This window comes from Streptomyces sp. NPDC001443 (genome assembly GCF_053597355.1).
This window is the reverse complement of record NZ_JBSFIA010000025.1, coordinates 56,681-112,519: the sequence shown is the minus strand read 5'-3', so window position 1 is coordinate 112,519 and position 55,839 is coordinate 56,681. Positions and strand designations below refer to the sequence as shown.

The 55,839-nt window shown below is 71.6% G+C and carries 53 protein-coding genes and 1 pseudogene (2 of these 54 only partly in view); 30 read left to right on the top strand and 24 right to left on the bottom strand.

What is annotated here, in order from left to right; all coding sequences use genetic code 11:
• Positions 1 to 715 carry the final stretch of a sensor histidine kinase gene (locus ACWC24_RS25005; protein WP_450665088.1) on the top strand. The gene continues 929 nt to the left of window position 1, outside the view, so 715 of the gene's 1,644 nt are visible here — the last part of the coding sequence; its start codon lies off the left edge, out of view; it ends in the stop codon at positions 713 to 715.
• Positions 712 to 1,413 carry a response regulator gene (locus tag ACWC24_RS25000; protein ID WP_450665087.1) on the top strand — a complete coding sequence of 234 codons (702 nt, stop codon included), beginning with the start codon at positions 712 to 714 and terminating at the stop codon, positions 1,411 to 1,413. Before ACWC24_RS25005 ends, ACWC24_RS25000 begins: the two co-directional genes overlap by 4 nt.
• A gap of 344 nt (positions 1,414 to 1,757) precedes the next feature.
• Here ACWC24_RS25000 and ACWC24_RS24995 read toward each other — a convergent pair.
• Positions 1,758 to 2,294 (bottom strand): annotated as a pseudogene (locus ACWC24_RS24995) (hypothetical protein); the annotation flags it as partial.
• Positions 2,295 to 2,359: 65 nt separating this feature from the next.
• Between ACWC24_RS24995 and ACWC24_RS24990 the strand changes: the two are divergent.
• Positions 2,360 to 3,217: a 5'-methylthioadenosine/S-adenosylhomocysteine nucleosidase gene (locus tag ACWC24_RS24990; RefSeq protein ID WP_450665086.1), complete on the top strand. Its 858-nt coding sequence runs from the start codon at positions 2,360 to 2,362 to the stop codon at positions 3,215 to 3,217.
• Positions 3,218 to 3,482: 265 nt separating this feature from the next.
• Positions 3,483 to 4,235, top strand: a complete 753-nt coding sequence (locus ACWC24_RS24985) for an XRE family transcriptional regulator (protein ID WP_450665085.1) — start codon at positions 3,483 to 3,485, stop codon at positions 4,233 to 4,235.
• On the opposite strand, the gene ACWC24_RS24980 is transcribed toward ACWC24_RS24985, so the two are convergent.
• On the bottom strand, positions 4,232 to 5,257 hold the full coding sequence (locus ACWC24_RS24980) for an ATP-dependent 6-phosphofructokinase (RefSeq protein WP_450665084.1): 1,026 nt from the start codon (positions 5,255 to 5,257) through the stop codon (positions 4,232 to 4,234). The two genes, ACWC24_RS24985 and ACWC24_RS24980, sit on opposite strands and share 4 nt — an antisense overlap.
• Before the next feature lie 283 nt (positions 5,258 to 5,540).
• Between ACWC24_RS24980 and pta the strand changes: the two genes are divergently transcribed.
• From pta to pyk, 3 genes are all read left to right on the top strand, one after another.
• On the top strand, positions 5,541 to 7,673 hold the full coding sequence (gene pta / locus ACWC24_RS24975) for a phosphate acetyltransferase (protein ID WP_450665083.1): 2,133 nt from the start codon (positions 5,541 to 5,543) through the stop codon (positions 7,671 to 7,673).
• Positions 7,670 to 8,896 (top strand): acetate kinase, encoded by a 1,227-nt coding sequence (locus tag ACWC24_RS24970; protein ID WP_450665082.1) that lies wholly within the window; start codon positions 7,670 to 7,672, stop codon positions 8,894 to 8,896. The genes pta and ACWC24_RS24970 overlap by 4 nt, the downstream gene beginning before the upstream one ends.
• A gap of 84 nt (positions 8,897 to 8,980) precedes the next feature.
• Positions 8,981 to 10,405: a pyruvate kinase gene (gene pyk / locus ACWC24_RS24965; protein WP_450665081.1), complete on the top strand. Its 1,425-nt coding sequence runs from the start codon at positions 8,981 to 8,983 to the stop codon at positions 10,403 to 10,405.
• Between the two features lie 85 nt (positions 10,406 to 10,490).
• On the opposite strand, the gene ACWC24_RS24960 is transcribed toward pyk, so the two are convergent.
• The 4 genes from ACWC24_RS24960 to ACWC24_RS24945 form a co-directional block, all read right to left on the bottom strand.
• Entirely contained in the window at positions 10,491 to 11,849 is a 1,359-nt protein-coding gene (locus ACWC24_RS24960) for a hypothetical protein (RefSeq protein ID WP_450665080.1), read from the bottom strand.
• Positions 11,839 to 12,453 (bottom strand): DUF6114 domain-containing protein, encoded by a 615-nt coding sequence (locus ACWC24_RS24955; RefSeq protein WP_450665079.1) that lies wholly within the window; start codon positions 12,451 to 12,453, stop codon positions 11,839 to 11,841. The genes ACWC24_RS24960 and ACWC24_RS24955 overlap by 11 nt, the downstream gene beginning before the upstream one ends.
• 134 nt (positions 12,454 to 12,587) lie before the next feature.
• Positions 12,588 to 13,235, bottom strand: coding sequence for a DUF6230 family protein (locus ACWC24_RS24950; protein WP_450665078.1), 648 nt, complete (start codon positions 13,233 to 13,235; stop codon positions 12,588 to 12,590).
• A gap of 670 nt (positions 13,236 to 13,905) precedes the next feature.
• A complete protein-coding gene (locus ACWC24_RS24945; RefSeq protein ID WP_450665077.1) occupies positions 13,906 to 14,877 on the bottom strand; it encodes a tetratricopeptide repeat protein in 972 nt (323 codons plus the stop codon).
• Positions 14,878 to 15,109: 232 nt separating this feature from the next.
• Between ACWC24_RS24945 and ACWC24_RS24940 the strand changes: the two genes are divergently transcribed.
• A complete protein-coding gene (locus ACWC24_RS24940; protein WP_450665076.1) occupies positions 15,110 to 15,739 on the top strand; it encodes a TetR/AcrR family transcriptional regulator in 630 nt (209 codons plus the stop codon).
• 43 nt (positions 15,740 to 15,782) lie between these two features.
• On the opposite strand, the gene ACWC24_RS24935 is transcribed toward ACWC24_RS24940, so the two are convergent.
• The 4 genes from ACWC24_RS24935 to ACWC24_RS24920 all read right to left on the bottom strand — a co-directional run bounded on the left by ACWC24_RS24935 (position 15,783) and on the right by ACWC24_RS24920 (position 19,823).
• On the bottom strand, positions 15,783 to 17,483 hold the full coding sequence (locus tag ACWC24_RS24935; protein WP_450665075.1) for an acyl-CoA mutase large subunit family protein: 1,701 nt from the start codon (positions 17,481 to 17,483) through the stop codon (positions 15,783 to 15,785).
• 76 nt (positions 17,484 to 17,559) lie between these two features.
• Entirely contained in the window at positions 17,560 to 17,898 is a 339-nt protein-coding gene (locus ACWC24_RS24930) for a DUF3817 domain-containing protein (RefSeq protein ID WP_450665074.1), read from the bottom strand.
• Positions 17,899 to 17,991: 93 nt separating this feature from the next.
• Complete coding sequence (locus tag ACWC24_RS24925; RefSeq protein WP_450665073.1) at positions 17,992 to 18,501, bottom strand: MarR family winged helix-turn-helix transcriptional regulator; 510 nt, start codon at positions 18,499 to 18,501, stop codon at positions 17,992 to 17,994.
• An 11-nt stretch (positions 18,502 to 18,512) separates the two neighbouring features.
• Complete coding sequence (locus tag ACWC24_RS24920) at positions 18,513 to 19,823, bottom strand: MFS transporter (protein ID WP_450665072.1); 1,311 nt, start codon at positions 19,821 to 19,823, stop codon at positions 18,513 to 18,515.
• 88 nt (positions 19,824 to 19,911) lie between these two features.
• Here ACWC24_RS24920 and ACWC24_RS24915 point away from each other — a divergent pair, with 88 nt between their 5' ends.
• Positions 19,912 to 20,898 (top strand): DUF5937 family protein, encoded by a 987-nt coding sequence (locus tag ACWC24_RS24915; RefSeq protein ID WP_450665071.1) that lies wholly within the window; start codon positions 19,912 to 19,914, stop codon positions 20,896 to 20,898.
• A 77-nt stretch (positions 20,899 to 20,975) separates the two neighbouring features.
• Here ACWC24_RS24915 and ACWC24_RS24910 read toward each other — a convergent pair whose 3' ends face one another.
• A complete protein-coding gene (locus tag ACWC24_RS24910) occupies positions 20,976 to 22,628 on the bottom strand; it encodes an FAD-dependent oxidoreductase (RefSeq protein WP_450665070.1) in 1,653 nt (550 codons plus the stop codon).
• A gap of 303 nt (positions 22,629 to 22,931) precedes the next feature.
• Between ACWC24_RS24910 and ACWC24_RS24905 the strand changes: the two genes are divergently transcribed.
• From ACWC24_RS24905 to ACWC24_RS24875, 7 genes are all read left to right on the top strand, one after another.
• Positions 22,932 to 24,086: a SchA/CurD-like domain-containing protein gene (locus ACWC24_RS24905; RefSeq protein WP_450665069.1), complete on the top strand. Its 1,155-nt coding sequence runs from the start codon at positions 22,932 to 22,934 to the stop codon at positions 24,084 to 24,086.
• A 90-nt stretch (positions 24,087 to 24,176) separates the two neighbouring features.
• On the top strand, positions 24,177 to 24,620 hold the full coding sequence (locus ACWC24_RS24900; RefSeq protein ID WP_450665068.1) for a cupin domain-containing protein: 444 nt from the start codon (positions 24,177 to 24,179) through the stop codon (positions 24,618 to 24,620).
• Positions 24,617 to 25,885 carry a beta-ketoacyl-[acyl-carrier-protein] synthase family protein gene (locus ACWC24_RS24895; protein ID WP_450665067.1) on the top strand — a complete coding sequence of 423 codons (1,269 nt, stop codon included), beginning with the start codon at positions 24,617 to 24,619 and terminating at the stop codon, positions 25,883 to 25,885. The genes ACWC24_RS24900 and ACWC24_RS24895 overlap by 4 nt, the downstream gene beginning before the upstream one ends.
• Positions 25,882 to 27,129: a ketosynthase chain-length factor gene (locus tag ACWC24_RS24890; protein ID WP_450665066.1), complete on the top strand. Its 1,248-nt coding sequence runs from the start codon at positions 25,882 to 25,884 to the stop codon at positions 27,127 to 27,129. Before ACWC24_RS24895 ends, ACWC24_RS24890 begins: the two co-directional genes overlap by 4 nt.
• Positions 27,130 to 27,145: 16 nt before the next feature.
• A complete protein-coding gene (locus ACWC24_RS24885) occupies positions 27,146 to 27,412 on the top strand; it encodes an acyl carrier protein (RefSeq protein ID WP_450665065.1) in 267 nt (88 codons plus the stop codon).
• A gap of 1 nt (position 27,413) precedes the next feature.
• The gene (locus tag ACWC24_RS24880; protein WP_450665064.1) at positions 27,414 to 27,893 is read left to right on the top strand and encodes an SRPBCC family protein; all 480 of its coding nucleotides are present in this window, start codon (positions 27,414 to 27,416) and stop codon (positions 27,891 to 27,893) included.
• A gap of 84 nt (positions 27,894 to 27,977) precedes the next feature.
• A complete protein-coding gene (locus tag ACWC24_RS24875; protein ID WP_450665063.1) occupies positions 27,978 to 28,310 on the top strand; it encodes a TcmI family type II polyketide cyclase in 333 nt (110 codons plus the stop codon).
• A gap of 119 nt (positions 28,311 to 28,429) precedes the next feature.
• On the opposite strand, the gene ACWC24_RS24870 is transcribed toward ACWC24_RS24875, so the two are convergent.
• The 4 genes from ACWC24_RS24870 to ACWC24_RS24855 all read right to left on the bottom strand — a co-directional run bounded on the left by ACWC24_RS24870 (position 28,430) and on the right by ACWC24_RS24855 (position 31,498).
• The gene (locus tag ACWC24_RS24870; protein ID WP_450665062.1) at positions 28,430 to 29,500 is read right to left on the bottom strand and encodes a methyltransferase; all 1,071 of its coding nucleotides are present in this window, start codon (positions 29,498 to 29,500) and stop codon (positions 28,430 to 28,432) included.
• 64 nt (positions 29,501 to 29,564) lie between these two features.
• Positions 29,565 to 30,632 (bottom strand): right-handed parallel beta-helix repeat-containing protein, encoded by a 1,068-nt coding sequence (locus tag ACWC24_RS24865; protein ID WP_450665061.1) that lies wholly within the window; start codon positions 30,630 to 30,632, stop codon positions 29,565 to 29,567.
• Between the two features lie 231 nt (positions 30,633 to 30,863).
• A complete protein-coding gene (locus tag ACWC24_RS24860; protein WP_450665060.1) occupies positions 30,864 to 31,157 on the bottom strand; it encodes an MTH1187 family thiamine-binding protein in 294 nt (97 codons plus the stop codon).
• Positions 31,154 to 31,498 (bottom strand): DUF3817 domain-containing protein, encoded by a 345-nt coding sequence (locus ACWC24_RS24855; protein WP_450665059.1) that lies wholly within the window; start codon positions 31,496 to 31,498, stop codon positions 31,154 to 31,156. The genes ACWC24_RS24860 and ACWC24_RS24855 overlap by 4 nt, the downstream gene beginning before the upstream one ends.
• A 192-nt stretch (positions 31,499 to 31,690) precedes the next feature.
• On the opposite strand from ACWC24_RS24855, the gene ACWC24_RS24850 reads away from it, so the two are divergent.
• The 4 genes from ACWC24_RS24850 to ACWC24_RS24835 all read left to right on the top strand — a co-directional run bounded on the left by ACWC24_RS24850 (position 31,691) and on the right by ACWC24_RS24835 (position 34,338).
• Positions 31,691 to 32,323 carry an AIM24 family protein gene (locus tag ACWC24_RS24850; protein WP_450665107.1) on the top strand — a complete coding sequence of 211 codons (633 nt, stop codon included), beginning with the start codon at positions 31,691 to 31,693 and terminating at the stop codon, positions 32,321 to 32,323.
• A 1-nt stretch (position 32,324) separates the two neighbouring features.
• Positions 32,325 to 32,975 carry an AIM24 family protein gene (locus ACWC24_RS24845; RefSeq protein ID WP_450665058.1) on the top strand — a complete coding sequence of 217 codons (651 nt, stop codon included), beginning with the start codon at positions 32,325 to 32,327 and terminating at the stop codon, positions 32,973 to 32,975.
• A gap of 41 nt (positions 32,976 to 33,016) precedes the next feature.
• Positions 33,017 to 33,769 (top strand): AIM24 family protein, encoded by a 753-nt coding sequence (locus ACWC24_RS24840; protein ID WP_450665106.1) that lies wholly within the window; start codon positions 33,017 to 33,019, stop codon positions 33,767 to 33,769.
• Positions 33,770 to 33,861: 92 nt separating this feature from the next.
• On the top strand, positions 33,862 to 34,338 hold the full coding sequence (locus ACWC24_RS24835; protein WP_152890872.1) for a MarR family winged helix-turn-helix transcriptional regulator: 477 nt from the start codon (positions 33,862 to 33,864) through the stop codon (positions 34,336 to 34,338).
• A gap of 186 nt (positions 34,339 to 34,524) precedes the next feature.
• Here ACWC24_RS24835 and meaB read toward each other — a convergent pair whose 3' ends face one another.
• Together meaB and ACWC24_RS24825 are read right to left on the bottom strand one after the other, a co-directional pair.
• Positions 34,525 to 35,481 (bottom strand): methylmalonyl Co-A mutase-associated GTPase MeaB, encoded by a 957-nt coding sequence (gene meaB / locus ACWC24_RS24830; protein ID WP_450665057.1) that lies wholly within the window; start codon positions 35,479 to 35,481, stop codon positions 34,525 to 34,527.
• A 35-nt stretch (positions 35,482 to 35,516) separates the two neighbouring features.
• Positions 35,517 to 36,716 (bottom strand): acetyl-CoA C-acetyltransferase, encoded by a 1,200-nt coding sequence (locus ACWC24_RS24825; RefSeq protein ID WP_450665056.1) that lies wholly within the window; start codon positions 36,714 to 36,716, stop codon positions 35,517 to 35,519.
• Positions 36,717 to 36,863: 147 nt separating this feature from the next.
• Here ACWC24_RS24825 and mce point away from each other — a divergent pair, with 147 nt between their 5' ends.
• The 7 genes from mce (at position 36,864) to ACWC24_RS24790 (ending at position 47,088) form a co-directional block, all read left to right on the top strand.
• Entirely contained in the window at positions 36,864 to 37,304 is a 441-nt protein-coding gene (mce, locus tag ACWC24_RS24820) for a methylmalonyl-CoA epimerase (protein ID WP_152890879.1), read from the top strand.
• A gap of 209 nt (positions 37,305 to 37,513) precedes the next feature.
• Positions 37,514 to 41,362: a polarized growth protein Scy gene (gene scy / locus ACWC24_RS24815; RefSeq protein WP_450665055.1), complete on the top strand. Its 3,849-nt coding sequence runs from the start codon at positions 37,514 to 37,516 to the stop codon at positions 41,360 to 41,362.
• A 369-nt stretch (positions 41,363 to 41,731) separates the two neighbouring features.
• Positions 41,732 to 42,667 (top strand): cellulose-binding protein, encoded by a 936-nt coding sequence (locus ACWC24_RS24810; RefSeq protein ID WP_450665054.1) that lies wholly within the window; start codon positions 41,732 to 41,734, stop codon positions 42,665 to 42,667.
• Positions 42,668 to 42,968: 301 nt separating this feature from the next.
• Complete coding sequence (locus ACWC24_RS24805) at positions 42,969 to 43,919, top strand: ABC transporter ATP-binding protein (RefSeq protein ID WP_450665053.1); 951 nt, start codon at positions 42,969 to 42,971, stop codon at positions 43,917 to 43,919.
• 2 nt (positions 43,920 to 43,921) lie between these two features.
• Entirely contained in the window at positions 43,922 to 44,692 is a 771-nt protein-coding gene (locus ACWC24_RS24800) for an ABC transporter permease (RefSeq protein WP_450665052.1), read from the top strand.
• A 156-nt stretch (positions 44,693 to 44,848) separates the two neighbouring features.
• Positions 44,849 to 46,222: an ABC transporter ATP-binding protein gene (locus ACWC24_RS24795; RefSeq protein WP_450665051.1), complete on the top strand. Its 1,374-nt coding sequence runs from the start codon at positions 44,849 to 44,851 to the stop codon at positions 46,220 to 46,222.
• A complete protein-coding gene (locus ACWC24_RS24790) occupies positions 46,219 to 47,088 on the top strand; it encodes an ABC transporter permease subunit (protein ID WP_450665050.1) in 870 nt (289 codons plus the stop codon). Before ACWC24_RS24795 ends, ACWC24_RS24790 begins: the two co-directional genes overlap by 4 nt.
• A 14-nt stretch (positions 47,089 to 47,102) precedes the next feature.
• Here the strand turns inward: ACWC24_RS24790 and ACWC24_RS24785 are convergent, their stop codons facing one another.
• Positions 47,103 to 47,432 (bottom strand): ATP/GTP-binding protein, encoded by a 330-nt coding sequence (locus ACWC24_RS24785; RefSeq protein WP_450665049.1) that lies wholly within the window; start codon positions 47,430 to 47,432, stop codon positions 47,103 to 47,105.
• A 221-nt stretch (positions 47,433 to 47,653) separates the two neighbouring features.
• On the opposite strand from ACWC24_RS24785, the gene ACWC24_RS24780 reads away from it, so the two are divergent.
• On the top strand, positions 47,654 to 48,682 hold the full coding sequence (locus ACWC24_RS24780) for an LLM class flavin-dependent oxidoreductase (protein ID WP_450665048.1): 1,029 nt from the start codon (positions 47,654 to 47,656) through the stop codon (positions 48,680 to 48,682).
• A gap of 84 nt (positions 48,683 to 48,766) precedes the next feature.
• Here ACWC24_RS24780 and ACWC24_RS24775 read toward each other — a convergent pair whose 3' ends face one another.
• Positions 48,767 to 49,159 (bottom strand): SCO5389 family protein, encoded by a 393-nt coding sequence (locus ACWC24_RS24775; RefSeq protein ID WP_450665047.1) that lies wholly within the window; start codon positions 49,157 to 49,159, stop codon positions 48,767 to 48,769.
• A gap of 252 nt (positions 49,160 to 49,411) precedes the next feature.
• Here ACWC24_RS24775 and nucS point away from each other — a divergent pair, with 252 nt between their 5' ends.
• Positions 49,412 to 50,083, top strand: a complete 672-nt coding sequence (nucS, locus tag ACWC24_RS24770) for an endonuclease NucS (protein WP_450665046.1) — start codon at positions 49,412 to 49,414, stop codon at positions 50,081 to 50,083.
• Positions 50,084 to 50,188: 105 nt separating this feature from the next.
• On the opposite strand, the gene ACWC24_RS24765 is transcribed toward nucS, so the two are convergent.
• From ACWC24_RS24765 to ACWC24_RS24755, 3 genes are all read right to left on the bottom strand, one after another.
• The gene (locus tag ACWC24_RS24765; RefSeq protein WP_450665045.1) at positions 50,189 to 52,738 is read right to left on the bottom strand and encodes an ATP-binding protein; all 2,550 of its coding nucleotides are present in this window, start codon (positions 52,736 to 52,738) and stop codon (positions 50,189 to 50,191) included.
• Positions 52,739 to 53,058: 320 nt separating this feature from the next.
• Positions 53,059 to 53,382: an STAS domain-containing protein gene (locus tag ACWC24_RS24760; protein ID WP_152892817.1), complete on the bottom strand. Its 324-nt coding sequence runs from the start codon at positions 53,380 to 53,382 to the stop codon at positions 53,059 to 53,061.
• Between the two features lie 170 nt (positions 53,383 to 53,552).
• The gene (locus ACWC24_RS24755; RefSeq protein ID WP_162469248.1) at positions 53,553 to 54,401 is read right to left on the bottom strand and encodes a 3-hydroxybutyryl-CoA dehydrogenase; all 849 of its coding nucleotides are present in this window, start codon (positions 54,399 to 54,401) and stop codon (positions 53,553 to 53,555) included.
• Between the two features lie 274 nt (positions 54,402 to 54,675).
• Here ACWC24_RS24755 and ACWC24_RS24750 point away from each other — a divergent pair, with 274 nt between their 5' ends.
• Positions 54,676 to 55,248, top strand: coding sequence for a cob(I)yrinic acid a,c-diamide adenosyltransferase (locus tag ACWC24_RS24750; protein WP_450665044.1), 573 nt, complete (start codon positions 54,676 to 54,678; stop codon positions 55,246 to 55,248).
• Positions 55,249 to 55,348: 100 nt separating this feature from the next.
• Here the strand turns inward: ACWC24_RS24750 and ACWC24_RS24745 are convergent, their stop codons facing one another.
• A complete protein-coding gene (locus tag ACWC24_RS24745; protein ID WP_450665043.1) occupies positions 55,349 to 55,549 on the bottom strand; it encodes a hypothetical protein in 201 nt (66 codons plus the stop codon).
• A protein-coding gene (locus tag ACWC24_RS24740) for a hypothetical protein (protein WP_450665042.1) crosses the window boundary here: on the bottom strand, positions 55,549 to 55,839 show its 3' portion. Its footprint extends 123 nt past the window's final position; the window shows 291 of its 414 coding nt (coding positions 124–414); its start codon lies beyond the right edge, outside the window; its stop codon occupies positions 55,549 to 55,551. The genes ACWC24_RS24745 and ACWC24_RS24740 overlap by 1 nt, the downstream gene beginning before the upstream one ends.

The following is a 55,839-nucleotide window of genomic DNA, read 5'->3' as shown; positions in this document are numbered from 1 at the left end:
CGATGTCACCGAGCTCCAGTCCCTGATGGGCGAGCTGGACTCCGAGCGCGGCTTCAGCCAGGCGCTGCGCTCGCAGGCGCACGAGGCGGCCAACCGGCTGCACACGGTGGTGTCCCTCATCGAGCTGGGCCGGGCGCAGGAGGCCGTGGAGTTCGCGACGGCCGAACTGGAACTGGCCCAGGCACTCACCGACCAGGTCGTGTCGGCGGTGAGCGAACCGGTGCTGGCGGCGCTGCTGCTGGGCAAGACGGCGCAGGCGAACGAGCGGGGTGTGGAACTGGTGGTGTCGCGGGACGGCGGCCTCGACGACGGGCTGCTGCCGGAGACACTGCCCGCGCGGGACCTGGTGACCATCCTCGGCAACCTCGTCGACAACGCCGTGGACGCGGCGCAGGGCAGCACTCCCGCCCGGGTGACGGTCTCGGTGCGCCGCGACGCGCGGGAGCTGGTGCTGTGTGTCGCGGACACGGGGGCGGGGGTGGATCCGGCCCACGCGGAGCTGGTCTTCCGGCGCGGGTTCTCCACGAAGCCGTCCGGTCCGCAGGGGCGCGGCCTGGGCCTGGCCCTCGTGCAGCAGGCGGTGACCCGGCACGAGGGGTCGCTGTCGGTGGCGGGGGCCGACGGGGGCGGGGCGCGGTTCGTGGTGCGGCTGCCGCTGCGCACCGGCGCGGTCGCCGCCCTGGTCGGCGGCCAGGGCCGTGGAGGTGACGCGTGAGCGCCGGACAGCCCATCCGGGTCCTCGTCGTGGAGGACGACCCCGTCGCGGCGGACGCGCATGTGATGTACGTGAACCGGGTGCCGGGGTTCGTCGCCGTCGGCCAGGCGCGCACGGGCGTGGAGGCCCGGCGGCTGCTGGACCGCACGGCCGTGGACCTGCTGCTGCTGGACCTGCACCTGCCGGACGGGCACGGGCTGCGGCTGGCCCGGTCGCTGCGCGCGGCCGGTCACCGCGCGGACGTCATCGCGGTGACGTCGGCCCGCGATCTGGCGGTCGTCCGCGAGGGGGTGTCGCTCGGGGTCGTGCAGTACGTCCTGAAGCCGTTCACCTTCGCGACCCTGCGGGACCGGCTGGTGCGGTACGCGGAGTTCCGGGGCGCGGCGGGCGAGGCGAGCGGACAGGACGAGGTCGACCGGGCCCTCGCCGCGCTGCGGGCCCCGGCTCCGGCGGCCCTGCCGAAGGGCCTGAGCGGGCCGACGCTGGAGCGGGTGACGGCGGCACTGCGCGAGGAGGCCGCCGAGGGACACACCGCCGCGGGCGTCGCCCAGGCCGTGGGGATCTCACGGATCACGGCCCGGCGCTATCTGGAACACCTGGTGGAGGCGGGCCGGGCCGAACGCAGACCGCTGTACGGACAGGTGGGCCGACCCGAACTGGTCTACCGCTGGCTCCCTGGCCCGGACCAGGACCGATAGACCCGGTCCGCCCCGGCCCTCGTACAACACCCGCCCGGACTCCGGCCCCAGGCCCTCAAGCCCCGCCCGCCCCGGCCCCAGCCCCGACGCCGGGCCCGGGCCGAAATCCATCGCGGCCGCGACAACCCCGCCCCGGCCCTCCCGCGGGATCCGCCCCGCCCTCAGGCAGGGTCCGACCCGGTCCCGGTGCCCGGTCCGGACCCGGAAGCCGTCGTGGTTCCGGTCGTCGTCGCCACGCCTGGCGCCGGCCCCGCCCCGAGGGCGGCCGACCCGGCCGCGGTCCCCGCCCCGGGGGTCGCCGCTCCCGGTCCTGGCCCCGCGGCCGTACCCGCTCCCGAGACCGATCCGAACGGCAGCGCGTACCTCACCACGTACACCGCGAGACCGACGACCGCGAGGGCCTCGACCACCGAGACGGCCAGCAGACCGACGGCGAGGCGCCTGCCGGTCCAGTACACGACCAGCGCGCCCAGCGGTACGACGCAGAAGGCGACCAGGTCGACCACGCACTGCACGACCTTGCGCGACACGCGGCGGGCGTCCCCGCGGTGAAAGGTCTCCCACCCGAAGGCCTGCGCCCCGGCCTCCCCCGTGAGGGCGGCCAGCCGGGGCGCCAACTCCCCGCGCACATAGGCCCCGATCGCCGAGATCTTCTCGTCGTTGACGAGATAGGTCCAGCCCAGCACGACGCACACCGGCGGCAGGCCGAGCAGCATCGACGCCTGCTTGGCCTGCGCCGCCGCGGCGATCACGGCGGCGACCACCGCGAGCGTCACGTACAGCAGGTTGTCCCGGAACCCGATCCGCGCCTTCTGCTCGTCCTTGACGCACTCGTACTCGGCGAGCAGCAACTGCCCGGCCGTGACATCCGTCCCCGCCATCCCGGCCCCTTCCCCCGACCCCGAAGCCCCGTTCCCGCGGGCGACTTGCCCAGTACCTTAGAGGGATGCCGGAGACACGTCCCACCGTTGTGGTGCTCACCGCGCTCGCGCTCGAATACGCCGCCGTACGCGGGTACGTCACCGACCGGCGGGAGCAGGTCCACCCCGACAGCGGAACCCGCGTCGAACTCGGTCTGCTCGACGGCACGCCCTGGCGGGTGGCGCTCGCCGAACTGGGCGAAGGGCCGGTGAACGCCGCCGCGCTCACCACCCAGATCGTCACCTGGCTGCGCCCCGAGGCGGTGCTCTTCGTCGGGATCGCGGGCAGCCTCAAGCACGACATCGGCATCGGCGACGTCGTGGTGGGCACGAAGGTCTACGGCATCCACGGCGGCAAGCAGACCCCGCACGGCTTCGAGGTCCGCCCCGAGGCCTGGCCCGGCTCCAACGCGCTGGTGCAGGCGGCCCGTTCGGCGGTCCGGGACATGGCGGACGTGACCGCGCACTTCAAGCCGATCGCGGCCGGGGACGTGGTGCTCGCGGACGCCCGGTCCGAGATCGCCCGGCATCTGCGCGAGCACTACGGCGACGCGGCGGCGATCGAGACGGAAGGCTCGGGAGCGGCTCACGCGGCCCATCTGGGCGGGCGGGCGGACGCCGTCGTGATCCGGGGGATCAGCGACCTCGCCGACGTCGGCAAGCGCAGGGCCGACGCCTCGGGGGCGCAGCAGCGGGCCGCCGCGCAGGCCGCCTCGGTGGCGGTGGCGGTGCTGCGCAAGCACCGGCCCCGGGCCGCGTCGCCCGGCCCCACGGGATCGCGGTCCGACGGCGACGCGGGCGGCCCCGGCGGGGACCACGTCGACTTCCGCGGCGGGACCTTCCACGGGACCGTCATCGGCAAGACGAGCGACGGACACCGCTAGATCTGTCGGTGAAGTCGCCGAGCGAATAAGGAAGTTGTCGGACGAGTAGTGAAGTCGCCCGGCAGACGATCAAGTTGCCCGTCCGGACGTGACATCGGGCCGCACACAGGGGAGTTGCCCGCCCCGTCGCGAAGTAGCCCGTCAGGTAGGGAAGTCGCCCGGCGAGTGGCGCGGAGGCGTCCCGCGCGCCGTACCTTCCTACAATCCGTGATCCCGTCCCGACAACCCGTAGCCACCGCCCCCGCCTCCCCCCTACCTTGTGGCCGTGCGCCGATCAACAGCCAGTCAGAGCCGACAGCCCGGCCCGCCCTTCGACGCCCCCGCCGCCCGTCGGCTGCGCACCGCACTCGGGATGGGCCCCGAGCACGTCGCCTACGGTCTGCGCGCCTCGTACGGACTGACGTACGTCACGCCCGATCTCGTGCTCGGCTGGGAACGCGGACTCTCGACCCCGACGGGGCCCGAAGTGACCGCCCTGGCAGGAGTGTTGTGGTGCTCCTCCAACGATCTCGCCGGCCGGCCCCGGAGCCTGCGCGAGCACCGCCTCGCGCGCGGTCTGTCCGCGGAGGACGTCGCGCGGGCCGTCGGGCTCGAGTTCATCGCGTACACGGGGATGGAGGAGAGCGACACCTGGCGCGGCACCGAGCGGCAGGCCGCCCTGCTCGCCGGCCTGCTGGAGCTCACCCTGCCGGAGTTCGTCGGCGTCACCGGACGCGAGCCGCGCCTGGCCCAGTTGCTGCGCGCCGCGGTCACGTCCCGCCGGGTGACCCGGGTACGGGCGGTGGCGCGCCTGGTGCCGGTGGACCGGCGTCCACTGGAGGCCGCGCTGGAGGCACTGCGGGAGAGCCACCGCGAGCGGACGGCCGCCGCCCCGGACCGGTACGACGGCGCGGCCGACGAACGGGCCGACGGCGTCGGGGAGTTCCTCGACCGGATCGTCGAGCAGTTCTGGTGGGTCCTGGCCACCCTCCCGGACGAGTGCTGGGCGCGTCCGGGAGGCGGCGGGGAGAGGTCCTAGAAGACCGACTCCGTCTCGTCCATGCGGTCCGTGGGCACGGTCTTCAGCTCGGTGATCGCGTCCGCCAGCGGAACCATCCGGATGTCGGTCCCGCGCAGTGCCGTCATCTGCCCGAAGTCGCCCCGGTGCGCGGCCTCGACCGCGTGCCAGCCGAACCGCGTCGCGAGCACCCGGTCGTAGGCGGTCGGCGTGCCGCCGCGCTGGACGTGGCCGAGGATGACCGGCCTGGCCTCCTTGCCCAGACGCCGCTCCAGCTCGTACGCCAGCGCGGTGCCGATGCCCTGGAAGCGCTCGTGGCCGAACTGGTCGATCGCGCCCTTGCCGTAGTCCATGGTGCCCTCGGCGGGGTGGGCGCCCTCGGCGACGCACACCACGGCGAACTTCTTGCCGCGGGCGAACCGCTCCTCGACCATCTTCACCAGGTCGGCGGGGTCGAAGGGCCGCTCGGGCAGGCAGATGCCGTGCGCGCCCGCCGCCATGCCGGACTCCAGCGCGATCCAGCCCGCGTGCCGGCCCATGACCTCGACGACCATCACCCGCTGGTGCGACTCGGCCGTGGTCTTCAGCCGGTCCATCGCCTCGGTGGCGACGCCGACGGCCGTGTCGAACCCGAAGGTGCGGTCGGTCGAGGAGATGTCGTTGTCGATGGTCTTGGGGACCCCGACGACCGGCAGACCGGCGTCGGACAGCATCCGCGCCGCCGTGAGCGTGCCCTCGCCGCCGATCGGGATGAGCGCGTCGATACCGAAGTCGCGGGCGATGTCGGTGGCCTTCTCGCAGGCTTCGCGCAGTCGGTCGCGCTCCAGCCGGGAGGAGCCGAGGATGGTGCCGCCGCGGGCCAGGATGCCGCCGACGGCGTCGAGGTCGAGGTCGACGTGGTGGCCGTCGAGGAGGCCGCGGAAGCCGTCCACGAAGCCGATGACGTCGTCGTCGTACTGCGTGACCGCTCGGTGCACGACCGACCGGATCACTGCGTTCAGGCCCGGGCAGTCGCCGCCTGCGGTGAGAACTCCGATACGCATCGTGCTGTGTCTCCTGCTCGCTTCTGTACACCGGTGAGCCGATCCGATTGTTTCACGACCCCCGAGCGATGTCGCTTTCCATCGAATATGACAGCATTCGCACCGATCATCCTGCCCGATCCGACCGGACAGAACGGGACGAATCCCGACGGGCGCCTTATAGAGCGCCCGGGGTATTGTCAAGAGGGTTCTGCTCGCCTCAGCGGGCCATCTTCCGCGCCACGAAGAGCACCCGAGCAGCTGACGCCATGCCACAGCCGACGCCATGAAACGGAGAGCACGCGTGACGCGCAGCGTGTACGTGACCGGGATCGACCGCGGGGACGGCCGCCAGGTCGTCGAGCTGGGGGTCATGGAGCTCCTGACCCGGCAGGTCGACCGAGTGGGCGTGTTCCGTCCACTCGTCCACGAGGGACCAGATCGCCTGTTCGAACTGCTGCGGTCCCGGTACCGGCTCACCCAGGACCCGGCGTCCGTCTACGGCATGGACTACCACGAGGCGACCGCCCTCCAGGCCGAGCAGGGCACGGACGAACTGGTCTCCGTCCTCGTCGACCGGTTCCACCAGGTCGCCCGCGACTACGACGTCGTCCTCGTCCTCGGCACCGACTTCGCCGACACCCAGCTCCCGGACGAGCTCTCCCTCAACGCGCGGCTCGCCAACGAGTTCGGGGCGTCGGTCATCCCCGTCGTGGGCGGCCGCAAGCAGTCGCCCGAGTCCGTGCGCGCCGAGACCCGCAACGCCTACCGGGCGTACGACGGGCTCGGCTGCGACGTCCTGGCGATGGTCACCAACCGGGTGGCCCGGGAGGACCGGGACGAGATCGCCGAGCGGCTCGCGTCCCGGCTGCCGGTCCCCTGCTACGTCCTGCCCGACGAGCCGGCCCTGTCCGCCCCCACCGTCGCCCAGATCGCGCACGCCCTCGGTGCCCGGGTGGTCCTCGGCGACGACTCCGGGCTGGCCCGGGACGCCCTGGACTTCGTCTTCGGCGGTGCCATGCTGCCGAACCTCCTCACCGCCCTGACCCCGGGCTGTCTGGTGGTCACCCCCGGCGACCGCGCCGACCTCGTCGTCGGCACACTGGCCGCGCACAGCGCCGGAACCCCGCCGATAGCGGGCATCCTGCTCACCCTGGACGAGGTGCCCAGCGACGAGGTCCTCACGCTCGCCGCCCGCCTCGCCCCCGGCACCCCGGTGCTCTCGGTGCCCGGCAACAGCTTCCCCACCGCCGCCGCGCTGTTCTCCCTGGAGGGGAAGCTGAACGCGGCCACCCCGCGCAAGGCCGAGACCGCGCTCGGCGTGTTCGAACGCCATGTCGACACCGCCGGGCTGCTGAGCCGGATCTCCACCCCGAGCAGCGACCGGCTCACCCCGATGATGTTCGAGCACAAGCTGCTGGAGCAGGCCCGGTCCGACCGGCGACGGGTGGTGCTGCCCGAGGGCACCGAGCCGCGGGTGCTGCACGCCGCCGAGGTGCTGCTGCGCCGGGGCGTGTGCGACCTGACCCTGCTCGGTCCCGTCGACCAGATCCGCAAGCAGGCCGCCGACCTCGGCATCGACCTGGGCGAGTGCGCGCTGATCGACCCGGCCACCAGCGAACTGCGCGACGCCTTCGCCGAACGGTACGCCCGGCTGCGCGCCCACAAAGGCGTGACCGTCGAGCTGGCGTACGACGTGGTCAGCGACGTCAACTACTTCGGGACGCTGATGGTGCAGGAGGGACTCGCGGACGGCATGGTCTCCGGGTCCGTGCACTCCACGGCCGCCACGATCCGGCCCGCCTTCGAGATCATCAAGACCAGGCCGGACGCCGACATCGTCTCGTCCGTGTTCTTCATGTGCCTCGCCGACAAGGTCCTCGTCTACGGCGACTGCGCCGTGAACCCCGACCCGAACGCCGAGCAGCTGGCCGACATCGCCATCCAGGCCGCCGCCACCGCCGAACGGTTCGGCGTCGAGCCGCGGATCGCGATGCTGTCGTACTCGACCGGCACGTCCGGCTCGGGCGCCGACGTCGACAAGGTGCGCGAGGCCACCGACCTGGTCCGGGCCCGGCGCCCCGACCTCAGGATCGAGGGGCCCATCCAGTACGACGCGGCCGTGGAGCCGACGGTCGCCGCGACCAAACTGCCCGGGTCGGAGGTGGCCGGCCAGGCCAGCGTGCTGATCTTCCCGGACCTCAACACCGGCAACAACACCTACAAGGCCGTACAGCGCTCGGCCGGCGCGATCGCCGTCGGGCCGGTCCTGCAGGGGCTGCGCAAGCCCGTCAACGACCTGTCCCGGGGCGCGCTGGTCCAGGACATCGTCAACACCGTGGCCATCACGGCGATCCAGGCCCAGATCCCGGAACCGCACGCCGGCCTGTCCGCGGAGCCGGCCGGCGTCCCGAACGAGAAGGCGACCGCCCAGTGAGACCCAGCCGAGTCCTCGTCCTCAACTCCGGCTCCTCGTCGGTGAAGTACCAGCTGCTGGACATGCGGGACGGCAGCCGGCTCGCGGCGGGCCTCGTCGAGCGCATCGGCGAGGGCACCGCACGGCTGAAGCACACGCCGCTGAGGACCGGTGAGCCGCGCGAGCGGACCGCGTCGATCGCCGACCACGAGGACGCCCTGAAGGCCGTGGCGGAGGAGCTGGCCGAGGACGGCGTCGGCCTCGACTCGCCCGAACTGGCCGCGATCGGGCACCGGGTGGTGCACGGCGGGAAGCAGTTCACCCAGCCGACGGTCGTGGACGACAAGGTGCTCGCCGAGATCGAGCGGCTGATCCCGGTGGCGCCGCTGCACAACCCGGCGAACCTGGTCGGCCTGCGCACGGCCATGGCCCTGCGCCCCGACCTCCCGCAGGTCGCCGTCTTCGACACCGCCTTCCACACCACGATGCCCGAGTCGGCCGCCCGCTACGCGATCGACGTCGAGACCGCCGACGCGCACCGGGTGCGGCGGTACGGGTTCCACGGGACCTCGCACGCGTACGTGTCCCGGGCGACGGCCGAGCTCCTCGGCCGGGCCCCCGAGGACGTGAACGTGATCGTGCTGCACCTGGGCAACGGGGCGTCCGCGTCCGCGGTGCGGGGCGGGAAGTGCGTGGACACCTCCATGGGGCTGACGCCGTTGGAGGGACTCGTGATGGGGACACGCTCCGGGGACGTGGATCCGGCGGTCATCTTCCATTTGATGCGTGTTGGCGAAATGTCCACGGACGAGATCGACACTCTCCTCAACAAGAGGAGCGGGCTGATCGGGCTGTGCGGTGACAACGACATGCGCGAGATCGAGCGACGGATCGGCGAGGGCGACGAACGGGCCCGGCTCGCCTTCGACATTTACATTCACCGGCTGAAGAAGTACATCGGCGCCTATTACGCCGTACTCGGCACGGTGGACGCGATCACCTTCACCGCCGGGGTCGGCGAGAACGCGGCGTTCGTGCGCGAGGCCGCGATCGCGGGCCTGGAGACCCTGGGCGCGGCCGTCGACCCCGCGCTGAACGCCGTACGCGCCACCGTGCCCCGGCTGATCTCGCCCGCCGGTGCGCGGGTGGCGGTCGCCGTGGTGCCGACCGACGAGGAACTGGAGATCGCCACACAGACCTACGCGCTGGTCGGAAAGAACGGCGAGGCAATTACCGGCGAGTAATACACGCCTGAGCACTGACCCGCCCATTTGTACCTTCCGCCAGACGGAATATTCCGGAGCGAAACAAACCGATAGGATCGCCCCATGCGCCGTTCGAAAATCGTCTGTACTCTCGGCCCCGCGGTCGACTCCCACGAGATGCTCGTCTCCATGATCGAGGCCGGCATGAACGTGGCCCGGTTCAATTTCAGCCACGGCAGCCATGCCGAGCACCAGGGGCGGTACGACCGCGTCCGGGCCGCCTCCAAGGAGACCGGCCGGGCCATCGGCGTCCTCGCCGACCTCCAGGGCCCGAAGATCCGTCTGGAGACCTTCGCCGAGGGCCCGGTGGAGCTGGAGCGCGGTGACGAGTTCGTCATCACGACCGAGGACGTCCCGGGTGACAAGCACATCTGCGGAACGACCTACAAGGGTCTGCCGGGCGACGTCTCGCACGGCGACCAGATCCTGATCAACGACGGCAACGTCGAGCTGAAGGTGCTGGACGTCGCGGGTCCGCAGGTGCGGACGATCGTCATCGAGGGCGGAGTCGTCTCCGACCACAAGGGCATCAACCTGCCCGGCGCGGCCGTGAACGTGCCCGCGCTGAGCGAGAAGGACATCGAGGACCTGCGCTTCGCCCTCCGGATGGGCTGCGACATGGTCGCGCTGTCCTTCGTCCGCGACGCCAAGGACGTCGAGGACGTCCACCGGGTGATGGACGAGGAGGGCCGCCGGGTCCCGGTCATCGCCAAGGTGGAGAAGCCGCAGGCGGTGCAGAACATGGACGCCGTCGTCGCGGCGTTCGACGCCGTCATGGTGGCCCGTGGCGACCTGGCCGTCGAGTACCCGCTCGAGAAGGTCCCCATGGTGCAGAAGCGCCTGATCGAGCTGTGCCGGCGCAACGCCAAGCCGGTGATCGTCGCGACCCAGATGATGGAGTCGATGATCACCAACTCCCGCCCGACCCGCGCCGAGGCCTCCGACGTCGCCAACGCGATCCTGGACGGCGCGGACGCGGTCATGCTGTCCGCCGAGTCGTCGGTGGGCGCGTACCCGGTCGAGACCGTCAAGACGATGTCGAAGATCGTCCAGGCGGCCGAGGAGGAGCTGCTGTCCAAGGGCCTGCAGCCCCTGGTCCCCGGCAAGAAGCCGCGCACGCAGGGCGGCTCGGTCGCCCGCGCCGCCTGCGAGATCGCCGACTTCCTCGGCGGCAGGGGCCTGGTGGCCTTCACCAAGTCCGGTGACACGGCCCGCCGTCTGTCCCGCTACCGCGCGGCGCAGCCGATCCTCGCCTTCACCACCGACGAGGGCACCCGCAACCAGCTCACCCTGAGCTGGGGCGTCGAGTCGCACATCGTGCCGTTCGTGGGGAGCACCGACGAGATGGTCGAGCTGGTCGACCAGGAGCTCGTCAAGCTCAACCGCTTCGGCAAGGGTGACATCGTCGTGATCACGGCCGGCTCGCCGCCCGGTGTCGCCGGCACCACGAACATGGTCCGCGTCCACCACCTGGGCGAGGGCGACTGACGGTCCGCTTCACAGGAGAGCGCCCCCTGCCTCTGCGGCAGGGGGCGCTCTCGCGTGCGGCTCCCGGAAGGGTCTGCGACGACGCTCAGTCGATGTAGTTGTGCAGTCCGGGGACGTGCAGCGTGCCGCCGAACTGGCCGGCCTGGACGACCTTCGCGTCGGTGAAGTAGATCAGCGGGATGTCCAGCGGCGGCGGGCTGTCGGGGCTGAAGGTCACCGGGACCAGTCCGAACAGGTTGCCGGAGATGCTCTCGGTGTACATCACCGTGTCGCCGTCGGTGATGGTGGAGGTCGAGCCCTTGGCCGCCTGCACGTGGTAGGTCTTGCCGGACGTCTTGTCCTTCACCGTCTGGTGCAGGTCGACGATGTCGGTGCCGCCCGAGATGACGTACTTCAGGACCTTCTTCTTCTTGCCGTCGGCCGTCTTGACCTCGACGATGCCCTTGTAGGAGGCACCCTTCAGGGTCAGCGCGCTGGCGTTCAGGTACCAGGGGTCGACGGGCAGCGCGAGCTTGTTGTCGACACCGCTCTCGTCCTCGGTGGCGACCGGGCAGTCGTCGACGTCCGTGCTGCTGCTCGGGGAGGGGCTCGCGGAGGGCGTGGCGCCGTCCTCGTCCTCGCCCTGGTCGTCGCCGCCCTTCTTGGCGTCGGCGGCCGTCTCGGACGTGGTGCCGGCGGCCTTCGTCGCGGTGTCGTCCACCGTGCCGACGGCCTTCTTGGTCGTCGCCTTGACGGTGTCCGACGCGCCCTTGTCCGACGTGGACGTGTCCGCCGCGGACGCGTCCGCGGCGTCGGCCGCCGTGGCGGAGGCCGAGGCGGTCGGGGTGGGCGTGGCGCTCTCGGTGCCGCTCTTGCCGCCGGTGAGCACGTCCGTGAGCGTGTCCCCGATGGTCTCCAGCAGGTTGCCGCCGGCCGCGGACGCCGAGGGGGTCGGCGTGGCGGTGTCGCCGCCGGACGCGGAGGTGTCGCTCGCGGCGGACGTCTGGGACGGCGCGGGCTCGGCCTTGTCGTCGGAACCTGAATCCGACGAAGAGGACTTGCCCGAGGTGTCCGCGGTGTCCGACTTGCCGGAGGCGTCGGACGTGCCGGACGTCTTCGCCGCAGAGTCCTTGGCGCCGTCCTTCGCGGAGTCGGCCGACTCGGTGGCGCTCGCCGAGGCGGAAGGCGTCGCCGAGGCGGTGGAGTCCGCCATGGCCGCGACGCAGTCCTTGTACTCCTCGGCCGTCAGGCTCTTGGCCGCGGGCTGCTCGTCGGCGCGGGCGAGCGTCGGCGTGAACCCCATGCCCATGAGGACCGCCGTCGGCATCGCCGCGATGGCCATCGCCTTGCCGGCCGGTACCTGGAACCTGGTGAACAGCGGCTTCTTGGGCGCCGCGTGGCGCGGCCCGGTTCTCACAAGCGACGCTTCCGCGCCCGTCTCGTGAGTCACCTCGTCAGCCGACACTGTGCCTCCCGTTCGCCCCGTTGGCCGAAATCGTTCCTGACAGATCGTTGGTCTCGCCCGTCACGTCGGTGTCCTTGGTGAACACCGGGCCTTCGCCGTACGGGGCTTCGTACGCCGCGCCCTCGAAGGTGCCGTCACCGTCGGCCGCGCTCTCGGGGGAGTCACCCGCACCGATGCCCGGCTCCTCCGCCGGCTCCGCCTCGGGCGGTGCGCCGGGCGCCCACGCCACGGCCATCGAGCCGCCGATGAGGGAGGACAGGAAACCGACGACGAAGCCTCCGAAGTTGGACACCGGGAGGGACACCAGTGCGAGCAGGATCGCCGCGACACCCGCGAAGATCTGCACGTGCTTCTGGTACCAGAGGCTGAAGCCGAGGACGACGAGCAGCACACCGATGATCAGAGAACCGGCGCCCGCGGTCGTGGACATCGCCAGCGTCAGATGACCGAGGTGCAGATGTGCGTACGGGAAGTACATGATCGGAAGGCCGCCGAACATGACGAACAGCCCGGCCCAGAACGGGCGAGTTCCACGCCAGGCGCGGAACTGCAGCCTCCGGCGGGTGAACTGGCCGGGTGCGGCAGCAGGAGTCTCGGCGCTCATGGAAAACAGCTCCCTGGTACGGCGTTGCTGTGGTGAAGGTGGTGATGCATGGAATGGCGCAAGTGCGGGAAGCCACCGCCAAAGGCCGGCCGGGTGGGGGGCACCTTCGGTTCCCCCCACCCGTCAGCGAGTGCCTAGTAGCACTCGATGCCCTTGCCCTTGCCCACCTTGAGGCCCATGTGCAGGCCGCTGAGCTGGAAGGTTCCGGCAGTGGTCGCCCACGCCGTCTGCTTCACGTCGGTCAGGTCCGCCGACTCCGCCTGCTGGCCGAATCCGTACGGGTTGGCCTGGTCGCCGGACTTGACGCCAGGCTTGAGGTCCTTGGCCGCGACGCCGATGTTCATGTTGTTGAACGTCGCGTTGGCCTGCAGGTCCTCGACGTCGATGTACAGCTGCTTCGCGTGGACCTGCTCGTCCTCGTTCTTGCTGTTGCCCGCCTCGAGCCGCAGGGTCACGTCCTCGAGCCCCGGGATGCCGAGGTGGGTGACGACCGACTGGCACATGTTCTGGATGCGGGCCTCGTTGAAGGCCGAGACGGCGACGGGGTGAGCCGTCTTACCGCCGTCCAGGGTGTAGCCCGAGTCGAGCGCACCGTACTGCGAGAAGCCGTCACCGTGCAGCGTGTCCGCTGTCACCTTGAACGACTGGCCCGACACGCTGAACGACGCGGCGAGCGCACCCTGCGCGAGGGCGATGCCTATACACGCCGTGGCGGCGACGCTGGGCACCATGACCACAGCGAACCGCTTCCATCTGGTCCCGCCACGCACCTGGGACTCCATATTTCCTCCTTCTCGGACGTACATCGCCTGCCCTCCGAATCGCCCCTGTTCGGCGGCTCGGCCGGGCAGCGATGGGAGAAGTGCTACGTCCTCGGGAAGGAGAGCGCCCGTATCCGCTGGCGCGCACCGCGCCCGGATCACCGGCGATCACCCCCGAGCGACAACCACTGGTCGCGCCTGACACACATCACGCACAACCCTGCCGGACAGGCTCCGCCCTGGGCGAAGACCCCCCTGTCCGAGAACCGGCGTCACTGTCGCCGGTTCTGCTCGGTGGGGACCCACCGTGTCCCGTGGGCCCGACCGGCTGTCGGGGGTACGGGAATGGACCGAGCGTCGCCGATCGTGGTGCATTCTGGCCGCCCGCACAAGGGGGTTCGTTACTGGCTAGTAACGGGGCGATAACCGAAGGACGACCCACGGGTCTCGATCCGCGACGCTGGGTGCCGCTTCCGGGTGGTTCAGAGTCGTTTATTTCAGGACAGAACCTGACAGAAAAACGCCCTCGACTTACTGGAAGTAACAGCGGCCGCGATTACCAAGATTTGGTAAAGCGCGGCCGCCGTGGTGTCTCGATGGCGAATTCTTCACTCGGGCAACGCGCGTCCCGATGTTTAGCGACAGGTCAGAACCGGGGCCGTGCGGCGCCCGGATCTGTCCTGCGCACCCCTCAGAACAACGCCCGGGACAGCGCCCGCCGGGCCTTCGCGACCCGGGGGTCCTCGGCGCCGACGACCTCGAAGAGTTCCAGCAGCCGCAGCCGTACGGCCTCGCGGTCCTCCCCCGCCGTCCGCTGCACGGTCTCGACCAGCCGCCCGAACGCGTCCTCGACATGCCCGCCGACGAGATCCAGGTCCGCCGCGGCGATCTGCGCCGCCGCGTCCTTGGGCCGCTCGGCCGCGTCCTTGCGCACCTCCTGCGGGTCGAGGTCCGCCACCCGCTGGAGCAACTCGGCCTGGGCGAGCCCGAGCTTGGCCTCCGGGTTGCCCGGGTCGTCGCTCAGCACGTTCTTGTACGCCTGGACGGCACCGCCCAGGTCGCCCGAGTCCAGCGCCCGCACGGCGGCCTCGAGGAGCGCGTCGTACGGCCCCTCCTGCGCCGCCGGGGCGGGACCCCCGCCCGGCTCGGCGTCCGGGTCGACGGTCAGGCCGGTCAGGCCGAAGCGCTGCTCGGCGACCTGCACCAGCTGGTCGAGGGTCTGGCGGATCTGGTCCTCGCCGGCCGCGCCCTGGAAGAGGGGCAGCGCCTGTCCCGCCACCACGGCGAAGACGGCCGGGATCCCCTGGATCCCGAACTGCTGCATGAGCATCTGGTTGGCGTCGACGTCGATCTTGGCGAGCAGGAAGCGCCCGTCGTACTCGACCGCCAGCCGCTCCAGGACCGGGCTCAACTGCTTGCAGGGCTGGCACCATTCGGCCCAGAAGTCGATGACGACCGGAACCTCGGCGGAGCGCTGGAGGACATCGGTTTCGAAGGAGGCCTCGTCGACGTCGATGACGAGGTCGGCCGGGGAGACGGCTCCCGGCCCGCCCTGGCGGGCCGCTTCCGCGCGCGTCTGCTCGGCCTTGGCCTTGGCCTCCTGGGCCGCCTTCACCGCGGCGAGGTCGACGACGCCGCTCATGGACATGTTCCGTGGCTGCATGCGTCTATCCTCCCCCGTTCCCGCGCATGAGTGAAAAACGATGTGGCAGCCCGGTCCGGCTGTGTGCTGTTCGGCGCCGGGTCCCCACCCCACGCCTGTGGTCGTCGCCCGTGTACGTCCGTCACAGGCTTTCGCTACGAGTCGTAGCGTAATGGCGGCGGGGGCGTGCGCGACACCGATTTCCGGTGATCTCCCTCACGGCCGCAAGGAATCGGCCGGTTATGGTCGGGGGATGCACAGCCACACCCCGTCCGGCGGTCGCCCCGGCCGCCCGCGCAACGCCGCCGCGGACACCGCGATCCTGGCCGCGACCCGGCAGGCCCTGGTCGAACTGGGCTGGTCGAAGCTCGCGTTGGGGGACGTGGCGACCCGCGCCGGGGTGGCGAAGACGACGCTCTACCGCCGCTGGTCCGGCAAGAACGAACTCGTGGTCGACGCGGTCGCCGAGCTCTTCGACGAACTCCGGCTCCCCGACCGCGGCTCCCTGGCCGCCGACATCGAGGGCGTGGTCCTCCAGTTCGCGGCGATCCTGGCCCGGCCGGAGGCGAAGAGCGGGCTGATGGCGGTGGTCGCGGAGTCCACCCGCGACGACGCGCTGCGCGAGCGCATCCGGACGTCGATCGTCGAACGCCAGAAGCGGCTGGTCCTCGCGGGCCGCGCCCGCGCCCAGGCCCGGGGCGAACTGCCGCCCGAGACGGACCCCGAGGAGTCCGCCCGCACGGTCGACCTGATCTTCGACGTGGTCGCGGGCGCGGTGGTGCACCGCACCCTGGTGAGCGCCGAACCGGCGGACGAGGAGTGGGTGCGCAGCTTCACCAGGGTGCTGCTGCTGGGCCTGACGGGCCCCCAGCAGTCCGTCTGAGCGCGCACCGGCCCACCCCGTCCGCCCGGGCGGCGACGGGGCGTCAGAAGCCCGCGGGCTCCGTGTACACCCCCCACTCGTCCCGCAGCACCCCGCAGATCTCCCCCAGGGTCGCCTCCGCCCGTACCGCGTCCAGCATCGGGCCGATCATGTTCGAGCCGTCGCGCGCGGCGGCGAGCATCGCCCGGAGCGCGGCCCGCACGGCGGCGTCGTCCCGGGCCGCCCTGCGGCCTGCGAGGGTACGCACCTGCTCGCGCTCCACCTCGTGGCCGACCCGCAGGATCTCCAGGTCGCCGGTGACGGAGCCGGTGTGCACGTTGACGCCGACGACCCGCTTCTCGCCCTTCTCCAGGGACTGCTGGTAGCGGAACGCCGCCTCCGCGATCTCCCCGGTGAACCAGCCGTCCTCGATCCCGCGCAGGATCCCGGAGGTGACCGGTCCGATCGGGTGCCGTCCGTCGGGGTGCGCCCGCAGCCCCCGCTCCTTGATCTGCTCGAAGATCTTCTCGGCGTCCGCCTCGATCCGGTCGGTGAGCTGCTCCACGTACCAGGAGCCGCCCAGCGGGTCGGCCACGTTGGCGACGCCGGTCTCCTCCATGAGCACCTGCTGGGTGCGCAGCGCGATCTCCGCCGCCTGCGCGGAGGGCAGCGCGAGGGTCTCGTCCAGGGCGTTGGTGTGCAGCGAGTTGGTGCCGCCCAGCACCGCCGCCAGCGCCTCCACCGCGGTGCGCACCACGTTGTTGTACGGCTGCTGCGCGGTCAGCGAGACACCGGCGGTCTGGGTGTGGAAGCGCAGCCACTGCGCCTTCTCGGACTTCGCGCCGTACACGTCCCGCAGCCAGCGCGCCCAGATCCGGCGGGCCGCGCGGAACTTGGCGATCTCCTCGAAGAAATCGACGTGCGCGTCGAAGAAGAAGGACAGACCGGGGGCGAAGACGTCCACGTCGAGCCCGCGGCTCAGGCCGAGTTCCACGTATCCGAAGCCGTCGGCCAGCGTGTACGCCAGCTCCTGCGCGGCCGTCGAGCCGGCCTCGCGGATGTGGTAGCCGGAGACGGACAGCGGCTTGTAGGCGGGGATGCGGGCCGCGCAGTGCTCCATCAGGTCGCCGATCAGGCGCAGATGCGGCTCGGGCTGGAAGAGCCACTCCTTCTGGGCGATGTACTCCTTGAAGATGTCCGTCTGGAGCGTGCCGTTGAGGACGGCAGGATCAACGCCCTGGCGTTCGGCCGCGACCAGGTACATGCAGAACACCGGGACGGCCGGGCCGCTGATCGTCATCGACGTGGTGACGTCGCCCAGCGGGATGTCCCGGAACAGGACCTCCATGTCGGCGGCGGAGTCGACGGCGACCCCGCAGTGCCCGACCTCGCCCAGCGAGCGCGGGTCGTCGGAGTCGCGGCCCATCAGGGTCGGCATGTCGAAGGCGACGGAGAGCCCGCCCCCGCCGTGGGCGAGGATCATCTTGTAGCGCTCGTTGGTCTGCTCGGCGTTGCCGAACCCGGCGAACTGCCGGATGGTCCAGGTCCGCCCCCGGTAGCCGGTCGGGTGCAGCCCGCGGGTGAAGGGGTACTCCCCGGGCCAGCCGATCCGCTCGAAACCCTCGTAGTGGTCCCCGGGCCGGGGGCCGTACGCCGGCTCCACCGGGTCGCCCGAGAGCGTGGTGAAGTCGGCGTCCCGCCTGCGTGCGGCGTCGTACCGGGCCTGCCAGCGTCGGCGGCCCTCCTCGATCGCGTCAGCGTCCATACCCGCAAATTTACTAGGACGTCCTAGTAAACGTCGATGGAGAACCGCCGTACGGACACCCGTACGGCGGTACCGGTTACGCCTTGGCGACGGCCGGAGTGCCCTGCGCGACCGCCGGCTCCAGCTCGCGGCTGATCTTCCGCTCGACGAAGAAGGCGGCCGTCGGGATCGTCCCGGCCAGCAGCACCCACAGCTGCTTGCCGACCGGCCACTTCGCCTTGGAACCGAGGTCGAAGGCGAAGACCAGGTAGACGACGTACAGCCAGCCGTGCGCGATCGCGACGACCCGGGTGACATCCGCGGCGCCGTCGACGTCGAGGCCGTACTTGGCGATCATGGCGAGGCACAGCAGGACGAGCAGCACGCCGGTGACATAGGCCAGGACGCGGTAGCGCGTCAGCACGCTTTTCTTCATGCCGACGAGCGTAACCGCCCGTTCCGGGAGATCTTGGCCGGGGCCACGCCGGGCCGCCGGGCCGCCGGGCCGCCGGGTGGGCGGCCGGTCGGACTACCGGTCGTCGAAGTCGTTCGCCGCGACCCGCAGCGGGCGCAGCAGCGCGAAGATCTCCGCGCACTCCTCGGCGTCGTACACCCCGAGCCCGAAGTCCATCGCCATCAGGTCGCGGGTGGCCGCCTCGACCACCTCGCGGCCCTTGGCGGTGATGGTGGCGAGGGTGCCGCGGCCGTCGTTGGGGTTGGGGCGCTTGTCGACCAGGCCGGAGCGCACCAGCCGGTCCACCGTGTTCGTCACCGACGTCGGATGCACCATGAGCCGCTCGCCGATCTTCGACATCGGCAGCTCACCGGCCTGGGAGAAGTTGAGCAGCACCAGCGCCTCGTAGCGCGCGAACGTCAGCTCGTAGGGCTTGACGACCGCGTCGACCTCGGCGAGCAGGATCTGGTGCGCGCGCATGATCGAGGTGATCGCGGCCATCGACGGCACGCTTCCCCAACGCTGCTTCCACAGTTCGTCGGCGCGCGCGATGGGATCGAAGGGCAGACTGAGGGGCTTCGGCACGTCGTCAGACATTACCCGTCGGTCATATCGCGGTCAGCCCTGTCTCGCCCTTCGGTCCGCCGGGCCTGTACGGCCAGCAGCGCGCAGCACACCGCGCCCAGCGCCCCGGCCCCCGCGACGGCCGCCGGCACGCCCACCGCCTCGGCGGCCACACCGGCCAGCGCCATGCCCAGGCCCTGGAGCGTCATCAGTCCGGCGGTCAGCAGGGTCATCGCCCGGCCGCGCACTTCCTCCGGAACGTCCCGCACCAGCCACTGGTCGACGCCGAGCGTGTACGCGGAGCCCGCGCCCGCGACCAGGAGCAGCAGCAGGGAGACGGCCAGGCCGGGGTGGAGGGCGTAGCCGAGGTAGGGCAGCAGCGTGAAGCAGACCAGCGGCAGCGCGGCGCGCTCGCGGGTGGCGGGCCGCAGCCGGGCGCCCGCGAACAGTTCCCCGGCGATCGTGCCGACCGGCAGGGCGCACATCAGCAGGCCCAGGCCGGTGGAGCCGGCGCCGAGGCCGTCGGCGTAGGGCGCGGCCAGGGCCTCCGGTGCCACGGAGAACATCGGCGGCACCCAGGACAGCAGCAGCAGGACCCGTACCCGCCGGTCGGCGAGCACCTGCCGGGCCCCGCGCAGGGAGTCCCCCACCAGCGCGCCGGCGCCCCGGGCGCGGGCCGGGCGGTGCCGGGTGCCCAGCCGCAGCAGGGCCGCGGAGGCCAGGAAGGTGCCGACGGTGACCAGCAGCGCGTGGCGCGGGGAGACCACGGTGAGCAGCAGGCCGCCCAGCCCGTAGCCGACGAGCAGCGCGCTCTGCGCGACGATCCGCAGCAGGGAGCGGCCGAGCACGAACAGGTCGCCGTCGCCGAGGACGTCGGCGAGGGTGGCCATCCGGGTCCCGGAGAACACCGGCGAGACGACGGCGAGCACACAGCGCAGGGCCAGCAGTACGGCGATGGGCGCGCCCGGCGTCACCATCAGCGCCACGCATCCGGCGCAGACGAGGTCGCACACCACCAGCACGCGGCGGGCCGGGTGGCGGTCGGCGACCCCGGCGAGCAGGGTGCCGCCGATCAGGTAGGGCAGGAAGCCGAGCGCGAAGGCCAGCGCGCTCAGCAGGGGTGAGCCGGTCAGGTCGTAGACCAGGACGGACAGCGCGATCTCGGCGACGACCACGCCGAGCATGGACAGCAGATGGGCGGCGAAGACGGCACGGAACTCGCGGACCGCGAAGACCCGGGCGTAGCCCGTGGGCGCGGGCGGCTCGGGGGCGGCGGGCGGCTCGGGGGCGGCCGGCCCCGGGGTCTGCGGCAGCGTCGTCGTGGTCTGGGGTTCTTCCGGCATGGCAGCAGGGTGCGGTCCGGCGCGCGGACGGCCGTAGAGTTTCGGCTCGGGCCGAATCGAAGGCCGGACGAGGAGAGGTGGTGGGGTCGTGCCGATGCGGCTGCACTTCGGGGAGGACGACTTCCTGCGCTGCCGGTTCGCGCTCTCGCCGCTGTGGGAGACGCAGGAGGCGGTGCGCACCCTCAAACGGCCCGACCGGCACGGCTACCACGCGCACTGGCTGCGCCGGATCCGCGCGGCGGCCGAAACGCTCGACCTGAGCGGGCTGTGGCTGGTGATGCCGCGCCGCGGCCACTCCCCCGACTGGCTGGGCGCGCCGCCGATCGGCCCCGCGGTGAATTTCGAGGAGGAGATCGCCGCGGTCCGCGCCGCCGATCCCGAGGCGGCCCGCGCGGACACGGCCCGCTCGCTCGCCGACACCCCGGGGGCGCTCGACTCGCCGCGCGGCCGGGCCTGGCTGGCGGACCCGGCCCGCATGATCCGGGAGCTGTCCGACGCGGTCGAGGAGGTCTGGCACACCCTGCTGGCGCCGGACTGGCCCCGGCTGCGGGCGCTGCTGGAGGCGGACATCGCCTTCCACTCGCGCCGGCTGGCCGAGGTCGGTCTGGGCGGCCTGCTGCCGGAGGTCAACCGGCGCTGCGGCTGGCGCGCCGGGACGCTGACGGTCGAGACACACGTCGAGTACGAGTACGAACGACACCTCGGCGGGCAGGGGCTGGTGCTGATGCCGAGCGTGTTCAGCTGGCCGGACGTCATCAGCGGCTTCGAACCGCCCTGGCAGCCGACGCTCGTCTACCCGGCGCGGGGCATCGGCGGCCTGTGGGCCGAGCCGACCGACCGGCTGCCCGACGCGCTCGTGCGGCTGCTGGGCCGTGGCCGGGCCGCCGTGCTGACGGCGCTGGACGAGCCCGCCACCACCTCGGCCCTCGCGCCCCGGCTGGGGCTCGCGCCGTCGTCGGTGTCCGCGCATCTGACCGCGCTGCGCGACGCGGGCCTGCTGACCGCGCGGCGGTACGGCCACCAGGTGCTGTACGAGCGGACGCCCCTGGGGATCGCCCTGGCCTCGGGAGCCTGAACTCCCGCTCAGTCCTTAGGGACGGTTGCCCCTCACCTCCGCCGGCGCGCCTCCGCCCGCGCCGGCTCGCGCGCCGCTCAGACCAGGTCGAGCAGGCCGGCCATGAGGTCGTACAGCGTCTTCTCCGGGTCGGTCACCGCGTCCTGCGACCGCCACGCCACATATCCGTCGGGCCGGACCAGCACCGCGCCCCGCGCTGTCGTGCCGTGCAGCACGGACCAGTCCGTGCCGTCCTGGGGGGCGAGGTCCGCGAGCGGGTCCCGGCCGACGCGGTACGACTCCAGGCGTACCGCGAGGCGTTCGGCGACCCGCTGCGCCGCCGTGTGCCAGGCCGTGTCCTCGGCGCCGCTGAGCAGCACGAACGAGGTCTCGTACAGGTCGACGGTGGAGGTGCGCACGCCGGAGCGCAGCAGCCACATGTGCGGGGCGCGGCTGCCGGGCTCGCCGGTCATCGCCATCTCGTCGGGCACCACCGGGCCCTCGGGGTCGGTACCGACCACGGCGCCGCGGGGGTAGCGGTAGCCCAGGGCCACCTTCAGGACGCCGCCCTGACGGGCGCCGCCCGCGCCGCCCGCGCCGGGGGCGGGGGCGTAACCCGGGTGGCTGTGCTCCACCGAACGGGCCGCCGCCCGCGCGCTGGTGGCCACCGCCACCGGCTTGCGCTCCGCCTCGTAGGACTCCAGCAGGCCGGGTCCCGCCCAGCCGTTGAGCACGGCGGCGAGCTTCCAGGCGAGGTTGTGCGCGTCCTGGATGCCGGTGTTGGAGCCGAACGCGCCGGTCGGTGACATCTCGTGGGCGGAGTCCCCGGCGAGGAAGATCCGGCCGGCCGAGTAGCGCTCGGCGACCCGCTGCGCCGCGTGCCAGGGCGCCTTGCCGGTGATCCGCACGTCCAGGTCGGGGACGCCGACGGCCCGCCGGATGTGGGCGACGCAGCGCTCCTCGGTGAAGTCCTCCAGCGTCTCGCCGCGCTCGGGGTGCCAGGGCGCGTGGAAGACCCACTTCTCCACGTTGTCCACCGGCAGCAGCGCCCCGTCCGCGTCCGGCGCGGTCAGGTAGCAGCAGATGAAGCGCCGGTCGCCGACCGCGTCCGCGAGCTTGAGGGAGTCGAAGGTGACGCTCACGTTGTGGAACAGGTCGCCGGGGCCCGTCTGGCCGATGCCCAGCCCCTCGCGGACCGGGCTGCGCGGACCGTCGGCCGCGACGAGGTACTCGGCCCGCACGGTGGTGTGCTGCCCGCTGTCGCGGTTCTTCACGACCGCGGTGATCCCCTCGCCGTCCTGCTCGACGGAGAGCAGCTCGGTGGAGAACCGGATGTCGCCGCCCAGTTCGCGGGCGCACTTGAGCAGCACCGGCTCCAGGTCGTTCTGGCTGCACAGGCACCAGCCGCTCGGGCTGAAGCGGGCCAGGCCGCCGCCCGGGTCGATCTCCTTGAACAGCCACTCGCCCGCGCCGCCGGTCAGGGACGGGGCCTGGAGGATGCCGTGGTTGTCGGCCAGGGTCGAGGCGGCCTCACGGATCTGCTGCTCGGCCCCGGCGACCCTGAACAGCTCCATCGTGCGCACGTTGTTGCCGCGGCCGCGAGGGTGCCTGGAGGTGCCCGCGTGCTTCTCGACGACCAGGTGCGGGATGCCGAGACGGCCCAGGAACAGTGAGGTGGACAGCCCCACGAGGGAGCCGCCCACGACCAGTACGGGTACGTGATGCTCGACTTCTGGGGTTTCTTCGGTCATCAATGCCTCCAGCAGCGGACCCCGGCTACAGGGCTTCCATGGACCCCCGGCTACAGGGCTTCCATGCCCCGGCGGGAGGGGTTCGCTCGCCTCATTCACCCGACTGGTCACCCCGTACGTCACCCGCTTCGCCCGGGTGGTCACCCACGTGGTTCACGCGAGTCGCGCCGCCCCGCGGCCCGAACCACGATCGGGGTCCGGGCCGTTCGCCGCTCCCGACACCGGGAGCGCCCCGGAAGTCACTGAGGAGATGTGTGCTGGATGTCAATCTCGGAACGTGTATCGGAACGTGTGTCTGACCGCGTGTCGGACCGTGTCTCGCACCGGGACCCGCAGCGGATCTCGGAGCGGGTGTCGCAGTCCGCGTTCGACGGCTCCCGGCTGCGGGTCATCCTGCTGCTGGACCTCCACGACGGCGCCCAGAAGCAGTTCCTGGAAGCCTACGAGCAGATGCGCAACCAGGTGGCCTCCGTCCCCGGCCACATCAGCGACCAGCTGTGCCAGTCGATCGAGAACCCCTCGCAGTGGCTGATCACCAGCGAGTGGGAGAGCGCCCCGCCGTTCCTCGCCTGGGTGAACAGCGAGGAGCACGTCGAGACGGTCCAGCCGCTGCACAGCTGCGTGCGTGACACCCGCTCGCTGCGGTTCAGCGTGCTGCGCGAGACGGGCAACGCCGCCCCGCCGCTGCCCGAGTCGGAGAAGGGCCGCTTCCAGGCTACGGCCCGGGTGGGCGACGGCGTGGTACGCCACGCCCTCACCTTCACGGTGAAGCCCGGCAGCGAGCGGATCGTCGCCGATCTCCTCGCCGGCTACACCTCGCCGCAGGCCCAGGTCGACGAGAACACCCGGCTGCGCCGCACCTCGCTGTTCATGCACGGCAACCGGGTCGTGCGGGCCATCGAGGTGGAGGGCGACTTGATGGCCGCGCTGCGCCACGTGTCCCGGCAGCCCGAGGTCCGGGCGGTCGAGGAGGCCATCAACCCCTACCTGGAGCAGGACCGGGACCTCAGCGACCCGGGATCGGCCCGGCTCTTCTTCACCCGGGCCGCGCTGCCCGCGGTGCACCACGTGGCGGTCGGCGCCGGACAGCCCCAGGACGTCAAGCGGCACGCGCTGTTCTACCCGGCCAAGGAGGGCTCCGGCATGGCCCTGGCCCGGCTGCTCGCCCGCGAGGACGAGGCCGCGGCCGACGACCCGGCGAACCCCGTGCACTGCAGCACGATCTTCCAGCGCGACGACATCGTCGTGCGGCTGGTCGACGTACGGGGCGACCTCGCGCACGACCCCGTCCTGACCCTCGGTCTGACGGGCGGCCGCAACGGCGCGGTCCTCAGCCGGCTGCTCGACGGCGACGTGCTCGGCGTCGACGGCGCGCCGGCCACCGAGCGGGACCTCGCCCGGTTCATCGACCGGTCCGACATGAAGCTCGTCACCGACCGCACCGCCTCGTCCGCCTGACGGCGGGTCCGGCCCGGTCAGCGGCCGGACACGCAGGCTCCGTCGGCACCGACCGACGGGCCCGCTGCACCCACCAACCGGAGGAAACACATGACCACGCCCCGCCCACGCATCGTGGACCTGAGCGAGACCGAGCCCAACACCCGGCGCGGAGGTGACCTGCGCGCGATGCTCACGCCCACCGCGGTCGGCGCCAAGTCCGGCTTCATGGGCCTCGCCATCATCCAGCCGGGTGACCGCATCGGCGAGCACTACCACCCGTACTCCGAGGAGTTCGTCTACGTCGTGAGCGGCGACCTCGAGGTCGACCTGGACGGTGAGACCTTCCCGATCCGGGCCGATCAGGGCCTGCTGATCCCGATCAACATGCGCCACCGCTTCCGCAACGTGGGCAGCGTGGAGGCCCGGATGGTCTTCCACCTGGGCCCGCTGGCGCCGCGCCCCAAGCTCGGCCACGTCGACACCGAGGTGACCGAGGAGACGGAAGGAGCCTGCATGCACCTGACACCCGAGCGAGTCGAGGCGGTGTCGTGACCCGGCGCGTGGCGGTCACCGGCGTCGGCATCGTGGCCCCGGGCGGTGTGGGCGTACCGGCGTTCTGGGACCTCCTGGCGAACGGCCGCACCGCGACGAGGGGCATCACGCTCTTCGACCCGGCGGGGCTGCGTTCGCGTATCGCGGCCGAGGTCGACTTCGACCCGGCCGCCCACGGAATCGACGCGGCGACGACGGAGCGTGCCGACCGCTATGTCCAGTTCGCCATGGTGGCCGCCCGGGAGGCGGTCAGCGACGCGGGACTCGACCCGGAGAAGGAGGATCCCTGGCGCATGGGGGTGTCCCTGGGCACCGCCGTGGGTGGCACCACGCGCCTCGAGAACGACTACGTGGCGGTCAGCGAGAAGGGCCGGCGCTGGGACGTCGACCACCGCCGGGCGGCTCCTCATCTGCACCGCGCCTTCTCCCCGAGCGCCCTCGCCTCCGAGGTCGCCGAGCAGTTCGGGGCGCACGGCCCGGTGCAGACCGTCTCCACGGGCTGCACCTCCGGTCTCGACGCGATCGGCTACGCCTTCCACGCCGTGCAGGAGGGCCGGGTCGACGTCTGCATAGCCGGCGCCTCGGACTCGCCGATCTCCCCGATCACGATGGCGTGCTTCGACGCCATCAAGGCGACCTCTCCGAACAACGACGACCCCGAGCACGCGTCCCGGCCGTTCGACAAGGACCGCAACGGGTTCGTCATGGGTGAGGGCGGAGCCGTCCTCGTCCTGGAGGAACTCGAACACGCCCGCGCCCGCGGGGCCCGCGTGTACTGCGAGATCGGCGGCTACGCCACCTTCGGCAACGCCTACCACATGACCGGTCTCACCCGGGAGGGCCTGGAGATGGCGCGCGCCATCGACGACGCGCTCGCCCACGCCCGGCTGGACGGCTCGGGCATCGACTACGTCAACGCCCACGGTTCCGGTACGCAGCAGAACGACCGGCACGAGACGGCCGCGGTGAAGCGGTCGCTGGGCGATCACGCCTACCGGACGCCGATGAGTTCGATCAAGTCGATGGTGGGCCACTCGCTGGGTGCCATCGGGGCGATCGAGGTGCTGGCCTGTGTGCTGGCCCTGGTCCACCAGGTCGTGCCGCCGACGGCGAACTACACGACCCCGGACCCCGAGTGCGACCTCGACTACGTGCCGCGCACCGCCCGCCAGGCCAAGCTGCGCAACGTGCTGTCCGTCGGCAGCGGCTTCGGCGGCTTCCAGTCCGCGGTGATTCTCACCCGGCCCGACGGGAGGACCCGATGACGTCACAGCGAGCCCGGCGCGCCGCCGTCACCGGTATAGGCGTCGTCGCCCCCAACGGGCTGAGCACCGAGACCTTCTGGAAGTCCACCCAGGAGGGCGTCGGCGTCCTGGACCGGGTGACCCGCGAGGGGTGCGAGCACCTGCCCCTGCGGATCGCGGGCGAGGTCCGCGGATTCGATCCCTCGGAACTGGTCGAGGAGCGGTTCCTCGTCCAGACCGACCGGTTCACCCACTTCGCGATGGCCGCGGCCGACCAGGCCCTGGCGGACGCCCGGCTGGGCCGTGCCGACACCGACCGGGACCCGTTCGCGGTCGGCGTGGTCACGGCCGCGGGCTCCGGCGGCGGCGAGTTCGGCCAGCGGGAGCTCCAGCGGCTGTGGGGCCAGGGCCCCCGGTTCGTGGGTCCGTACCAGTCCATCGCCTGGTTCTACGCGGCGAGCACCGGCCAGGTGTCCATCCGCGGCGGGTTCAAGGGACCCTGCGGCGTGGTGGCCAGCGACGAGGCCGGCGGCCTGGACGCGCTGGCGCACGCGGCCCGCGCGGTCCGCCGGGGCACCGGCGTGGTCGTGGCCGGGGCCGCCGAGGCCCCGCTGGCGCCGTACTCGATGGTCTGCCAGCTCGGCTACGACGACCTCAGCACCAGCGACGACCCGACCCACGCCTACCGGCCCTTCACCGCCGCCGCCTGCGGGTTCGTGCCCGCCGAGGGCGGCGCCATGATCGTGGTCGAGGACGAGGGGGCGGCACGGGAGCGGGAGGCCACCGTCCGGGCGTTCATCGCCGGGCACGGGGCGACCTTCACCGGCGCGTCCCACTGGGAGCGGTCCCGGGAGGGGCTGGCCCGGGCGATCCGGGTCGCGCTCGACGAGGCCCGGTGCGCCCCCGAAGAGGTCGACGTCGTGTTCGCGGACGCGTTCGGGACGCCGGAGGCCGACCGTGCCGAGGCGCTGGCGATCGCCGACGCCCTGGGCGCGCACGGCCGGCGGGTGCCGGTGACGGCGCCCAAGACCGGGATCGGCCGGGCGTACTGCGGGGCGCCGGTGCTGGACGTGGCGGCGGCGGTGCTCGCCATGGAACACGGCCTGGTACCGCCCACGCCGAACGTCTACGACCCCTGCCACGACCTCGATCTGGTGACCGGGCGGGCCCGTCCCGCACCGCTGCGCACCGCCCTGGTCGTCAGCCGGGGACTCATGGGCTCCAACGCGGCCCTCGTGCTGCGGCACGGCGCCCATGCCCTCTGAGGAGAAGGAGAGACAGATGAACAAGACGGACAACGAACTGACCGCACGGGAACTGGCCGCGCTGATGAAGAAGGCGGCCGGCGTCACCGTGGTCGCCGACGAGCTGGAGCTCCGGCTCGACGCCGGCTTCGACGAGTTCGGACTGGACTCGCTCGGCCTGCTGGGCATCGTCGGCGAGCTGGAGAACAACCACGCCATGGTGCTGCCGCCCGACGCGGAGCGCTGCAGGACCCCGCGCGAATTCCTCGACCTCGTGAACAGCAACGTAGTGGCAGGAGCCTGACATGGCAGGACACACCGAGAACGAGATCACCATCGCCGCTCCCCTGGACCTCGTCTGGGACATGACCAACGACCTGGAGAACTGGACGGAGCTGTTCAGCGAGTACGCCTCCGTCGAGGTCCTGTCCCAGGAGAACGGAAAGACCACCTTCCGCCTCACCATGCACCCGGACGACAACGGCAAGGTCTGGAGCTGGGTGTCGGAGCGTGAGCCCGACCGCGAGCGGCTCACGGTCAAGGCCCGCCGGGTGGAGACCGGCCCGTTCGCCTACATGGACATCAAGTGGGTGTACGAGGAGACCCCGGCCGGCGTCCGGATGCACTGGACGCAGGACTTCGAGATGAAGCCCGACGCGCCCGTGGACGACGCCTGGATGACCGAGAACATCAACCGCAACTCGGTCGTCCAGCTCCGGCTCATCCGGGACAAGGTCGAGCAGCGCGCCCGGCTGCGCACGCCCGCCTCCGTCACCCACGACTGACCGGCCCCTCCCCCACCTGTCGGCCCGCGGACCGTCCGTTCGGACGGTCCGCCCGGCTTGCCGCCCCCGAAAGGACGCCCTTTCATGCACCAGACACTGATCGTGGCCCGGATGGCGCCGGGCTCGGCCCCGGACATCGCGAAGGTGTTCGCGGAGTCCGACGACGGCGAACTGCCGCACCTCGTCGGCGTCACCCGCCGCACCCTGTTCCAGTTCGACGACGTGTACATGCACCTCGTGCAGGGCGAGCGCCCGCTGGGCCCCGCGATCGCGAAGGTGGCCGGCCACCCGGCCTTCCAGGAGATCAGCGAGCGGCTCACCGCGTACGTGAGCGCGTACGACCCGGCGACCTGGCGCGGCCCGAAGGACGCGATGGCCCACGAGTTCTACCGCTGGGAGCGCGACGGGCGCCCGTGACACGTCCGTGGCTCCCGGCCCGTCCGGCGCGCCGGACGCGTCCCACGCTCCTGACGCTTCCGGCGTGACAAGGGTCCGCCCCCGGTCGATGCCGGGGGCGGACCCTTGTCACGTCGGGATCAGGCGGGTACGACGCACTCGAACGCGTGCAGATAGGCGTTGACCGGCTGGATCTCGGCGACGGTCAGCCCGGCCTCCGTCATGCGGGCGACCAGGCTCTCCTTGGTGTGCTTGGCTCCCCCGACGTTGAGGAGCAGCAGCAGGTCCATGGAGGTGGTGAACTTCATCGACGGGGTGTCGTCGACGAGGTTCTCGATGATGACGACCCGGGTCCCGGGGCGAGCCTTCGCCATCACGTTGCGCAGCGTCCTGCGGGTGCTGTCGTCGTCCCATTCCAGGATGTTCTTGATGATGTACAGGTCGGCCTCGACCGGGATGTCCTCACGGCAGTCCCCGCCGACGATCCGGGCCCGTTCGGCGAGCGCGCCGCCCACCCGCAGCCGGGCGTCCGCCTTCTCCACCACCCGCGGCAGATCGAGCAGGGTGCCGCGCACGTCCGGGTGCTTCTCCAGCAGGCTGGCCAGCACGTGCCCCTGGCCGCCGCCGATGTCGGCGACCGTCGTCACGCCGGTGAGGTCGAGAAGTTCCGCGACGTCCCGCGCCGACTGCTCGCTGGAGGTCGTCATGGCCTGGTTGAAGACGTGCGCGGAGTCCTGCGCGTCCTCGTGCAGGTAGTCGAAGAACCCCTTTCCGTAGAGCTCGTGGAAGACGCTGCCGCCCGAGCGCACCGCCTCGTCGAGCAGCGGCCAGGCGTCCCAGGTCCAGGGCTCGGTGCACCACAGGGCGATGTACCGGAGGCTGTGCGGGTCGTCCTCGCGCAGCAGCCGGGACATGCCGGTGTGGACGAACCGTCCGTCCTCGTTCTGCGCGAAGACGCCGTAGCAGGTCAGGGCGCGCAGCAGGCGCAGCAGGGGCCGTGGCTCGGTGCCGAGCCGGGCCGCGAGCTGCTCCGCGCCGGCCGGCTCCTCGCCGAGGGCGTCGGCGACGCCGAGCTTGGCCGCCGCCCGCACGGCCGCGGCGCAGGCGGCGCCGAAGACGAGTTCCCTCAGCCGCATGGCCGGGGCGGGCTGCTGCGGGGCCGCGGCCGGGGCGGGCGGAGCCTGCGCGGGGGCGGGACTCACAGTGGTCATGTACCGTCTCGATTCGCTTGGTTCGCTTGGTTCGCCTGATGCGGCAAGGACACGAATGGTCCGGTCAGCACATTCCGGCGGGCAGTGAGCGCCGGCACCTGTTGTGGGTGAACTTGTTTCCCTTTCCGGTGTCCCGGTTGACCAGGTCGGCCGGCGAATTACGGGTCAGCACGTTGCGCCGGATGATGTTGTTCTGGTTCGGTGCGCCCACGACACTCTTGAAGAGGACCACTCCGCCGGAGAACGGGGACTTCCCCACGTTGTGGTGGATCTCATTGCGCTCGACGACCGACCTCTCGATTCCGGTGAGGACGATTCCGGCGCCCTGGATGAAAGGCAGTCGGGCGGTCTTCGGGCAGTACGCGTTGTTGTCGTGGACATAGTTCCTGCGTACGAGGATGTTGCCGGTGCGCGGCTTGTTCTCGTCGCCGACCACGAACATGCCGGCGCAGTTGCGGTCCATGTCGTTGTTCTTGACCGTGACGTTGCGCAGCCTCCGGACCGTGATGCCGATGCGGTTGCCGGTCAGCCGGTTGTTGCGGACGACGGTGCCGCGCGTGTTGATGGCGCCCGCCTCGGCGCGGACCGTGTTGGAGAGGAAAAGACCCGACTCGCCGTTCTTCCTCGCGACGTTGTGCGCGAACAGGCTGCGGACCGAGAGCTCCTCGGCGAAGCCCCAGGTGCCGTTCTTCTCGGAGGTCACATGGCGTACGGACAGCCTGTCGGTGCCCGAGGCCCACAGACCGTTCTTCTTGAAGCCGGACAGCACCAGGCCCCGGATGCGGGTGTCGACGACCGGCCTGGCGGCGGTGCCCTCCACACAGATGCCGTTGCCGGCGGCCGCGCAGCCGTTGGCCGCCCTCTTCTTGTTCGACGCCGGCTTCAGCACGGTCAGCGCGCCCGAACCACGCAGGAGGAGGTGGGACTTCGTGATGCGGACGCTCTCGCGATAGGTGCCGGGCCTGATGTAGATGACGTCACCCGACCTCGCGACGTCCACCGCCTTCTGGATCGATTCCCCCGGGCGCACCACATGGACCGACGAAGCGGCACCGGCCGTGGGAATACCGGCCAGTCCCGACGCGATCACCAGTGCGGCGCACCCGAGGTATCCGATGTGCTTTCTTTTCATGAGTCGAAGCTATGGTCCGTATTTCCGACTCGCCAGGTTCACTCACCTCTTTTACCGCGTTTGGAGCACGGACGGCGCAATCCCGTACCCGAAAGGCGGTGTCGGCGAGGACCGCCGAGGGTCCGTGAAACTCCTTGCGTGCCACGGGCACGGAAAAGCCCCGGCCGTCGGGGGCCGGGGCTTTTCCGTGTCCGTGTTCCGTGTCGCGTGCCGCGTGTCGCGTCTCGCGTGCTAAGCGGAGAGGTGGCGCTCCACCGTCTCCACCTTCGAGGTCAGCCCGTCCGTCACACCGGGCCGGATGTCCGCCTTGAGGACCAGGGACACCCGCGGTGCCCGCGCCTCGACGGCCGCGACCGCGCGCCGGACGACGTCCATCACCTCGTCCCACTCGCCTTCGATCGAGGTGAACATGGCGTCGGTGCGGTGGGGCAGTCCGGACTCCCGGACCACCCGGACGGCGTCGGCGACGTACTCCCCGACCTCCTCGCCGACCCCGAGCGGGGTGACGGAAAACGCGACGATCATGCGCCCACCACTCCTTCCTTGCGGGCCCGGGAGGCGATCACCGCGTCCTCGGCCTCGCGGCGCAGCCTGCGCTCGGCGAAGAAGCCGCCGGTCGGCAGGACCGACAGGACGAAGTAAAGCGCGGCGGTGCCCAGCGGCCACTTGGCGCGGTTCCAGGCGTCCGCCCAGAAGAGCACGTAGAGGATGAACAGGACGCCGTGGACCGCTCCCATCACGGGCACCGCGTTGAAGTCGGTGGTCCGCTTGAGCACCGAGCAGACGAGCAGCAGCAGGAAGGAGACGGCTTCGGGGGCCGATACCAGGCGGAGGCGGCGGAGGGCGGTGGCGGTTTTGAGGTCCACGGGGCACCTTCGGTGGGAGATGAGGGCGTCACGGTTTGTGAACGCGCGCACAAGCGTCCGCCCATTGTGACAAACGGGCAGGCGCCGTCCGGGAGGGGGGCCGCACTTCCCCCTAGGGGGGCATTCAGGGGCGTTCTCCACCCGGGGGATCTGTCCGGGCGGCCGGGCGGCGGCTACCTTCGCAGCGTGGCGATGTTCCGAATGCAGGGCAGCAAGGTGCTCGCCGTCGACATGACCGGGGATGCCGTGAAGGCGAAGAACGGCTCGATGGTCGCGTACGACGGGCAGATGGCCTTCAAGAAGCTCAGTGGCGGCGGCGAGGGGCTGCGGGGGATGGTGACCCGCAGGCTCACCGGTGAACAGATGACGGTGATGGAGGTCAGAGGCCAGGGGACGTGCTGGTTCGCGGACCGCGCGAGCGAGATCAACCTCGTCCGCCTCCAGGGGGACACGCTGTACGTGGAGTCGAGCAACCTGCTCGCGACGGACGCCGGGCTGCGCACCGGCACCACGTTCACCGGACTGCGCGGCGCCGCGCAGGGCAACGGGCTGTTCACGACGACCGTCGAGGGGCACGGCCAGGCGGCGATCACCTCGGACGGACCCGCGGTGGTGCTCCGGGTCAGCCCGCAGTACCCGCTGACCGTCGACCCGGGCGCGTACATCGCGCACCAGGGGAACGTCCGGCAGTCCTTCCAGTCCGGTGTGACGTTCCGCACGTTCCTCGGGGAGGGCGGCGGCGAGGCCTTCCAGATCCGCTTCGAGGGGGACGGACTGGTGTACGTGCAGCCGAGCGAGCGCAACACGGTGGCGGGGGATCTCTGAGATGGCCTTCCGCGAGATCAACTCCAAGATGGTCGAGGCGACCGTCGTGCCGGGGCAGCGGCTGTTCAGTCAGCGCGGCGCGATGCTCGCCTACAAGGGCGAGGTGTCCTTCACCCCCAACCTCCAGGGAGGCCAGGGCGGGATCATGTCGATGATCGGGCGCCGGGTCGCGGGCGAGGCCACCCCGCTGATGTCCGTCGAGGGCAGCGGCACGGTCCTGTTCGGGCACGGCGGCCACCACGTCCAGATCGTGCACCTCACCGGCGACACGCTGTACGTCGAGGCGGACCGGCTGCTCGCCTTCGAGGGCACGCTCCAGCAGGGCACGATGTTCATGGGCGCGCAGGGCGGCGTCATGGGCATGGTCCGCGGACAGGTCACCGGCCAGGGGCTGTTCACGACCACCCTCAAGGGGCACGGCGCGGTGGCGGTGATGGCCCACGGCGGGGTCTTCGAGCTCCCGATCACCCCGCAGCGGCCGGTGCACGTCGACCCGCAGGCGTACGTCGCCCATCACGGCGACGTGCGCAACAAACTGTCCACGGCGCTCGGCTGGCGCGACATGGTGGGCCGCGGCTCCGGGGAGGCGTTCCAGCTGGAGCTGAGCGGCAGCGGCACGGTCTACGTCCAGGCGTCGGAGGAGAAGCTGTGAGCGGGTACGTGACGGCGGGCGGCCCGGTGGTGCACGACCCGATGACGCTGCCGGTGGACGACAACGTCAACGCCTACACCTTCTGCGTGGAGCTCAAGGGGAGCCAGTGGTTCCTCCAGAAGGGGAAGATGATCGCCTACTACGGGTCGATCGACTTCAACGGCGTCGGGCACGGCAGATTGGACCGACTTGTCCGCACGTCGTTTCATTCGCCTCTGCACGCGGCCGAGTGGGTCGTGGCGGAGGGCTCCGGCAAGATGCTGCTCGCCGACCGGGCCTTCGATGTGAATTCGTACGACCTCGAAGACGGCAACCTGACCATTCGCTCGGGCAACCTGCTCGCTTTTCAGCCAAGTCTCGCGCTCAAGCAGTCGATCGTGCCGGGTTTTCTGACCCTTATCGGAACCGGCAAGTTTGTGGCCGCATCTAACGGGCCGGTGGTGTTCATGGAGCCTCCGATCCGGGTGGACCCGCAGGCGCTCGTCGGCTGGGCCGACTGCCCGTCGCCGTGCCATCACTACGACCACGCGTACATGACCGGCGTGATGGGCGGTCTACGTGCAGTGACAGGCCTGGGCGGGGCCTCCGGAGAGGAGCATCAGTTCGAGTTCGTGGGCGCCGGCACGGTGCTGCTCCAGTCGACCGAAACCCTCATGGCCGAGCAGGCCACGGGGGCCGTTCCGCACGCGGCGGGCGTGCCGGGCGGCGGCGTCCCCGGTGGTCAGGGGCAGCCGTCCGGGGCACCGCGCCTTCCCGGACAGCTGGGAGACCTCCAGCGTCGCTTCGGGCTGTGAGCGGTAGTCTGCGGAGTGTGACATCGAACGCGTGCGCACCGTCACACCACCCTCACTAGTTCGCCTTTCAACCTTTTAGGTAGACTTCATTCATGGAGACCGAAACGGCCACGCGCTGGCTGACCGATGCGGAGCAGTGCGCCTGGCGCACCCACCTGGAGGTCAACAGGCTGTTGAGTTACCAGCTCGAAAAGGACCTCCAGCCGTTCGGCCTGACAATGAACGACTACGAGATCCTGGTGAATCTCTCCGAGTCGGAGGACGTCAGGATGCGGATGAGCGACCTGGCCTCGGCCACGCTCCAGTCCAAGAGCCGGCTCTCCCACCAGATCACCCGCATGGAGAACGCGGACCTGGTCCGCCGGGAGAACTGCGAGTCCGACCGTCGCGGTCTGTACGCGGTCCTCACCGAGCACGGCCTGGAGACCATGCAGAAGGTCGCGCCCCACCATGTGGCGTCCGTGCGGAGTCACTTCATCGACCTCGTCTCGCCCGAGGCCCTGGCGGAGCTCGACAAGGCCCTCAAGCCCATCGCCCAGCACCTTCGCGGGCAACGCGGACGCCCCTGACGACACGCTCCGCGCGAGCGGCGGGCGTACGCCCGGACCGGGCGTACGCCCGCCTGCGCGCCCCACAAGGGCGCCGTCTCCCCGGCGGGCCGAACAGCCGGGCGGGCGGACGGGCACGAGTGAGTGACCACGACCCGGCGACGGCCCCGCGCAGGAACCCGCCCCGGGACCTCGCGACCGGCCGCGTCAGCTCCGGGTCAGACCCGCCACCAGTTCGTCCGCCGCGCGGTACGGGTCCAGTTCGCCCGCCACGATGCGCTCCGCGAGCGCGCTCAGGCGGCGGTCGCCGTGCAGGTCGGCGATGCGTTCGCGCAGCGCGGTGACGGCGATCGTCTCGACCTCGCGGGCGGCGCGGGCCCGGCGGCGTTCGGTCAGGACGCCCCGCTCCTCCATCCAGGCCCGGTGCTTCTCCAGGGCCTCGACGACCTCGTCGATCCCCTCGCCCCGCGCGGCGACCGTCTTGACGATCGGGGGGCGCCAGTCGCCGGGGCTTCGGGACTCGCCCAGGCCGAGCATGTGGTTCAGCTCGCGCGCGGTGGCGTCGGCGCCGTCCCGGTCCGCCTTGTTGACGACGTAGACGTCGCCGATCTCCAGGATCCCGGCCTTGGCGGCCTGGATGCCGTCTCCCATCCCCGGGGCCAGCAGGACCACCGAGGTGTCCGCCTGGGAGGCGATCTCCACCTCCGACTGGCCGACGCCGACCGTCTCCACCAGGACCACGTCGCAGCCGGCCGCGTCCAGGACCCGGATCGCCTGCGGCGCGGACCAGGCGAGCCCGCCCAGGTGGCCGCGGGTCGCCATGGAGCGGATGTAGACGCCGGGGTCGGAGGAGTGGTCCGACATCCGCACCCGGTCGCCCAGCAGGGCCCCGCCGGAGAACGGCGAGGACGGGTCGACGGCCAGCACACCGACCCTCTTGCCCTGCCTGCGGTACGCGGACACCAGCGCCGAGGTGGACGTCGACTTGCCGACGCCCGGGGAGCCGGTCAGCCCTACGACGTAGGCGTTGCCGGTGAGCGGCGCGAGTGCCGCCATGACCTCCCGCAGCTGCGGGGACGCCCCCTCCACCAGGGAGATCAGCCGGGCCACGGCCCGCGGCCGGCCTTCCCTGGCCTGGGTCACCAGAGAGGAGACGTCCTGCATCACAGCTCCGTTCGCGAGAGGTCGTACAGCGGGACTCAGGCCTTGGGCACCCGCACGATCAGGGCGTCGCCCTGGCCGCCGCCACCGCACAGCGCGGCCGCGCCGACCCCGCCGCCGCGCCGCTTCAGCTCCAGCGCCAGGTGCAGCACCAGCCGGGCGCCGGACATGCCGATCGGGTGGCCCAGGGCGATGGCACCGCCGTTGACGTTCACCTTTTCCGTGGACACCCCGAGGTCCTTCATTGACTGCACCGCGACGGCGGCGAAGGCCTCGTTGATCTCGATCAGATCGAGGTCGGAGACCTCCAGGCCCTCCTTCTTCAGGGCGTGCAGGATCGCGTTCGACGGCTGCGACTGGAGGGAGTTGTCCGGGCCGGCCACATTGCCGTGGGCGCCGATCTCGGCGATCCACTCCAGGCCGAGCTCCTGCGCCTTGGCCTTGCTCATCACGACCACGGCCGCCGCGCCGTCGGAGATCTGCGAGGAGGAACCGGCGGTGATCGTGCCGTCCCGGGTGAACGCCGGGCGCAGCTTGCCCAGGGACTCGGCGGTGGTGTCGCCGCGGATGCCCTCGTCCTTGCTGAAGACGACCGGCTCGCCCTTGCGCTGCGGGATCTCGACCGGGGTGATCTCGGCCTCGAAGACGCCGTTCTTCTGGGCGGCGGCCGCGCGCTGGTGGGACAGTGCGGCGATCTCGTCCTGCTCCGGACGGGCGATGCCCAGGCGGGTGTTGTGCTTCTCGGTGGACTCGCCCATGGCGATGTTCTCGAAGGCGTCGGTCAGACCGTCGTACGCCATCGCGTCGAGCATCTCCACCGCGCCGTACTTGAAGCCCTCGCGGGACTTCGGCAGCAGGTGGGGGGCGTTGGTCATGGACTCCTGACCGCCCGCCACGACGATGTCGAACTCGCCCGCGCGGATGAGCTGGTCGGCCAGCGCGATCGCGTCGAGGCCGGACAGGCACACCTTGTTGATCGTCAGCGCCGGCACGTTCATCGGGATGCCGGCCTTGACGGCGGCCTGACGGGCCGGGATCTGCCCCGCCCCGGCCTGGAGCACCTGCCCCATGATCACGTACTGCACCTGGTCGCCGCCGATGCCCGCACGGTCGAGGGCGGCCTTGATCGCGAAGCCGCCGAGGTCGGCGCCCGAGAAGGACTTCAGCGAGCCCAGCAGGCGTCCCATGGGCGTACGCGCCCCCGCGACGATCACCGAGCTGTTCGTTCCAGAAGACATGAGCTGCGATCCCCTTACCGGCTTGCACAGCCGAGGAGTGAACGAGGGTTTACTCGAATGTACTGAGCGGTAGTCCACCCGTCATCCGGCTGTCGGTGTGATCGCGCGCACGTTGCGTAACCACTTCGGACGCGCTGCACTGACAACATGCTGACGCGAATCGACCACATCGGGATCGCCTGTTTCGACCTCGACAAGACCGTCGAGTTCTACCGTGCGACGTACGGCTTCGAGGTGTTCCACTCCGAGGTCAACGAGGAACAGGGCGTGCGCGAGGCCATGCTCAAGATCAACGATACGTCCGACGGCGGCGCCTCTTACCTCCAGCTCCTGGAGCCCACCCGTCCGGATTCCACCGTCGCGAAGTGGCTCGACAAGAACGGCGAGGGTGTCCATCACATCGCTTTCGGTACGGCGGACGTGGACACGGACGCAGCCGACATCAAGGACAAGGGCGTACGCGTCCTGTACGAGGAGCCACGACGCGGCTCCATGGGGTCGCGAATCACCTTCCTGCACCCCAAGGATTGCCACGGTGTACTGACAGAACTGGTCACTTCGGCGGCGGTTGAGTCACCTGAGCACTGACCCTCGTACATATGGGCCGGTAGGGTTGGGGGCGGTCGTCGCTCACACCAGGGCGACCGCATTCCGGGGTCCGGGTTTCGGGGGACGAGCGTCGGGGCAGCAGCCCATGCTCCGTCGTTGATCTGACACCATTCCCCGGGGGCCCCGTTCGGCGGATGGACGGAGCTCGTTGGAGAAGCTTGCGACCAGGGGACGGATGGGACCGCGCAGTGCGGGGCTACGAGAGCCAGGAGCGAGAGCCGGCGGCTGACGTCGATCACCTCTCTCGATTCGAAGCCGAGATGAAGCGGCTGAAGACCGAGCGGGAAAAGGCGATCCAGCATGCCGAGGACCTCGGCTACCAGGTCGAGGTGCTGCGCGCCAAGTTGCACGAGGCGCGTCGCACCATCATGTCCCGGCCCGCCTTCGACGGCGGCGACATCGGGTACCAGGCCGAGCAGATGCTGCGCAACGCGCAGATGCAGGCGGACCAGCTCCGCCAGGAGGCCGAGCGCGAGATCAGCCAGGCGCGGGCGCAGACCCAGCGTCTCCTCCAGGAGCACGCCGAGCACTCGGCCCGGCTCCAGGCCGAGCTGCACCAGGAGGCCGTCACCCGGCGTCAGCAGCTCGACCAGGAACTGGCGGAGCGCCGGCAGACCGTCGAGTCGCACGTCAACGAGAACGTGGCGTGGGCGGAACAGTTGCGCGCCCGCAGCGAGTCGCAGGCCCGTCGTCTCCTCGACGACTCCCGCGGCGAGGTCGACCAGGCCCTGGCCGCCGCCCGCGCGGAGGCCGAGCGGGTCACCGCGGAGACCCGGCAACGGCTCCAGGCGGAGGCGGACGCGGCCCGCGCCGAGGCCGACCAGCTCCTGCGACGTGCCCGCACGGACGCCGAGCGCCTGCTGAACGCCGCCTCCACCCAGGCCCAGGAGGCCACCGACCACGCCGAGGCGCTGCGCACCTCCACGGCGAACGAGTCCGACTCCGCCCGCCGCCAGGCCACCGAGCTCAGCCGCGCCGCCGAGCAGCGGATCGCCGAGGCCGACACGGCGCTGCGCGAGGCCCGCGCCGAGGCCGAGAAGGTGCTCGCCGAGGCCAAGGAGGCCGCCGCCAAGGCGCTCGCCACGGCCGAGTCCACCAACGAGCAGCGCACCCGGACCGCGAAGGAGCAGGTCGCCCGGCTGGTCAGCGAGGCCACCAAGGAGGCCGAGGCCACCAAGTCGAGCGCCGACCAGATCGTCGCGGACGCCCGCGCGGAGGCCGAGAAGGTCCTCGCCGAGGCCGCCGAGAAGGCCCGCAGCGCCACCGCCGAGGAGACCGCCTCCCAGCTCGGCAAGGCCGCGCGCACCGCCGAGGACGTCCTCAACCGGGCGGAGGAGGACGCGCGCAACACCACCCGGGCCGCCACCGAGGAGGCCGAGCGGATCCGCACCGAGGCGGAGGCCGAGGCCGACCGGCTGCGCGCCGAGGCGCACGACATCGCCGAGCAGCTCAAGGGCACGGCGAAGGACGACACCAAGGAGTACCGCGCCAAGACCGTCGAGCTCCAGGAGGAGGCCCGACGGCTGCGCGGCGAGGCCGAGCAGCTGCGCGGCGAGGCAGTCGGCGAGGGCGAGAAGATCCGCGCCGAGGCCCGGCGGGAGGCCGTCCAGCAGATCGAGGAGGCGGCCAAGACCGCCGAGGAACTGCTCGCCAAGGCGAAGGCGGACGCGGACGAGCTGCGCCAGAGCGCCACGGCGGACAGCGAGAAGGTCCGCACCGAGGCCATCGAGCGCGCCACCGCGCTGCGCCGGCAGGCCGAGGAGACCCTGGAGCGCACCCGCAAGGAGGCCGAGGAGCACCGCGACGAGGCCACCGAGCAGGCCGAGGGCATCAAGGCCGACGCCGAGCGGGCCGCGGCCGGACTGCGCGAGGACACCGAGCGCGCCATAGCGGCCCGGCAGGCCGAGGCGGCCGACGGGCTGGCCCGGCTGCACACCGAGGCCGAGGAGCGCATCGCGTCGGCCGAGCAGGCGCTGACCGAGGCCCGCGAGGAGGCCGTACGGATCCGCCGTGAGGCCGGCGAGGAGACCGACCGGCTGCGCGGCGAGTCCGCCGAGCGCATCCGCACCCTCCAGGCGCAGGCCGAGGCGGAGGCCGAGCGGCTGCGCGACGAGGCCGCCGCCGACGCGTCCGCCTCCCGTGCCGAGGGCGAGACCGTCGCCGTACGACTGCGTTCGGAGGCCGCGGCCGAGGCCGAGCGGCTGAAGACGGAGGCCCAGGAGACCGCCGACCGGGTGCGCTCGGAGGCGCAGGCCGCCGCCGAGCGGCTGGCCACGGAGGCGTCGGAGACGCTGGCCGCCGCCCAGGAGGAGGCCGCCCGCCGGCGCCGCGAGGCCGAGGAACTCCTCGGCTCCGCCCGCCAGGAGGCCGACCAGGAGCGCGAGCGGGCCCGCGAGCAGAGCGAGGAGCTGCTGGCCTCGGCGCGCAAGCGGGTCGAGGACGCGCAGACCGAGGCCGTGCGTCTGGTCGAGGAGGCCGAGCGGCGCGCCGGCGAACTGGTGTCGGCCGCCGAGCAGCACGCCCAGCAGGTACGCGACTCCGTCACCGGTCTGCACGAGCAGGCGCAGGAGGAGATCACGGGGCTGCGCTCCGCCGCCGAGCACGCGGCGGACCGTACCCGCCGGGAGGCCGAGGAGGAGGCGGACCGGGTCCGCACCGACGCCTACGCCGAGCGGGAGCGGGCCGGCGAGGACGCCGCCCGGCTGCGGCGCGAGGCGCACGAGGAGTCCGAGGCCGCCAAGGCGCTCGCCGAGCGCACCATGGCGGAGGCGATCGCCGAGGCCGAGCGGCTGCGTTCGGACGCGGCGGCGCACGCCCAGAACGCGCGCACCGAGGCCTCCGAGGTGACCGCGAAGGCCGAGCAGGACGCCTCGCGCACCCGGGCGGAGGCCCGGGAGGACGCCAACCGGATCCGTTCGGAGGCGGCCGAGCAGGCGGACACCCTCGTCACCGAGGTCACGGCGGAGACGGAACGTCTCCAGTCGGAGACGGCCGCGGAGACCGAGCGGATCCGGGCCGAGGCGGTCGCCAAGGCCGAGAAGCTGATCGGGGACGCGAAGGGCGACGCGGAGCGGCTGCGTGCCGGTGCCGCCGAGACGGTCGGTTCCGCGCAGCGCCACGCCGAGCGCACGCGCGCCGAGGCCGAGCGGGTGCGCAACGTCGCGGCCGCGGAGGCCGAGCGGCTGGTGTCCCAGGCCCGCGAGGAGACCGAGCGCACCCTGGACGAGGCCCGCAAGGAAGCCAACAAGCGGCGTTCGGAGGCGGCCGAGCAGGTCGACACGCTCATCACGGAGACCACGGCCGAGGCCGACAAGCTGCTCACCGAGGCCCAGCAGCAGGCGCTGAAGGCGACGGCGGACGCCGAGTCCCAGGCGGACACGATGGTCGGCGCGGCCCGCAGCGAGGCCGAGCGGCTGGTGTCCGAGGCGACGATCGAGGGCAACGGGCTCGTGGAGAAGGCCCGTGCGGACGCGGACGAGCTGCTCGTCGGCGCCCGCCGGGACGCGACGGCGATCCGCGAGCGCGCGCAGGAGCTGCGCGACCGCATCACGTCCGAGATCGAGGAGCTGCACGAGCGGGCCCGCCGCGAGGCGTCGGAGACGATGAAGTCGACCGGCGACCGCTGCGACGCCCTCATCAAGGCTTCCGAGGAACAGCTCGGCAAGGCGCAGTCGAAGGCCAAGGAACTGCTGTCGGAGGCCAGCTCCGAGGCGGGCAAGGTGCGCATCGCCGCAGTGAAGAAGGCGGAGCTGCTCCTGAAGGAGGCCGAGCAGAAGAAGGCCTCGCTGGTGCGGGAGGCCGAGGAGCTCAAGGCGGAGGCGATCCGCGAGGCGCGCGCCACCGTCGAGGAGGGCAAGCGCGAGTTGGAGGTGCTGGTCCGCCGCCGCGAGAACATCAACACCGAGATCTCCCGGGTCCAGGACGTGCTGGAGGCGCTGGAGTCGTTCGAGACGCCGGGCGCCGGCAAGGACGGGGCGGTCAAGGCGGGCGCGACCGTGGGCGTACCCCGTCCCGGCGGCAAGCCCTCGGAGAGTTAGAGAGCCCCAGGGCCAGAGGGCCAGAGGGCTGGAACGGTCGGTCGAGGTCCGCCTTTCGGGGCGGGCCTCGACCGTTTTCGTGCCGGTGCCGGTGCGGTGATGGTCCGGTGACGGTGCGTCGGCGGTTCCGTCGGCCCGATGTGACGTAATCGACGGTGTTGGCCGTGAGGTCTGAGAGACCCTCAGCGGATCGTGAGAGTTCCGTTAAGGTCTGGGGTCTTTGACCGGGTTTTTGGCAAGCTGTCCTGCGGTGAGCCACCCAAAAGGGGTGTCATTCTCCAGATCAAACACGTATCCGCTCGATGACACACCGCTTAGGCCCCTAGGATTCCACCTATCACCTCACCGGTCTCATTCGACAGGAACCCCATGAGCGACACTTCCCCCTACGGCTTCGAGCTTGTGCGGCGTGGGTACGACCGCGCTCAGGTGGACGAACGCATCTCGAAGCTCGTCTCCGACCGCGACAGCGCTCTGGCCCGTATCACCGCTCTCGAGAAGCGCATCGAGGAGCTCCACCTCGAGACGCAGAACGCCCAGGCTCAGGTGAGCGACGCCGAGCCGTCGTACGCCGGTCTCGGCGCGCGTGTCGAGAAGATCCTCCGCCTCGCCGAGGAGGAGGCCAAGGACCTGCGCGAGGAGGCCCGCCGCGCGGCCGAGCAGCACCGCGAGCTCGCCGAGTCCGCCGCTCAGCAGGTGCGCAACGACGCCGAGTCGTTCGCCGCCGAGCGCAAGTCCAAGGCCGAGGACGAGGGCGTCCGGATCGTCGAGAAGGCCAAGAGCGACGCCTCGCAGCTGCGCGCCGAGGCCCAGAAGGACGCGCAGTCCAAGCGTGAGGAGGCCGACGCCCTCTTCGAGGAGACCCGCGCCAAGGCCGCACAGGCCGCCGCCGACTTCGAGACGAACCTGGCCAAGCGTCGCGAACAGTCCGAGCGCGACCTGGCCACGCGTCAGCAGAAGGCCGAGAAGCGCCTGGCGGAGATCGAGCACCGCGCCGAGCAGCTGCGCCTGGAGGCCGAGAAGCTGCGCACGGACGCCGAGCGCCGGGCCCGCCAGACGGTGGAGACGGCCCAGCGCCAGGCCGAGGACATCGTGGCGGACGCGAACGCCAAGGCCGACCGCATCCGTTCGGAATCCGAGCGTGAGCTGGCCGCGCTGACCAACCGCCGCGACTCGATCAACGCTCAGCTGACGAACGTCCGTGAGATGCTCGCCACGCTCACGGGTGCCGCGGTGGCCGCCGCCGGCAGCCCGGCCGACGACGAGCCGATCTCCCGCGGGGTTCCGGCCCAGCAGACCCGGTAAGTCCTTCACGACAGCAAAGGCCCGTACCCTCCCCCGGGGGCGCGGGCCTTGGTCGTACCACCCTCGGGCCTTCGCCGGAGGCCCGTCCGGACCCGCCACGGACCCGCCGCCGCCACGCGGTCCGGTCGCCGCCGGGCAGCCTCCCGGGCGCTTCCGTACGCACCCTCGGACGCCCTCGTACGGACCTTCGAGCACCGTCGTACGGCCTTTCGACCGAGGTCGTACGGCCTTCGTCGCGCGGTCGGACGCTGTTTGCCCGCCCGGGTGGCAGCCGCCCAACGGCCGCCCTAGCGTGGGCGGCATGATCGAGCTCGAGGGGCTGAGCAAGCGGTACGGCGAGAAGGTGGCGGTCAGCAGCCTGACATTCACCGTCAGACCGGGCATCGTCACGGGCTTCCTCGGGCCCAACGGCTCGGGCAAGTCGACGACCATGCGCATGATGCTCGGCCTCGACCGGCCGACGGCCGGCGACGTCCGCATCGACGGCCGGCACTACGCCGACCTCAAGGACCCGCTGAAGTACATCGGCGCCCTGCTGGACGCCAAGGCCGTGCACGGCGGCCGCAGCGCCTTCAACCACCTGCTGTGCCTCGCGCAGAGCAACGGCATCCCGAAGAGCCGGGTCCACGAGGTGCTCGACACCGTCGGACTGTCCGCGGTCGCAAAGAAGAAAGCCAAGGGGTTCTCGCTCGGCATGGGTCAGCGGCTCGGGATCGCGGGGGCGCTGCTCGGCGACCCGCGGATCCTGATGTTCGACGAACCGGTCAACGGGCTGGACCCCGAGGGCATCCACTGGATCCGCAACCTCATGAAATCGCTGGCCGCGCAGGGCCGCACGGTGTTCGTCTCCAGCCACCTCATGAGCGAGATGGCGCTGACCGCCGATCATCTGGTCGTCATCGGGCAGGGCCGGCTGCTCGCCGACACCTCGATGGCCGAATTCATCCGGCAGAACTCGCGCGCCTACGTCCGCATCCGCACCCCGCAGCGCGAGCGGCTGCTCGACGTGCTGCGCGGGGCCGGCATCACGGTCGTGGAGAGCGGCAGCGGTGCGCTGGAGGTGGACGCCGGGAAGCCCGAGCGGATCGGGGAACTGGCCGCGCAGCACCAGATCGTGCTGCACGAGCTGAGCCCCCAGCAGGCCTCCCTGGAGGAGGCGTTCATGCAGCTGACCGCCGAGTCGGTGGAATACCACGCGCATGCGGACGCCGCCCTGCCCCATCAGTGGGGCGACGGCTGGGAAAGGGGCTGAGCATGGCGGCGACGCAGGTCGTCAGGTCCGAGTGGACGAAGATCCGCTCCGTCGCGTCCACGGTGTGGACGCTCTCCCTCGCCGTGGTCGTCACGATCGCCCTCGGCATGCTGATCTCGGCGCTGTCGCGGAGCCAGTTCGACCGGATGCCCGTCCGGGAGCGGCTCTCCTTCGACCCGACCTTCGTCAGCTTCGCCGGGATGGCCCTGGGCCAGCTGGCGATGATCGTGTTCGGCGTGCTGGTGGTGTCCAACGAGTACAGCACCGGCATGATCCGCACCTCGCTGGCCGCCGTGCCGCAGCGCGGCACCTTCCTGTTCAGCAAGATCGCGGTGGCGACCGGGCTCGCCCTGGTCGTCGGCATGGTCACCAGCTTCGCCGCGTTCTTCCTCGGCCAGGCCATGCTCGGCTCGCTGCGTACGGAGATCGGCGAACCCGGTGTGCTGCGCGCGGTGATCGGCGGCGGCCTCTACATGACCCTGATCGCGATGTTCTCGATGGGCGTCGCCACGATGCTGCGCTCACCGATGCTGTCGCTGGGCATCCTGATGCCGTTCTTCTTCCTGATCTCCAACATCCTCGCCAACGTCGACGCGACCAAGCGGATCGGCCGGTTCCTGCCCGACCAGGCCGGCGGCAGGATCATGCGGGTGGTCCCGAGAATCGACGACGACACCCCTTACGGACCCTGGGGCGGGCTCGGGATCATGGTGCTGTGGGTGCTCGCCTCACTCGCGGGTGGTTACCTGGTGCTGCGCAACCGCGACGCCTAGTGACCACACCGACCTGCGCTGACCTGCGCTGACCTGCGCTGACCTGGCCATCGTTTTTACCTTCCCTTGAGCGGAACCGTCAGCACACCGATAGGCTCCTTACCCTTACGGGGGGCGTGCGCCCCGCTGTCCTGATCCTCTCGATGGGTGCGGAGCATGATCGAGGCTGTCGGCCTGACCAAGCGCTACGGCGACAAGACCGCCGTGTACAACCTTTCCTTCCAGGTACGGCCGGGTGCCGTCACCGGCTTCCTCGGGCCCAACGGCTCGGGCAAGTCGACGACCATGCGGATGATCCTCGGCCTGGACAACCCCACCGCGGGCTCGGTGACGATCGGCGGCTACCCGTACCGCCGGCTGCCGAACGCCGCGCGCCAGGTCGGTGCCCTGCTCGACGCCAAGGCGGTCCACGGCGGCCGGCACGCCCGCAACCACCTGCTGTCCCTGGCCCAGCTCTCGGGCATCCCGGCACGGCGTGTGGACGAGGTGCTCGGCGTGGTCGGGCTCCAGGACGTGGCGCGGCGGCGCTCCAAGGGGTTCTCGCTCGGCATGGGGCAGCGGCTCGGCATCGCCGCCGCGCTGCTCGGCGACCCCCAGGTGCTGCTCTTCGACGAGCCGGTCAACGGCCTCGACCCCGAGGGCATCCTCTGGGTGCGCAACCTGATGAAGACCCTGGCGGCGGAGGGGCGGACCGTGTTCGTCTCCAGCCACCTGATGAGCGAGATGGCGCTGACCGCCGACCACCTCATCGTCATCGGACGCGGTCAGCTGCTCGCCGACATGAGCGTGCGCGACTTCATCTCGGCGAACTCCGCCGACTTCGCGCGCGTCCGTACCCCGGACACCGAGCCCCAGCTGCGCGAGAAGCTCACGTCCGCGCTCGCCGAGGCGGGCGGGCACGTGCTGCCCGAGCAGGACGGCGCGCTGCGGGTGACGGGGCTGCCGCTGCCGCGCATCAGCGACATCGCGTACGAGGCCGAGGTACGGCTGTGGGAGCTGTCGCCGCACCAGGCCTCGCTGGAGGAGGCGTACATGCGGATGACGCAGGGCGCGGTCGACTACCGCTCGACGGTCGACCAGAAGGCCGGGCTGATGCAGCCGATGCCGCCCGGTGCGCAGCCGCCGATGCCGATGCCGATACCCGGGCAGGGCCAGCCGGGCTGGTACGCCCCGCCGCCGCCCCAGCACGGCGGACAGCCGTTCGCGATGCAGCCTCCGGCGCCCGGTCAGGTCCCCGCGGGCCCGTACGGCGGTTACGGCGCTCCCGCCACGCCCAACCCGTACGCGGCGCCCACGGCCCCGCCGGTCGCGGCCCCGCCGGTCACCGCTCCTCCGGTCGCCACACCGCCGGCCGCGCCGGTTGCGCCTTCCGCCCCGGCGGCTCCGGCAGCCCCGGCAGCCCCGGCAGCCCCGGCAGCCCCGGCAGCCCCGGCAGCCCCGGCAGCCCCGGCAGCCCCGGCAGCCCCGGCAGCAGAGGCAACGCCCGCATCCGCCACCGACGCTCCGACCAAGCCCGAGGACGCCCGATGAGCACGCCCCCGCCCCCGATGCCGCAGGCCGCGCCCGACTGGCAGGCCGCGGCCGGTTCCGCGTACCCCACCTACACCTCGCCGATCCCCGTCGTACGCACGCACCTCGGGCACGCCGTCGCCTCCGAGTGGACGAAGATCAGGTCGGTGCGCTCGACGATGTGGACGCTGGGCGTGTTCGTCCTGCTCGTCGTCGGCATCGGGCTGCTGGCCGCCCTGGTGATCTCCGCCAACGCGAGCGAGTCGGACCTGTCCGGCGAGAACCCGCTGTCGTTCGGCTTCTTCGGGCTGCTCATCGGCAGCATGTGCATCATCACGCTGGGCGTGCTGACCACGGCCTCGGAGTACGGCACCGGCATGATCCGCACGACCATGACCGCGTGCCCCTCGCGCGGCCGGGTGCTGGCGGCGAAGGCGATCGTGTTCTTCGTCGTCGCCTTCGTCATCACGCTGGTGTCGGCGTCGCTCGTGGCCCTCGCGGACGTGGCCGTCCTGGACGGGGCGCGGCAGCCGTCGGGCGGCGAGTGGTTCAAGGCCACGGTCGGCGTCTCGCTCTACATGGCGCTGCTCGGGCTGCTGTCGCTGGTGCTCGGCTCGATCATCCGGCACTCGGCGGGCGCCATCACCATCATGATCGGCGTGCTGCTGGCCCCGCTGGTGATCGCGCTCTTCATGTTCTCCTCGTCGCTGGAGAAGGTCCGCGAGGCGCTCTTCGAGTACTCGATCCCGAACCAGCTCAGCGTCTTCTACTCGACCTCGCTCAGCGAGTCCGGTCCGTCCGGCTGGGACCCGCTGTGGATCGCGCTGGGCATCACGGCCGTCGCGTTCGGCTGCGCCTTCGCGCTGCTGGAGAAGCGGGACGTCTGACCTCCGCCCCGGACTCAGAATCTGGGCGCGTTACGGGACCGCTGCACCCGCGTGGTGCGGCGGTCCCGTGCGTTCCAGCACGCCTTGTGCCAGTGCCGGCGCTCGTCGACGCCCGAGTGCTCGGGCCAGGCGACCACGTGCGGCACACCGTCGGGGATGTTCTGGTCGCAGCCCGGGCAGCGGTAGGACTTGCCCTGCGCGCTCGCTCCGGCCACATGGCGCACGTTCCACTCCTCGCCCTGCCAGCTCGTCGTGGACTGCCAGCCGCCGTAGCGGCCGGAGGAATCGTCCTCCGCGCTCCGTTCGGAGCCGGAGCCCTTGGGACGGTTGCGACGCGGGGACACGGAACACCTCACGGCTCTACGGGAAACACGGACCGTGTCCAGCCTACGCGCCGCCGACCGGGGTACGCGTAGGTCGTCAAACCCCACAAGTCCCCCTCTCCTGGGACCGATTCTCCAGACAATCGGCAAATCTCCCCATCAGGCCGTGTCCTCGGCATGTGTCGGACGGTTATGCCGGGTGGGGGAGCTCCATGTCGGAGCCAAGGAAGCAGGAAAGTGCAATGCGTGTAGGAAGTTTCGTGTTGGCGGCCCAGTTCCCGGGACAGGGGCAGGGAGAGGCACTGCACCGCGCGGTCCGCTCCGCCGAGGTCGCCGAGGAGGCGGGGCTCGACACGGTCTGGCTGGCCGAGCACCACTTCGTGCCGTACGGAACCTGTCCGTCGGCGGTCACCCTGGCGGCGCTGCTGCTGGGCCGCACCCGACGCATCCGGGTCGGCACCGCGGTCAGCGTACTGCCCACCGTCCATCCCGTGGCCCTCGGCGAGCAGGCCGCCCTGCTCCATGTGACCAGCGGCGGCCGGTTCTCGCTGGGCGTGGGGCGCGGTGGGCCCTGGGTGGACCTGGAGGTGTTCGGCGCCGGTCTGAAGGCGTACGAGAGCGGGTTCCCGGAGTCGCTCGATCTGCTGGTGCGCTGGCTGCGCGAGCCCTCGGTGGGGGCGTCCGGCGGACGCTTCTCCTTCCGTGAAGTCCCGGTGGTGCCGCGGCCGTCGGAGTCCCTGACGGACGGCACGGGCCCCGAGGTGGTCGTCGCCTGCACCTCGCCGGCGAGCGTGCGGCTGGCCGCCGAGCGCGGGCTGCCGATGCTGCTCGGCATGCACATCGGGGACGAGGAGAAGGCGGAGATGGTGGCGCTGTGGCGGCAGCACGCGCGCGCGGCCGGTCGTCCGGCGCAGGAGGTCCACGGTGCGGCCCATGTCTCGGCCGGGGTCTGCCAGATCGCGGACCGGCGTACGGACGCGGTGGAGGCCCTGACGAAGGCGATGCCGGGCTGGCTGAAGCAGGGGCTCGACGCCCATGTGACGGTGGACGGCCGCGCCCGGCAGATGCGGGACCCGCTGGCGTACACCGAGCTGCTCTGCGGACTGCATCCGGTGGGCACGCCACGGCTGTGCGCCGACCGGCTCGCGGCGACCAGCGAGCGGACCGGCATCGAGCGCTTCGCCCTGCTGGTCGAGGGCTCCGGCGACCTGGTGGCGACCGAGGAGAACGTACGGCGGCTGGGCGCCGAGGTGCTCCCGCACCTCGGCTGAACACCCCCGCCGCACGGGGAGCTTGCCGCTCCGGCACTGACTGCACCTCCCGCGGACGGAGCGGCAAGCAGGCGGCTCATTGCGTCAGCAGTCCCGGAACTCGGGGGACTGGTTCAGCACCTGACTGCGAACCGAGGTGAAACGGGCCAGCGACTCCTCGACCGAGGCGTCCGGCGGGAACACCGCCACCCGGTGGCAGTTCTGAAAAGCCAGACGCACACCGAAGTGCCGCTGGAGGGCGCCGCGGATCGCGTCGCTCGCGAGTGCGCGCAACAGCTGACCGCGGGCCTGCTCGTCCGGCGGGGGCGTCTGGTTGTCGGCGAACGGACCGCCGTCGACCTTCAGCTGGGCCACCAGGGAACTGATCATCTCCCACGCGTAGGGCAGGGAGGTCCGGACGCAGTCGACGAATTCTGCTTCGTCGACCTCGCCTCGCTCGGCCTGTTCGAGTAGGGCCGGTGAGACGTCGAGCGACATGGGTTCTCCTCTCGCACCCCCGAGACGCAGGGGTTGCCGGACAGGGAAGGGAAGTTCGCACGCCGGAACACCGAGCACGCTGCGTACACGCGTCGCGACCTCCCGTTTACTACGGTAGGCAACCGCCGGGGGCGGCACCAGGAGATTGCACACTTAGGGAACTCCCAGTAAGCACACAATCGGCCACCGGTGAACTCACGTCATCCTGGGCGAATCGCGTGTACCGCCGCCCGTCGAGTAGCGTTGCGGACCATGCGTCTCGTCATCGCCCGGTGTTCCGTCGACTACGCGGGCCGGCTCACCGCCCACCTGCCCTCCGCTCCCCGCCTGATTCTGGTGAAGGCGGACGGCAGCGTCTCCATCCACGCCGACGACCGGGCCTACAAGCCCCTGAACTGGATGTCGCCGCCCTGCACGCTGAAGGAAGGCAGCGGCGACGAGGCCGGCGTGTGGACGGTCGTCAACAAGGCGGGCGAGAAGCTCATCATCACGATGGAGGAAGTGCTCCACGACTCCTCGCACGAACTCGGCGTCGATCCCGGCCTGATCAAGGACGGCGTGGAAGCGCACCTCCAGGAACTGCTCGCCGACCGCATCGACACCCTCGGCGAGGGCTACACGCTGATCCGCCGCGAGTACATGACCGCCATCGGGCCCGTCGACATCCTGTGCCGGGACGCCCAGGGCGGGACCGTCGCGATCGAGATCAAGCGGCGCGGCGAGATCGACGGCGTCGAGCAGCTCACCCGCTATCTGGACCTGCTCAACCGTGACCCCCACCTGGCTCCGGTGCGGGGCGTCTTCGCGGCCCAGGAGATCAAGCCGCAGGCCCGCGTGCTGGCGACGGACCGCGGCATCGACTGCCACGTCCTGGACTACGACGCGCTGCGGGGCATCGAGGACGACAAGCTGCGGCTGTTCTGAGCGGCCCGCACGGGCACGCGTACGAAATCGCGTACAGCAGAGGGCCGGGTCCGCCGAAGCGGGCCCGGCCCTCTCGTGCGCAAGGTGCCTCGCGCGTGAGCGGTGTCAGATCACCGGTGCCGTCTCACCGGGCGTGCCGGACCCGGCGTCCTCCGAGGCGGTCATGGAGGCGCTGGCGGAGGCGGCGCCACCGGCCGTGTCCGTGGTGGTCGGGCTGGCGGTGGGCGTGTCGGTGGGCTCGGACGTGGTCGGCGTGCCGGTCGGCGTCGCCGGCGGTGTCGTGGGCGGCTTCGTCGTCTTCGTCGGCCTCGTCGACGGCTTCGAGGTGGTCGACGCCGACGGCTTCCCGCTCGGCGAGCCGGATGCGCCGCCCGATCCCTTCGTCCCGGTCGGGTCGTCGGAGGGCCGCGCCGCGCCCGTCGGTGTCGGGTCGTCGGAGGTGCCGTAGGTGCCGTCGGGGCCCGGGTCGGTCGGTGTGGCGGACGGGGCGCCGGTACCGGTGCCGGTCCTGCCGGTGCCGCTCTTGGGCTGGTCGGCGTCCGCGCTGCCGTCGTCGAGGTCCTGGTCGACCGACGGGCTGACGCCGACCCGGTCGGAGGGGATGTTGGCGTCGTTCTTGTCGGAGGTGGCGCCGAGCGTCACGACCGTGCCCAGCACGGCGACGAGCAGGGCGCCCGCCCCGGCCGCGACGAGGTTGCGCCGGGCCATGCCCCGCAGGCCGCCGCGCTCCTTGTGGCCGCCTTCGGTCACCGACCGGTAGGTGACCAGATCGGCGGTGTCCAGGGCGAGCGGCTGACGGACCGTGGGGATCCCGCCGGGCGGGGAGGCCGACTGCTCAGAGCGTGCGTCGGGCACCTCCTCGCCCGCCGTCGCCCGCATCCCGGGCACCTCGCCCGTGCGGTCGGCGACCAGGGCGAGGGCTCGGCGGCCGACGACCGTGCCGCGCTTGTCGGCGGCAGCGCCACGCAGCCCTATGGCCGCCTCCAGCTCGGCGCGGGCCACGTCGTACTGGCCGCAGCAGAGCGCGAGAATCCCCAACTCGTGCTGGAAATAAGCCTGCTCGGAGACATCGCCGACGATCCGGGCGGCCTCGGCGCCGACCCGCAGCGCCTGCTCCCAGGCGCCCCAGTGCAGTCCGGCGGCGAAGGCGGGGGCGGCGGCGCGGGCCAGCCGGACGACGATGTTCTCCTCGGCCTCGGCCTCGGCCTCGGTCCCGGTCTCGTCGTCGTCGACGGCGGCGGTGCGGTCGGACGGGGTCACCGTCGGCGCCAGGACCTCGAGGGCGATGAGCACGGCGTCGGCCTCGGCGCACACCCGGCCAGGGGTGACGGAGGGGTGGCCGGCCCACCAGGCGTAGTGCTGGGCGGCGGTCAGGGCGCCGTCCTCGACGCCGTCGTCGTAGCCGGCGGCCTCCAGCTGGGTCAGGACGCCGGCGGCCAGCCGGTAGCGGGGGCCGACCGGGGAGACCAGACCGCAGGCCGCGAGCTCGCCGAGCGCGGCGTCCGCGTGGGTGTCGCCGACCAGTGCGGGCAGGTGCGCCTGGTGCGGCACCTCGCCGCCGAGCGCGACGGCGAAGCGCAGCGCGGCCCGGGCCGAGGTGCTCAGCCGAGAGGCGAGCAGCGGGGCGGGCGCGGCCGCCTCGGCGAGGGACGGCAGCGGCACCTCCTCGGTCGACTCGGCGTCGAAGTCGGCGTCGTCGGGCAGTTCGTCCTCGAAGACGCCGAACTCGTCGACGGCCCCGACGTCGGCCCGCAGCCGGTCGCGCTGGCGCAGCAGGGCGCCCGCCTGGACGAAGCGCAGCGGCAGGCCCTCGGACTCGAACCAGAGGTCGCCGGCCCAGTTGTTCTCCTCCTCCGTGAGCACGCGGCCGACGGCGCGCTCGATGAGGTCGACACCGCCCGCGCGGTCGAGGCCGCCGAGGAAGACCTCCTCCAGGGCCGTCTCGGCGGTCGGGGCGGGCACCTCGGGGGTGGTGGCGACCACGAAGGCGCACTCGGGGGTGGCGTCGAGCAGTTCGTCGAGTTCGGTGCCGCCGATCTCGGCGTCGTCGAGGACGACGACCGCGCCGATCTCCCGGACGTGCCCGAGCAACTCGTCGTGGTCGGGGCGGTGCAGGGGCGCGTCGTACACGGCGTGGAACAGGTCGTACAGCAGGTCGCTCGCGGTGCGGCGGGCGCCGTTGAGGCGGACCACGCCGTCGGGAGCGAGGTCCGTGCAGTCCTCGGCGACCACGTCGAGGAGGCTGGTGCGGCCGGAGCCGGCCGGGCCGGTGAGGCGGACGGAGCGACCGCGGGCGAGCAGCCTGACCAGGCGTTCGCGCTCGTCCTGGCGGCCGAGCAGGGGGAGTTCCGGCTGGGCGGGACCGGCCGGGACGGGCGGCTGGGCGGCGCGTTCGGCCTCGGCGCGGGCGGCGGCGTCGAGCTTCTCGGGCCGGCCGGGGCGCGCGGCGCCGGGCGGGCAGGCCTCTATCTCGCTGCCGTCCACGGGGTTGACGGTGAGCAGCAGATCGCCGGTGACCAGCTGGACCGTACGGGCCAGGGTCGGCTTGTGCTGCGAGAAGTCGGGGGTGAGGGCATCCCTGGCCGGGCGTGGCCGCGGTGCGCGGCTGTCACCGTCATGGCCGTACTCCTCGGGTCCCCGGTCGATCGGGTCCATAGGTTCAAGCCCCCAAGAGCGTCGAGTGCCGAAAGCCCCTCCCGGCCTTGCCGCACACCGCGCGTCGCTTCTGGTCCGGGCCCACTAGAGGGTTACGAGGTCAGCGGGCAGCCGAACCCTAAACCTTCGCACAGTGTCTCCGACAGTCCGGGGTACCGCGCCGTCCGAGACGTCACGGTCTCGTGAGGATTGCGCGCGCCAGGCGTTTCGCCGGAAGCCTGCCGGGGTTCCCCGGTCCGCCCGGACCCACTCGCCCGTCCCGGCACCTCTGGACCGTCCTCGGCACACCCGCGCGGGTCCGCGCGCCGTCGCGCCGGACGTCACACCCGGGGCAGGGACTCCACGCCGATGCCGCCCTCGATCGCCAGGATCCGGTGCAGCCGGGTGGCCACCAGCAGGCGCTGCATCTGCGGCGGTACACCGCGCAGCACCAGGCGCCGGCCGATGCGGCCGGCCCGCCGGTGGACCCCCATGATCACCCCGAGTCCGGTGGCGTCCCAGGAGTCGAGTCCGGACAGGTCCAGCACGAGATCGCCGACCCCGTCGTCGACGGCCGAGTGCAGGACCGTACGGGCGTCCGCCGCGCTGCGGACGTCGAGGCGGCCCCCGACGACCAGCTCGGCGTGGTCGCCCCTGATGTACATATGCGCTCCCCGAGAGTGCGGTGGCGTACTCCGTGACGATGACTGTGCAACCTTTGACTGCTTCAGCAGCCACGTGGTTGCCGTCTGTAAGCGAACCGATACCGAATTCACCCCCGGGGGTGATCCCCCCGGGGTCTGTGCGGTTTCGGCGCCGATACGTACCCGGTGTTTCAGTACGTGTAGAAGCCCTGCCCGCTCTTGCGCCCGATGTCACCGGCGTCAACCATCCGGCGCATCAGCTCCGGCGGCGCGAACTTCTCGTCCTGGCACTCGGTGTAGATGTTGCCGGTGGCGTGCAGCAGGATGTCGACGCCGGTGAGGTCCGCGGTGGCCAGCGGGCCCATGGCGTGGCCGAAGCCCAGCTTGCAGGCGAGGTCGATGTCCTCGGCGGAGGCGACGCCCGACTCGTACAGCTTGGTCGCCTCGACGACGAGCGCCGAGATCAGGCGGGTGGTCACGAAGCCGGCCACGTCGCGGTTGACGACGATGCAGGTCTTGCCGACGGACTCGGCGAACTCCCGGGCGGTGGCGAGGGCTTCGTCGCTGGTCTTGTAGCCGCGGACGAGCTCGACGAGCTGCATCATCGGCACCGGCGAGAAGAAGTGCACCCCGACGACCCGCTCGGGGCGCTCGGTCGCCGCCGCGATCTTGGTGATCGGGATGGCGGAGGTGTTGGAGGCGAGCACGGCGTCCTCGCGCACGATCTTGTCGAGCGCGCGGAAGATCTCGTGCTTGACCTCCAGCTTCTCGAAGACGGCCTCGACGACGACGTCGGCGTCGGCGACGGCGTCCAGGTCGGTGGTCGCGGTGATACGGGCGAGCGCGGCCTCGGCGTCCTGCGCCTCCAGCTTGCCCTTGGCGACGAACTTGTCGTACGACGCCTTGATCCCGTCGGTGCCACGCTTGAGCGCCTCGTCGGTGACGTCACGCAGGACGACGTCCCAGCCCGCCTGCGCGGAGACCTGGGCGATGCCGGAACCCATGAGGCCGGCTCCGATGACGGCAAGCTTCCGTGCCACTGTGCGACTCCCCTACTGCAACCGTGACTAACACGCTGTTTATGTCTTACTCTCCGGCGGACCCTAGCGCTCGCGCGCCGCTGTGTGACCGGTTAGTAACGCGCGTCACGTCTCATCTGACGGACATCACACCGGCAGGTGTCAGCGCCCTCCCCGGACGGCGCAGTCGGGCACCCAGGCCGGCCATGGCCGGCCTGATCCAAACGACAGGCCCTCGCCGTGACGGCGGGCACACGGGTGTTCCGCGCGGCCGGAGCGTAACTACGCTGACCTCATGGTCAATCTGACACGCATCTACACCAGGACCGGCGACCGGGGCACCACCGCCCTCGGCGACATGAGCCGGGTCGCCAAGACGGACCCGCGGATCTCGGCGTACGCCGACGCCAACGAGGCGAACGCCGTGATCGGCGTCGCGATCGCGCTGGGCGCCCTGGACGAGGAGATCGTCACGGTCCTCGGCCGCGTCCAGAACGACCTGTTCGACGTGGGCGCGGACCTGTCGACGCCGGTCGTCGCGGACCCGGAGTTCCCGCCGCTGCGGGTGGAGCAGTCCTATGTCGACCGGCTCGAGGCGGACTGCGACCGCTTCAACGCGGAGCTGGAGAAGCTGCGGTCGTTCATCCTGCCGGGGGGCACCCCGGGCGCGGCCCTGCTGCACCAGGCGTGCACGGTCGTACGCCGGGCCGAGCGCTCGACCTGGGCGGCCCTGGAGACGCACGGCGAGGTGATGAACCCGCTCACCGCGACCTATCTCAACCGGCTCTCGGACCTGCTGTTCATCCTGGCCCGTACGGCGAACAAGGCGGTCGGGGACGTGCTCTGGGTGCCGGGCGGGGAGCGCTGACCTCCCAGGTCCCGAGCAGGGGGCGCCGACCTGCGGGCCCCGGGTGGGAAGCGCCGACCGCGGCGCCCACCGGGGGCGCCGCGCCCCCGGCCCGCCGCGCTCAGCGGTCGGTGTCGTCCCGCGCTGCGTCCCGGTCCGCCCGGGCGAGCGCCGACTCGGCGGCGTCCACCTTCTGCCGCATCCCGCTGTAGCCGGCGGGAGTGGCGGGCGCCCCGCCCGCCGTGCCGCCGTGTCCGGTGCAGCCGAGGGTGAGGCCCGCCAGCAGGGCGACGGCGGCCGCCGCCAGGGCCGTGCGGCGCATCAGCTCCGCCCCTCGTTGTCGCCCTTGCCGTTGCCATTGCCATTGGACTGGCACCACGTCTTCACGTCGGCCAGGTCCTTCTGGCGCTGCTGGAGCGTCGTGACCAGGGACTTGCGGAAGGTGAGCCGGTCCTGGAGGAACGTCTCGACCGCCTGGTGACCGGCCGCTTCCGCGTTGTCCACGCGCTGCTGGAGGCGGGCGACCGAGCCGCGGGTGCCGGCGTCCCCGTTCAGCCGCGTCAGGGCGCGCCCGATCCGGTCGTCGAGCTTCGGCAGCCGCTTGCAGAGCGC

Coding starts and splice junctions, on each gene's coding strand:
- ACWC24_RS24990 (WP_450665086.1), top strand. CDS start 2,360: ATGCCGGAGACACGTCCCACCGTTGTGGTGCTCACCGCGCTCGCGCTC.
- ACWC24_RS24980 (WP_450665084.1), bottom strand. CDS start 5,257: ATGCGTATCGGAGTTCTCACCGCAGGCGGCGACTGCCCGGGCCTGAAC.
- pyk (WP_450665081.1), top strand. CDS start 8,981: ATGCGCCGTTCGAAAATCGTCTGTACTCTCGGCCCCGCGGTCGACTCC.
- ACWC24_RS24955 (WP_450665079.1), bottom strand. CDS start 12,453: ATGAGCGCCGAGACTCCTGCTGCCGCACCCGGCCAGTTCACCCGCCGG.
- ACWC24_RS24950 (WP_450665078.1), bottom strand. CDS start 13,235: ATGGAGTCCCAGGTGCGTGGCGGGACCAGATGGAAGCGGTTCGCTGTG.
- ACWC24_RS24945 (WP_450665077.1), bottom strand. CDS start 14,877: ATGCAGCCACGGAACATGTCCATGAGCGGCGTCGTCGACCTCGCCGCG.
- ACWC24_RS24940 (WP_450665076.1), top strand. CDS start 15,110: ATGCACAGCCACACCCCGTCCGGCGGTCGCCCCGGCCGCCCGCGCAAC.
- ACWC24_RS24935 (WP_450665075.1), bottom strand. CDS start 17,483: ATGGACGCTGACGCGATCGAGGAGGGCCGCCGACGCTGGCAGGCCCGG.
- ACWC24_RS24930 (WP_450665074.1), bottom strand. CDS start 17,898: ATGAAGAAAAGCGTGCTGACGCGCTACCGCGTCCTGGCCTATGTCACC.
- ACWC24_RS24920 (WP_450665072.1), bottom strand. CDS start 19,823: ATGCCGGAAGAACCCCAGACCACGACGACGCTGCCGCAGACCCCGGGG.
- ACWC24_RS24910 (WP_450665070.1), bottom strand. CDS start 22,628: ATGACCGAAGAAACCCCAGAAGTCGAGCATCACGTACCCGTACTGGTC.
- ACWC24_RS24900 (WP_450665068.1), top strand. CDS start 24,177: ATGACCACGCCCCGCCCACGCATCGTGGACCTGAGCGAGACCGAGCCC.
- ACWC24_RS24890 (WP_450665066.1), top strand. CDS start 25,882: ATGACGTCACAGCGAGCCCGGCGCGCCGCCGTCACCGGTATAGGCGTC.
- ACWC24_RS24885 (WP_450665065.1), top strand. CDS start 27,146: ATGAACAAGACGGACAACGAACTGACCGCACGGGAACTGGCCGCGCTG.
- ACWC24_RS24880 (WP_450665064.1), top strand. CDS start 27,414: ATGGCAGGACACACCGAGAACGAGATCACCATCGCCGCTCCCCTGGAC.
- ACWC24_RS24875 (WP_450665063.1), top strand. CDS start 27,978: ATGCACCAGACACTGATCGTGGCCCGGATGGCGCCGGGCTCGGCCCCG.
- ACWC24_RS24870 (WP_450665062.1), bottom strand. CDS start 29,500: ATGACCACTGTGAGTCCCGCCCCCGCGCAGGCTCCGCCCGCCCCGGCC.
- ACWC24_RS24865 (WP_450665061.1), bottom strand. CDS start 30,632: ATGAAAAGAAAGCACATCGGATACCTCGGGTGCGCCGCACTGGTGATC.
- ACWC24_RS24860 (WP_450665060.1), bottom strand. CDS start 31,157: ATGATCGTCGCGTTTTCCGTCACCCCGCTCGGGGTCGGCGAGGAGGTC.
- ACWC24_RS24850 (WP_450665107.1), top strand. CDS start 31,691: ATGTTCCGAATGCAGGGCAGCAAGGTGCTCGCCGTCGACATGACCGGG.
- ACWC24_RS24845 (WP_450665058.1), top strand. CDS start 32,325: ATGGCCTTCCGCGAGATCAACTCCAAGATGGTCGAGGCGACCGTCGTG.
- ACWC24_RS24840 (WP_450665106.1), top strand. CDS start 33,017: ATGACGCTGCCGGTGGACGACAACGTCAACGCCTACACCTTCTGCGTG.
- ACWC24_RS24835 (WP_152890872.1), top strand. CDS start 33,862: ATGGAGACCGAAACGGCCACGCGCTGGCTGACCGATGCGGAGCAGTGC.
- meaB (WP_450665057.1), bottom strand. CDS start 35,481: ATGCAGGACGTCTCCTCTCTGGTGACCCAGGCCAGGGAAGGCCGGCCG.
- ACWC24_RS24825 (WP_450665056.1), bottom strand. CDS start 36,716: ATGTCTTCTGGAACGAACAGCTCGGTGATCGTCGCGGGGGCGCGTACG.
- mce (WP_152890879.1), top strand. CDS start 36,864: ATGCTGACGCGAATCGACCACATCGGGATCGCCTGTTTCGACCTCGAC.
- ACWC24_RS24810 (WP_450665054.1), top strand. CDS start 41,732: ATGAGCGACACTTCCCCCTACGGCTTCGAGCTTGTGCGGCGTGGGTAC.
- ACWC24_RS24805 (WP_450665053.1), top strand. CDS start 42,969: ATGATCGAGCTCGAGGGGCTGAGCAAGCGGTACGGCGAGAAGGTGGCG.
- ACWC24_RS24800 (WP_450665052.1), top strand. CDS start 43,922: ATGGCGGCGACGCAGGTCGTCAGGTCCGAGTGGACGAAGATCCGCTCC.
- ACWC24_RS24795 (WP_450665051.1), top strand. CDS start 44,849: ATGATCGAGGCTGTCGGCCTGACCAAGCGCTACGGCGACAAGACCGCC.
- ACWC24_RS24790 (WP_450665050.1), top strand. CDS start 46,219: ATGAGCACGCCCCCGCCCCCGATGCCGCAGGCCGCGCCCGACTGGCAG.
- ACWC24_RS24780 (WP_450665048.1), top strand. CDS start 47,654: ATGCGTGTAGGAAGTTTCGTGTTGGCGGCCCAGTTCCCGGGACAGGGG.
- ACWC24_RS24775 (WP_450665047.1), bottom strand. CDS start 49,159: ATGTCGCTCGACGTCTCACCGGCCCTACTCGAACAGGCCGAGCGAGGC.
- nucS (WP_450665046.1), top strand. CDS start 49,412: ATGCGTCTCGTCATCGCCCGGTGTTCCGTCGACTACGCGGGCCGGCTC.
- ACWC24_RS24765 (WP_450665045.1), bottom strand. CDS start 52,738: ATGGACCCGATCGACCGGGGACCCGAGGAGTACGGCCATGACGGTGAC.
- ACWC24_RS24760 (WP_152892817.1), bottom strand. CDS start 53,382: ATGTACATCAGGGGCGACCACGCCGAGCTGGTCGTCGGGGGCCGCCTC.
- ACWC24_RS24750 (WP_450665044.1), top strand. CDS start 54,676: ATGGTCAATCTGACACGCATCTACACCAGGACCGGCGACCGGGGCACC.
- ACWC24_RS24745 (WP_450665043.1), bottom strand. CDS start 55,549: ATGCGCCGCACGGCCCTGGCGGCGGCCGCCGTCGCCCTGCTGGCGGGC.